The organism is Gemmobacter sp. 24YEA27 (assembly GCF_030052995.1).
Classification (GTDB): Bacteria; Pseudomonadota; Alphaproteobacteria; order Rhodobacterales; family Rhodobacteraceae; genus Pseudogemmobacter.
On the sequence record NZ_JASJPW010000004.1, the window covers coordinates 55,631 to 109,266 of the forward strand.

Annotated in this window: 65 protein-coding genes and 7 pseudogenes (1 of these 72 cut by a window edge); 38 read left to right on the plus strand and 34 right to left on the minus strand. The window is 62.5% G+C overall.

Going from position 1 to position 53,636, the window contains the following annotated elements; all coding sequences use genetic code 11:
- Positions 1-629 precede the first annotated feature (629 nt).
- The 3 genes from QNO18_RS21360 to QNO18_RS21370 form a co-directional block, all read right to left on the minus strand.
- The gene (locus tag QNO18_RS21360; protein ID WP_283179527.1) at positions 630-1,436 is read right to left on the minus strand and encodes a BtpA/SgcQ family protein; all 807 of its coding nucleotides are present in this window, start codon (positions 1,434-1,436) and stop codon (positions 630-632) included.
- 73 nt (positions 1,437-1,509) lie between these two features.
- Positions 1,510-2,385, minus strand: a complete 876-nt coding sequence (locus tag QNO18_RS21365) for a sugar ABC transporter permease (RefSeq protein ID WP_092904238.1) — start codon at positions 2,383-2,385, stop codon at positions 1,510-1,512.
- Positions 2,386-2,449: 64 nt separating this feature from the next.
- Positions 2,450-3,604 carry an extracellular solute-binding protein gene (locus QNO18_RS21370; RefSeq protein WP_349293932.1) on the minus strand — a complete coding sequence of 385 codons (1,155 nt, stop codon included), beginning with the start codon at positions 3,602-3,604 and terminating at the stop codon, positions 2,450-2,452.
- On the opposite strand from QNO18_RS21370, the gene QNO18_RS21375 reads away from it, so the two are divergent.
- Positions 3,521-3,748, plus strand: coding sequence for a hypothetical protein (locus QNO18_RS21375; RefSeq protein WP_283179528.1), 228 nt, complete (start codon positions 3,521-3,523; stop codon positions 3,746-3,748). The genes QNO18_RS21370 and QNO18_RS21375 overlap by 84 nt on opposite strands.
- Positions 3,749-3,763: 15 nt before the next feature.
- On the opposite strand, the gene QNO18_RS21380 is transcribed toward QNO18_RS21375, so the two are convergent.
- The 4 genes from QNO18_RS21380 to QNO18_RS21395 all read right to left on the minus strand — a co-directional run bounded on the left by QNO18_RS21380 (position 3,764) and on the right by QNO18_RS21395 (position 6,545).
- Positions 3,764-4,564, minus strand: coding sequence for a carbohydrate ABC transporter permease (locus tag QNO18_RS21380; RefSeq protein WP_283179529.1), 801 nt, complete (start codon positions 4,562-4,564; stop codon positions 3,764-3,766).
- Positions 4,561-5,526, minus strand: a complete 966-nt coding sequence (locus tag QNO18_RS21385) for an ATP-binding cassette domain-containing protein (RefSeq protein WP_283179530.1) — start codon at positions 5,524-5,526, stop codon at positions 4,561-4,563. Before QNO18_RS21385 ends, QNO18_RS21380 begins: the two co-directional genes overlap by 4 nt.
- Positions 5,523-5,669: a hypothetical protein gene (locus tag QNO18_RS21390; RefSeq protein ID WP_283179531.1), complete on the minus strand. Its 147-nt coding sequence runs from the start codon at positions 5,667-5,669 to the stop codon at positions 5,523-5,525. Before QNO18_RS21390 ends, QNO18_RS21385 begins: the two co-directional genes overlap by 4 nt.
- 75 nt (positions 5,670-5,744) lie before the next feature.
- Positions 5,745-6,545 (minus strand): SDR family NAD(P)-dependent oxidoreductase, encoded by an 801-nt coding sequence (locus QNO18_RS21395; protein ID WP_283179532.1) that lies wholly within the window; start codon positions 6,543-6,545, stop codon positions 5,745-5,747.
- A 349-nt stretch (positions 6,546-6,894) separates the two neighbouring features.
- Here QNO18_RS21395 and QNO18_RS21400 point away from each other — a divergent pair, with 349 nt between their 5' ends.
- The 5 genes and pseudogenes from QNO18_RS21400 to QNO18_RS21420 all read left to right on the plus strand — a co-directional run bounded on the left by QNO18_RS21400 (position 6,895) and on the right by QNO18_RS21420 (position 9,787).
- Positions 6,895-7,554: a DeoR/GlpR family DNA-binding transcription regulator gene (locus tag QNO18_RS21400; protein ID WP_283179533.1), complete on the plus strand. Its 660-nt coding sequence runs from the start codon at positions 6,895-6,897 to the stop codon at positions 7,552-7,554.
- A gap of 133 nt (positions 7,555-7,687) precedes the next feature.
- Positions 7,688-8,097: pseudogene (locus QNO18_RS21405) on the plus strand (FGGY family carbohydrate kinase); the annotation flags it as partial.
- A gap of 175 nt (positions 8,098-8,272) precedes the next feature.
- On the plus strand, positions 8,273-8,407 hold the full coding sequence (locus QNO18_RS21410; RefSeq protein ID WP_283179669.1) for a hypothetical protein: 135 nt from the start codon (positions 8,273-8,275) through the stop codon (positions 8,405-8,407).
- The gene (locus QNO18_RS21415; RefSeq protein WP_283179670.1) at positions 8,404-9,228 is read left to right on the plus strand and encodes an FGGY-family carbohydrate kinase; all 825 of its coding nucleotides are present in this window, start codon (positions 8,404-8,406) and stop codon (positions 9,226-9,228) included. The genes QNO18_RS21410 and QNO18_RS21415 overlap by 4 nt, the downstream gene beginning before the upstream one ends.
- Positions 9,167-9,787, plus strand: coding sequence for an HAD family phosphatase (locus QNO18_RS21420; protein ID WP_283179534.1), 621 nt, complete (start codon positions 9,167-9,169; stop codon positions 9,785-9,787). The genes QNO18_RS21415 and QNO18_RS21420 overlap by 62 nt, the downstream gene beginning before the upstream one ends.
- A 35-nt stretch (positions 9,788-9,822) precedes the next feature.
- Here QNO18_RS21420 and QNO18_RS21425 read toward each other — a convergent pair whose 3' ends face one another.
- Complete coding sequence (locus tag QNO18_RS21425; RefSeq protein WP_283179535.1) at positions 9,823-10,161, minus strand: hypothetical protein; 339 nt, start codon at positions 10,159-10,161, stop codon at positions 9,823-9,825.
- Positions 10,162-10,291: 130 nt separating this feature from the next.
- On the opposite strand from QNO18_RS21425, the gene QNO18_RS21430 reads away from it, so the two are divergent.
- The 20 genes and pseudogenes from QNO18_RS21430 (at position 10,292) to QNO18_RS21530 (ending at position 22,649) form a co-directional block, all read left to right on the plus strand.
- Complete coding sequence (locus QNO18_RS21430) at positions 10,292-10,861, plus strand: carbohydrate ABC transporter permease (protein ID WP_283179671.1); 570 nt, start codon at positions 10,292-10,294, stop codon at positions 10,859-10,861.
- Positions 10,862-11,435: 574 nt separating this feature from the next.
- The gene (locus tag QNO18_RS21435) at positions 11,436-12,071 is read left to right on the plus strand and encodes an extracellular solute-binding protein (protein ID WP_349293933.1); all 636 of its coding nucleotides are present in this window, start codon (positions 11,436-11,438) and stop codon (positions 12,069-12,071) included.
- A complete protein-coding gene (locus tag QNO18_RS21440) occupies positions 12,071-12,214 on the plus strand; it encodes a hypothetical protein (protein ID WP_283179536.1) in 144 nt (47 codons plus the stop codon). The genes QNO18_RS21435 and QNO18_RS21440 overlap by 1 nt, the downstream gene beginning before the upstream one ends.
- Before the next feature lie 75 nt (positions 12,215-12,289).
- Positions 12,290-12,922, plus strand: coding sequence for a sugar ABC transporter permease (locus tag QNO18_RS21445; protein WP_283179537.1), 633 nt, complete (start codon positions 12,290-12,292; stop codon positions 12,920-12,922).
- A gap of 30 nt (positions 12,923-12,952) precedes the next feature.
- Complete coding sequence (locus tag QNO18_RS21450; RefSeq protein ID WP_283179538.1) at positions 12,953-13,186, plus strand: hypothetical protein; 234 nt, start codon at positions 12,953-12,955, stop codon at positions 13,184-13,186.
- Positions 13,187-13,220: 34 nt separating this feature from the next.
- Positions 13,221-13,828 (plus strand): annotated as a pseudogene (locus QNO18_RS21455) (propanediol/glycerol family dehydratase large subunit).
- A pseudogene (locus tag QNO18_RS21460) lies at positions 13,800-14,512 on the plus strand (propanediol/glycerol family dehydratase large subunit). Before QNO18_RS21455 ends, QNO18_RS21460 begins: the two co-directional pseudogenes overlap by 29 nt.
- A gap of 285 nt (positions 14,513-14,797) precedes the next feature.
- On the plus strand, positions 14,798-14,956 hold the full coding sequence (locus tag QNO18_RS21465; RefSeq protein WP_283179539.1) for a hypothetical protein: 159 nt from the start codon (positions 14,798-14,800) through the stop codon (positions 14,954-14,956).
- On the plus strand, positions 14,953-15,288 hold the full coding sequence (locus QNO18_RS21470) for a glycerol dehydratase reactivase beta/small subunit family protein (protein WP_283179540.1): 336 nt from the start codon (positions 14,953-14,955) through the stop codon (positions 15,286-15,288). Before QNO18_RS21465 ends, QNO18_RS21470 begins: the two co-directional genes overlap by 4 nt.
- Positions 15,285-15,455, plus strand: coding sequence for a hypothetical protein (locus QNO18_RS21475; protein ID WP_283179541.1), 171 nt, complete (start codon positions 15,285-15,287; stop codon positions 15,453-15,455). The genes QNO18_RS21470 and QNO18_RS21475 overlap by 4 nt, the downstream gene beginning before the upstream one ends.
- Complete coding sequence (locus QNO18_RS21480; protein ID WP_283179542.1) at positions 15,452-15,874, plus strand: diol dehydratase small subunit; 423 nt, start codon at positions 15,452-15,454, stop codon at positions 15,872-15,874. The genes QNO18_RS21475 and QNO18_RS21480 overlap by 4 nt, the downstream gene beginning before the upstream one ends.
- Positions 15,875-15,887: 13 nt before the next feature.
- Positions 15,888-16,747: pseudogene (gene ugpC, locus QNO18_RS21485) on the plus strand (sn-glycerol-3-phosphate ABC transporter ATP-binding protein UgpC); the annotation flags it as partial.
- A gap of 244 nt (positions 16,748-16,991) precedes the next feature.
- Positions 16,992-17,786 (plus strand): SDR family oxidoreductase, encoded by a 795-nt coding sequence (locus QNO18_RS21490; protein ID WP_349293924.1) that lies wholly within the window; start codon positions 16,992-16,994, stop codon positions 17,784-17,786.
- A 46-nt stretch (positions 17,787-17,832) separates the two neighbouring features.
- The gene (locus tag QNO18_RS21495) at positions 17,833-18,753 is read left to right on the plus strand and encodes a phosphotransferase (RefSeq protein WP_283179544.1); all 921 of its coding nucleotides are present in this window, start codon (positions 17,833-17,835) and stop codon (positions 18,751-18,753) included.
- A complete protein-coding gene (locus tag QNO18_RS21500; protein WP_283179545.1) occupies positions 18,726-18,980 on the plus strand; it encodes a hypothetical protein in 255 nt (84 codons plus the stop codon). Before QNO18_RS21495 ends, QNO18_RS21500 begins: the two co-directional genes overlap by 28 nt.
- Before the next feature lie 6 nt (positions 18,981-18,986).
- Positions 18,987-20,313: pseudogene (locus QNO18_RS21510) on the plus strand (aspartate aminotransferase family protein).
- A gap of 172 nt (positions 20,314-20,485) precedes the next feature.
- Positions 20,486-21,076 (plus strand): GntR family transcriptional regulator, encoded by a 591-nt coding sequence (locus tag QNO18_RS21515; protein ID WP_283179547.1) that lies wholly within the window; start codon positions 20,486-20,488, stop codon positions 21,074-21,076.
- 501 nt (positions 21,077-21,577) lie between these two features.
- Positions 21,578-21,973 carry a hypothetical protein gene (locus tag QNO18_RS21520; RefSeq protein WP_283179548.1) on the plus strand — a complete coding sequence of 132 codons (396 nt, stop codon included), beginning with the start codon at positions 21,578-21,580 and terminating at the stop codon, positions 21,971-21,973.
- Complete coding sequence (locus QNO18_RS21525) at positions 21,970-22,281, plus strand: HWE histidine kinase domain-containing protein (protein ID WP_283179549.1); 312 nt, start codon at positions 21,970-21,972, stop codon at positions 22,279-22,281. Before QNO18_RS21520 ends, QNO18_RS21525 begins: the two co-directional genes overlap by 4 nt.
- The gene (locus tag QNO18_RS21530; protein WP_283179550.1) at positions 22,281-22,649 is read left to right on the plus strand and encodes a sensor histidine kinase; all 369 of its coding nucleotides are present in this window, start codon (positions 22,281-22,283) and stop codon (positions 22,647-22,649) included. The genes QNO18_RS21525 and QNO18_RS21530 overlap by 1 nt, the downstream gene beginning before the upstream one ends.
- Here QNO18_RS21530 and QNO18_RS21535 read toward each other — a convergent pair.
- Positions 22,598-23,390 (minus strand): annotated as a pseudogene (locus QNO18_RS21535) (glucose 1-dehydrogenase). The gene QNO18_RS21530 and the pseudogene QNO18_RS21535 sit on opposite strands and share 52 nt — an antisense overlap.
- Positions 23,391-23,682: 292 nt before the next feature.
- Between QNO18_RS21535 and QNO18_RS21540 the strand changes: the two are divergent.
- The 5 genes from QNO18_RS21540 to QNO18_RS21560 all read left to right on the plus strand — a co-directional run bounded on the left by QNO18_RS21540 (position 23,683) and on the right by QNO18_RS21560 (position 27,243).
- Complete coding sequence (locus QNO18_RS21540) at positions 23,683-24,036, plus strand: response regulator (RefSeq protein ID WP_283179551.1); 354 nt, start codon at positions 23,683-23,685, stop codon at positions 24,034-24,036.
- Positions 24,037-24,242: 206 nt separating this feature from the next.
- Complete coding sequence (locus QNO18_RS21545) at positions 24,243-24,806, plus strand: hypothetical protein (RefSeq protein ID WP_283179552.1); 564 nt, start codon at positions 24,243-24,245, stop codon at positions 24,804-24,806.
- Between the two features lie 84 nt (positions 24,807-24,890).
- Positions 24,891-25,475 (plus strand): hypothetical protein, encoded by a 585-nt coding sequence (locus QNO18_RS21550; RefSeq protein WP_283179553.1) that lies wholly within the window; start codon positions 24,891-24,893, stop codon positions 25,473-25,475.
- An 83-nt stretch (positions 25,476-25,558) separates the two neighbouring features.
- A complete protein-coding gene (locus tag QNO18_RS21555) occupies positions 25,559-26,866 on the plus strand; it encodes a PAS domain-containing protein (protein ID WP_283179554.1) in 1,308 nt (435 codons plus the stop codon).
- A 101-nt stretch (positions 26,867-26,967) separates the two neighbouring features.
- Positions 26,968-27,243 carry a hypothetical protein gene (locus QNO18_RS21560; protein ID WP_283179555.1) on the plus strand — a complete coding sequence of 92 codons (276 nt, stop codon included), beginning with the start codon at positions 26,968-26,970 and terminating at the stop codon, positions 27,241-27,243.
- A gap of 124 nt (positions 27,244-27,367) precedes the next feature.
- On the opposite strand, the gene QNO18_RS21565 is transcribed toward QNO18_RS21560, so the two are convergent.
- Both QNO18_RS21565 and QNO18_RS21570 read right to left on the minus strand, forming a co-directional pair.
- Positions 27,368-27,907: a sigma-70 family RNA polymerase sigma factor gene (locus QNO18_RS21565; RefSeq protein WP_283179556.1), complete on the minus strand. Its 540-nt coding sequence runs from the start codon at positions 27,905-27,907 to the stop codon at positions 27,368-27,370.
- A gap of 104 nt (positions 27,908-28,011) precedes the next feature.
- The gene (locus QNO18_RS21570) at positions 28,012-28,245 is read right to left on the minus strand and encodes a hypothetical protein (RefSeq protein ID WP_283179557.1); all 234 of its coding nucleotides are present in this window, start codon (positions 28,243-28,245) and stop codon (positions 28,012-28,014) included.
- Between the two features lie 554 nt (positions 28,246-28,799).
- On the opposite strand from QNO18_RS21570, the gene QNO18_RS21575 reads away from it, so the two are divergent.
- Together QNO18_RS21575 and QNO18_RS21580 are read left to right on the plus strand one after the other, a co-directional pair.
- A complete protein-coding gene (locus QNO18_RS21575) occupies positions 28,800-29,327 on the plus strand; it encodes a hypothetical protein (protein WP_283179558.1) in 528 nt (175 codons plus the stop codon).
- 29 nt (positions 29,328-29,356) lie between these two features.
- The gene (locus QNO18_RS21580) at positions 29,357-29,950 is read left to right on the plus strand and encodes a hypothetical protein (RefSeq protein WP_283179559.1); all 594 of its coding nucleotides are present in this window, start codon (positions 29,357-29,359) and stop codon (positions 29,948-29,950) included.
- 197 nt (positions 29,951-30,147) lie between these two features.
- Here the strand turns inward: QNO18_RS21580 and QNO18_RS21585 are convergent, their stop codons facing one another.
- The 5 genes from QNO18_RS21585 to QNO18_RS21605 form a co-directional block, all read right to left on the minus strand.
- A complete protein-coding gene (locus QNO18_RS21585) occupies positions 30,148-31,428 on the minus strand; it encodes an NAD(P)/FAD-dependent oxidoreductase (protein ID WP_283179560.1) in 1,281 nt (426 codons plus the stop codon).
- Between the two features lie 139 nt (positions 31,429-31,567).
- Complete coding sequence (locus QNO18_RS21590) at positions 31,568-31,795, minus strand: hypothetical protein (protein ID WP_283179561.1); 228 nt, start codon at positions 31,793-31,795, stop codon at positions 31,568-31,570.
- Positions 31,792-32,532, minus strand: a complete 741-nt coding sequence (locus QNO18_RS21595) for a hypothetical protein (RefSeq protein ID WP_283179562.1) — start codon at positions 32,530-32,532, stop codon at positions 31,792-31,794. Before QNO18_RS21595 ends, QNO18_RS21590 begins: the two co-directional genes overlap by 4 nt.
- On the minus strand, positions 32,499-34,268 hold the full coding sequence (gene ctaD, locus QNO18_RS21600; RefSeq protein ID WP_283179563.1) for a cytochrome c oxidase subunit I: 1,770 nt from the start codon (positions 34,266-34,268) through the stop codon (positions 32,499-32,501). The genes QNO18_RS21595 and ctaD overlap by 34 nt, the downstream gene beginning before the upstream one ends.
- Positions 34,265-34,963, minus strand: coding sequence for a cytochrome B (locus QNO18_RS21605; protein ID WP_283179564.1), 699 nt, complete (start codon positions 34,961-34,963; stop codon positions 34,265-34,267). Before QNO18_RS21605 ends, ctaD begins: the two co-directional genes overlap by 4 nt.
- A 48-nt stretch (positions 34,964-35,011) precedes the next feature.
- On the opposite strand from QNO18_RS21605, the gene QNO18_RS21610 reads away from it, so the two are divergent.
- Positions 35,012-35,554, plus strand: coding sequence for a DUF2231 domain-containing protein (locus tag QNO18_RS21610; RefSeq protein WP_283179565.1), 543 nt, complete (start codon positions 35,012-35,014; stop codon positions 35,552-35,554).
- Here the strand turns inward: QNO18_RS21610 and QNO18_RS21615 are convergent.
- The 3 genes from QNO18_RS21615 to QNO18_RS21625 form a co-directional block, all read right to left on the minus strand.
- Complete coding sequence (locus tag QNO18_RS21615) at positions 35,515-35,997, minus strand: CopD family protein (RefSeq protein ID WP_283179566.1); 483 nt, start codon at positions 35,995-35,997, stop codon at positions 35,515-35,517. The genes QNO18_RS21610 and QNO18_RS21615 overlap by 40 nt on opposite strands.
- Positions 35,994-36,728, minus strand: a complete 735-nt coding sequence (locus QNO18_RS21620) for a cytochrome c oxidase assembly protein (RefSeq protein ID WP_283179567.1) — start codon at positions 36,726-36,728, stop codon at positions 35,994-35,996. Before QNO18_RS21620 ends, QNO18_RS21615 begins: the two co-directional genes overlap by 4 nt.
- Before the next feature lie 87 nt (positions 36,729-36,815).
- On the minus strand, positions 36,816-37,373 hold the full coding sequence (locus QNO18_RS21625; protein ID WP_283179568.1) for a hypothetical protein: 558 nt from the start codon (positions 37,371-37,373) through the stop codon (positions 36,816-36,818).
- Between the two features lie 601 nt (positions 37,374-37,974).
- Here QNO18_RS21625 and QNO18_RS21630 point away from each other — a divergent pair.
- Both QNO18_RS21630 and QNO18_RS21635 read left to right on the plus strand, forming a co-directional pair.
- Complete coding sequence (locus QNO18_RS21630) at positions 37,975-38,754, plus strand: peptidoglycan-binding protein (RefSeq protein WP_283179569.1); 780 nt, start codon at positions 37,975-37,977, stop codon at positions 38,752-38,754.
- Positions 38,755-38,804: 50 nt separating this feature from the next.
- Positions 38,805-39,047, plus strand: a complete 243-nt coding sequence (locus QNO18_RS21635; RefSeq protein ID WP_283179570.1) for a hypothetical protein — start codon at positions 38,805-38,807, stop codon at positions 39,045-39,047.
- A gap of 54 nt (positions 39,048-39,101) precedes the next feature.
- Here QNO18_RS21635 and QNO18_RS21640 read toward each other — a convergent pair whose 3' ends face one another.
- The 4 genes from QNO18_RS21640 to otsB are packed head-to-tail and all read right to left on the minus strand — an operon-like array spanning position 39,102 to position 43,388.
- Positions 39,102-40,010: a trehalose-6-phosphate synthase gene (locus QNO18_RS21640; protein ID WP_283179571.1), complete on the minus strand. Its 909-nt coding sequence runs from the start codon at positions 40,008-40,010 to the stop codon at positions 39,102-39,104.
- A complete protein-coding gene (locus tag QNO18_RS21645; protein ID WP_283179572.1) occupies positions 40,007-40,537 on the minus strand; it encodes a trehalose-6-phosphate synthase in 531 nt (176 codons plus the stop codon). Before QNO18_RS21645 ends, QNO18_RS21640 begins: the two co-directional genes overlap by 4 nt.
- Positions 40,534-42,378: a glycoside hydrolase family 15 protein gene (locus tag QNO18_RS21650; RefSeq protein ID WP_283179573.1), complete on the minus strand. Its 1,845-nt coding sequence runs from the start codon at positions 42,376-42,378 to the stop codon at positions 40,534-40,536. The genes QNO18_RS21645 and QNO18_RS21650 overlap by 4 nt, the downstream gene beginning before the upstream one ends.
- Before the next feature lie 20 nt (positions 42,379-42,398).
- Positions 42,399-43,388: a trehalose-phosphatase gene (otsB, locus tag QNO18_RS21655; protein WP_283179574.1), complete on the minus strand. Its 990-nt coding sequence runs from the start codon at positions 43,386-43,388 to the stop codon at positions 42,399-42,401.
- Between the two features lie 169 nt (positions 43,389-43,557).
- On the opposite strand from otsB, the gene QNO18_RS21660 reads away from it, so the two are divergent.
- Positions 43,558-44,037, plus strand: coding sequence for a pyridoxamine 5'-phosphate oxidase family protein (locus QNO18_RS21660; RefSeq protein WP_283179575.1), 480 nt, complete (start codon positions 43,558-43,560; stop codon positions 44,035-44,037).
- Between the two features lie 806 nt (positions 44,038-44,843).
- On the opposite strand, the pseudogene QNO18_RS21665 reads toward QNO18_RS21660, so the two are convergent.
- Together QNO18_RS21665 and QNO18_RS21670 are read right to left on the minus strand one after the other, a co-directional pair.
- A pseudogene (locus QNO18_RS21665) lies at positions 44,844-45,401 on the minus strand (SDR family oxidoreductase); the annotation flags it as partial.
- Positions 45,389-45,580 (minus strand): SDR family NAD(P)-dependent oxidoreductase, encoded by a 192-nt coding sequence (locus QNO18_RS21670; RefSeq protein ID WP_283179576.1) that lies wholly within the window; start codon positions 45,578-45,580, stop codon positions 45,389-45,391. The pseudogene QNO18_RS21665 and the gene QNO18_RS21670, both read right to left, overlap by 13 nt.
- Positions 45,581-45,740: 160 nt before the next feature.
- Between QNO18_RS21670 and QNO18_RS21675 the strand changes: the two genes are divergently transcribed.
- Entirely contained in the window at positions 45,741-46,640 is a 900-nt protein-coding gene (locus QNO18_RS21675) for a LysR family transcriptional regulator (RefSeq protein WP_283179577.1), read from the plus strand.
- Positions 46,641-46,684: 44 nt separating this feature from the next.
- Here QNO18_RS21675 and QNO18_RS21680 read toward each other — a convergent pair whose 3' ends face one another.
- The 9 genes from QNO18_RS21680 to QNO18_RS21720 all read right to left on the minus strand — a co-directional run.
- Complete coding sequence (locus tag QNO18_RS21680) at positions 46,685-47,248, minus strand: NAD(P)H oxidoreductase (RefSeq protein ID WP_283179578.1); 564 nt, start codon at positions 47,246-47,248, stop codon at positions 46,685-46,687.
- Between the two features lie 66 nt (positions 47,249-47,314).
- Complete coding sequence (locus QNO18_RS21685) at positions 47,315-48,361, minus strand: ABC transporter ATP-binding protein (protein WP_283179579.1); 1,047 nt, start codon at positions 48,359-48,361, stop codon at positions 47,315-47,317.
- A complete protein-coding gene (locus QNO18_RS21690; protein ID WP_283179580.1) occupies positions 48,358-49,155 on the minus strand; it encodes an ABC transporter permease in 798 nt (265 codons plus the stop codon). The genes QNO18_RS21685 and QNO18_RS21690 overlap by 4 nt, the downstream gene beginning before the upstream one ends.
- Positions 49,155-50,066, minus strand: a complete 912-nt coding sequence (locus QNO18_RS21695; protein ID WP_283179581.1) for an ABC transporter permease — start codon at positions 50,064-50,066, stop codon at positions 49,155-49,157. Before QNO18_RS21695 ends, QNO18_RS21690 begins: the two co-directional genes overlap by 1 nt.
- Before the next feature lie 22 nt (positions 50,067-50,088).
- A complete protein-coding gene (locus QNO18_RS21700; RefSeq protein WP_283179582.1) occupies positions 50,089-50,898 on the minus strand; it encodes an ABC transporter substrate-binding protein in 810 nt (269 codons plus the stop codon).
- Positions 50,861-51,118, minus strand: coding sequence for a hypothetical protein (locus QNO18_RS21705; protein ID WP_283179583.1), 258 nt, complete (start codon positions 51,116-51,118; stop codon positions 50,861-50,863). Before QNO18_RS21705 ends, QNO18_RS21700 begins: the two co-directional genes overlap by 38 nt.
- Positions 51,119-51,151: 33 nt before the next feature.
- On the minus strand, positions 51,152-52,156 hold the full coding sequence (locus tag QNO18_RS21710; RefSeq protein ID WP_283179584.1) for a membrane dipeptidase: 1,005 nt from the start codon (positions 52,154-52,156) through the stop codon (positions 51,152-51,154).
- Positions 52,157-52,201: 45 nt separating this feature from the next.
- Positions 52,202-52,885 carry a glutathione S-transferase family protein gene (locus QNO18_RS21715; RefSeq protein ID WP_283179585.1) on the minus strand — a complete coding sequence of 228 codons (684 nt, stop codon included), beginning with the start codon at positions 52,883-52,885 and terminating at the stop codon, positions 52,202-52,204.
- Positions 52,846-53,636, minus strand: the 3' portion of a protein-coding gene (locus QNO18_RS21720; protein WP_283179586.1) for an amidohydrolase family protein. Its footprint extends 625 nt past the window's final position; only the last 791 of its 1,416 coding nucleotides appear in the window; its start codon lies beyond the right edge, outside the window; it ends in the stop codon at positions 52,846-52,848. The genes QNO18_RS21715 and QNO18_RS21720 overlap by 40 nt, the downstream gene beginning before the upstream one ends.

Consider the following 53,636-nt stretch of genomic DNA (forward strand, 5'->3'; position numbering starts at 1 on the left):
GCGCAGAGTGGCAGTTCTTTGCAATGATCCCCTTCGGCTGAGCCGCGGCAACCGCAACCTGGCGGAAAGCCCTGGGCGACACGGCAGTCGCGCCCTCCCTCTCAAGGCACCCGCGCTGCAGGAGGCTGGAAGCCAGTTGCGCCAGCTATGGGTGAGGCAACGCATGAGGCGTTTAACCATTCCGGTCAGAAACCCGACAGGCGGAAACGAAGGAAGCCCGGAGCCGGTGGAAAAGCTGCGGTCCGGGCTTTGCTATGCCGGTGTTTTTCAGGTTTTCATGGAAACCGTATAGAGGTCCGATAATGCAAGATTATTGATCGTATTGTGAAGCTGACGGGCGCGGCGGATAATGGCAAAAAAATGAAAATATACCGCCTCAAGGTGCTGGCGTAACCGGTTTCGCGACATCTCAGGGTGGCCTCTCGCACCGGTCTCAGTTCTCATGATTACTATGTTGACCTGGTGGCTGATGCGGCACCCTCCGCTCGAAGCTTGCCCACATTTCTGGTCCCGAGCAGCAGGAATGGAGGAGGAGAAGCGGAGGTGGCCGTTGCGGGCACCCTCTCGTGCCCCGCCCGCGCGCCGGGCCGATTGCCGGGGGCCGGATCTGCCGGCCCCCGCGGCGCGCTTCAGCGCCTCATCTTGCGAACAATATCCATGAACTCCTGCGCGCGTTTGGGATCGACCGCATTCCAGGTGTGACCGTCGAGCTTGAGCGACGAGCCCACAACACAGCCATCGGCGATCTTCAGCACATCCTCGACGGTGGCATGTTTCACGCCGGTATTGGCCAGAACCGGCGTATCAGGCAGGACCTTTTTGACCGATTCCAGATCGATCATCTTTGCGGATTCACCGGTTATCGCACCGGACACCAGCACAGCATCCGGGATCGATGAGAAGACCGCCGAACGCGCACGATCTGCAAGCGGCCGGCTGTCAAGCGAGGCCGCGAATTCTGCAGAGACATTGTTCAGGATCACCAGGTCCTTTCGGTCCAGCTGGCGTGCCCGGCGCATCGCCCGACCGGCGTTCGGGGTCCAGGGCCCCATATCCGAGGCATAGGTGCCGGTGAAAATCTCACGCACAAAGGAGGCGCCGGTCGCCGCCGCCAGGGCCACGGTGCTGTCGGGATCCCAGAGCACATTGACGCCAAAGGGTTTCTGGATCTTTTCACGCAGGCGACCGATCACGAAACCCATCGCCGAAGTCGTGGCGATATCGACCTTCAGCTCATAGGGGCGATCATTTTCATTGCCAAACATAACCGCATCGACACCGGCCGCCTGGAGCGCCTCCAGATCCTTCAATGCGCCCTGATAGATCCCCTCGATACCTGCATCGGCATCGTAAAGGGGGGTGCCGGGCATCGGGTTCAGGTGAACCATCGCAATGACTGGTCTGATCCCCGGGAAAAGCTGGGCGAATTTTGTCATATCAGTCTCCTTGCTCCGCCGGCCACAAGCGGCGATCTGGCGGAAATGGGTTAGAGGGTTGAAGAAAGGGCGCTCAGGTCTTCCGACGCTCAAGCAGCCAGAAGAAGAAAACGGTGATCACCAGGATGATCAGCAAAAGCAGGAAGGCGGCCGCGCTGCCCTCATTGACCTGAAGCCCCTGGAACGCGCGCTTATATGCAAAGAAGGACAGCAGTTCGGTCGAAACCCCAGGGCCGCCCTTGGTCAGCACATAGATCAGATCATAGGTGCGGAATTCATTGATCAGCTGGATCACGATGGCGATGGCCGAGACGGGGCGCAGAAGCGGCAGCGTGATATACCAGAACTGTTGGAACGGCCCGGCCCCATCAACTTCGGCGGCTTCATAAGGTTCGCGCGGCAGCGAGGCGAGGCCTGCGGAAAGCAGCAGCACGACGAAGGAGGTCTGCTGCCAGATATCGATTGAGATCAGCGTGGAAAGCGCGAGGGAGCTGTCGCCAAGCCAGTCGATCATCGGCAGGCCCATCGCCGCCAGGCTCTGGTTGATAATGCCGAGATTGGGCTGCAAAAGCATCCGCCAGATCAAAGCAACCGCCACCGGCGACATCGCCATAGGCAGAGTGAGAATTGCGAAGTAGAAGCCTCGCATCGCGAACACCTGGCGCAGCATCAATGCGAGTCCGAGGCCGATGATGAACTCGCCAATCACCGCTGCAACCGAATAGCGCAGCGTCAGCCATAGCGAGTGCCAGAACAGCGGTTCCGACATGATCTTCGCGAAATTCACAATCCCTGCGAAATGCAGATCAGGGCGGATCATTGTCATGGTGGAAAGCGAGATTGCCAGCGCATAAAACAGCGGAATCCCCATCACCAGCGCCAGCATGGCAAGGCCAGGCGCGGCAAAGCTCCAGCCGGCACGGATCCTGTTTCTTGCAATCACGCTCATGGAGCGCTCCTTCCAGGGGGTTATGGGGCCTCCGGACCCGGACGGGCCCGGAGGCAAACAGAGGTTACTTCGCGAGCAGTTCCTCAAGGCCTTTCGCCGAAGCCTCCAGCGCGGCCTCAGCCGTGGCATCGCCGCTTGCTGCCAGCGAGATCTGGGTGCCGATCACATCCTGATATTGCGGCGTGTAGGTAAAGATCGGGAAGCTTTTGCCGGATGCCACGATCTCCCCGGCCTGGGCATAGAAGGGGTATTTCGCCAGAACCGCAGCATCCTCGAAAGTGTCCGAGCGCACCGGCGCATGGCCTTCCAGTGCGCGCCTCGCCGAGATGTCTTTCGACTGCACCCAGGAGATAAAGGTCCAGGCCGCGTCTTTCTGCTCGTCGGGGATGTTCTTCGGGATGCCCCAGCCCCAGCCGCCGCTTTCGCCATGGCCGCCCGGCATCACCGAAATTGACAGCTTGCCCGCCGCATTCGGGCAGGTCTCTGCATTGTCGATCTGCGGCAACATCCACCAATAGGTGACCATCGAGAAGCTCTCGCCGGCGCACATCAGGCGCATCGTATCGTCAAGCGTGGCAGAAAGCGCGCCGGTCTGGGCCGCGTTTGCGATCATATCTGTGTAGAAGCCAAGCGCCTGCCGGCCTTTGTCAGAGTTCAGCACAACGCTGCCATCGGCGGCCAGATAGTCGCCCCCCGCCGCGAAGAGATAGTTGGAGAATTCCATCGAATTGGGGTCACCGCGCTGGCCCTGCATCGCGGCGCCGTTGACGCCGCCCTCGGCCTTCATAAATTTCGCGATGGCAACATAGTCTTCCAGCGTTGCGGGCGCCGCCAGCGCCTTGCCGGTTGCCGCCTGATATTTCGCGGCCAGATCCGCGATTTCAAGCAGATCGCTGCGATAGATCAGACCCATCGAGTAGTTGTACATCGGCAGGATCGGCATCGCCGCGTCAGTGCGGCCCAGCAGATCCAGCATGGCGGGAATAATGGGGGCCATGTCGAAGCCGGTCTTTGCGACATAGGGGTTCAGGTCTTCCAGCCAGCCGCCCGCCGGGAACTCCCCCGCCCAGAGAAAATCGACCGAAAGGAGGTTGTAGTAGCTTTCACCGCCGACAAGCTGTGCCACCAGCTTGTCATGCATATCGCCGTAACCAACCTTCTCGAACTCGACCCTGATGCCGGTTTCGGCCTCAAATTCGGGCAGCAGAGCCTCAATGATTTTTGTTTCGGGACGTCTTCCATCAGGGCGCGAAGCGTCACGCCATCGGCCAGTGCAGTGCTGGCCCAGAATGCGGCAGCAAGGCTGCCTGCGACAAGGAAAGCATTGGATTTCATCTTTTTTCCTCTCTGTTTTCGCAAATAGTCTTCTTGAGTGGACTTATTTAACCGAGCCGAATGACAGGCCCTGAACCAGGTATTTCTGGATGAATCTCACCGCGATCAGCAGCGGCAGAATGGCAAGCGAGACGCCGGCCGAAACCTGTGAGATCTGCACCCCGTTTGACGTTTGCAGCGCGGCAAGTGCCACCGGAACCGTGGCGGTTTTTGAGCCGCCGAGGATCAGCGCGAAAAGGAATTCATTCCAGGACAGGATGAACCCCAGCACAGCCGCCGCCATAATTCCTGGCGCGGCGACCGGTAGAACCACGCGCCAGAACGCGCCCCAGCGGGTGGCACCATCCGTCATGGCGGCACCCTCCAGATCCTCGGGGATCGACTCGAAAAACCCCATCAGGATCCAGGTCAGAAAAGGCAGGTTGATCGCGGAATAGACCAGCACGAGGCCGGTCAGCGAATTGGTGAGGCCGGCGACGCGGTACAGCATGAAAACCGGCAGCGCGAGCGCCACCGGCGGCAGCATCTGGCTTGCCAGCGTGGCGAAACGGGCAAAGCGCCCGCCGGTGCGGAACCGCGCAAAGGCATAGCCCGTCATGGCGGCCAGCGGCATCGTCAGCACCACCGAAAGCAGGGCGACAATCAGGGAATTCATGTAGTTGCGGCCGAAATTTTTCTCGGCAAACAGCGCCCGGTAATTGTCCAGCGTGACTGCGGGAAAAACCTCCCTCGAATAAGAGGCATGTTCCGGTACCAGCGAGGTACGAAACACCCAGAGGATCGGCAAAAGCACAATCAGGCAGGCAAGGATCAGCCCCAGATGCGACAACACCCGGCGCATCATGGCGTAGCCCGCCTGGGCCAGGCCTTGCCATCCGAACCACGGAAGAGATGCATCTGCGCCATATCGGCGTGCAGCGTGACCTGATCGCCGAATGCGGGCAGGAAATGGCGCCCGGTGCGCGCCGAAATCGCAACGCCTGCTTCCGTCTCGATGCCGATCAGATTTTCGGCGCCAAGCGCTTCGCGCACCACAACCTTGCCGGTGACCGGCAAGGTGCCGGCAGCGGGCTCAGACAGGATATCCTCGGCGCGCAGCCCCAGAATGGCCGGTTCCTGCGCGGCGCTTGCATAAAGCGTGGCCTGGGCCGGCGGCAGCGCGCCCTCAAGAGGCCCGGCTTTCAGCAAGACCTCTGTCCCATGTCCGGTCAGGCTGGCCGGGATGAGGTTCATCGCAGGTGAAGCAAGGAACTGCGCCACGAATGTATTGGCCGGGTTGGCGTAGACCTCAAGCGGTGGGCCGACCTGTTCGATATGGCCATCCCGCATGATACAGATGCGGTCACCCATCGTCATGGCTTCGACATGGTCATGGGTGACAAACACCATGGTCTTGCCAAGACGGCGATGCAGTTTCACCAGCTCCTGGCGCATCTCACCGCGCAGCTTGGCGTCGAGATTGGACAGTGGCTCATCCATCAGGAAGGCATCCGGCTCGCGCACCATGGCCCGTCCAAGCGCTACACGCTGGCGCTGGCCCCCTGAAAGCGCACCGGGCCGGCGGTCGAGGTAGGGTTCCAGCCCGAGGATTGCCGCGGCTTCGGCGATGCGTCTGTCCTGCTCTGCGACAGGTGTGCCGCGCATCTTCATGCCAAAGCGCATGTTTTCACGCACTGACATATGTGGGTAAAGGGCGTAGCTCTGGAACACCACGGCGACGTTGCGGTCCCGCGGCGCAAGCTCGGTCACGTCGCGCGTGCCAATCCGGATCCGTCCCGAGGTGATTTCCTCCAGCCCGGCGATCATTCTGAGCGTCGTGGATTTTCCGCAGCCCGAAGGCCCAGAAGCACCATAAACTCGCCTTCGCCGATGGTGAGGGAGACATCCCTGACCCCGAACACGCCACTGCCATAATCGCGGCTGATACTGTCGAGTGTGATCGCTGTCAAAAGAGCCTCATTCCCGGGCGTTTATGTGAAAGATGCGGGATCGGACATTACCGAACACGCGTGACGGAGGAGGGATCAGGTCGTGTAAACGCCGCCGGTCACGTTGATCGCCTGGCCGGTCATGAAGCGGGCCGCATCCGAGCAAAGGAAGACGACAACGCCTGCGACATCCTCTGGTGTCTCGATCCGGCCGAGCGGCGTCTGGCGGATGTAATCCTGCTCGACCTCATCGGGGGTCATGCCGCGCAGTTCGGCTTCCCAGAGGATCTCGCGCTCCTGCATAGAGGTACGCACAAAACCCGGGCAAACCGCATTCACCCGAATGCCCTTCGGCGCCAGTTCCCGGGCAAGGCCCTGGGTCCAGCCGACCACCGCGAATTTCGAGGCAGAGTAATGTGCCAGAAGAGGGGCGCCAATTTTGGCCGCCAGGGAGGCAGTGTTGACAATGACACCACGGCTTTGCCGCAGGAAATAGCGCGAAACGATCTGGTTTGTCAGAAAGACGCCGCGCGCATTCACATCCATATTGAAGTCCCAGTCATCGTCCGTCAGATCAACGGCCGCGCGCATGGTGGATACCCCGGCATTGGCGATGCAGATCTCGATTCCGCCAGCCAGTTCCAGCGCCTGGTCGAATGCAGCCTGAACCGAATCGCGTTCGCGCACATCTATTCTGACAGCATGATGACCAGCGCCGAGCGATGCCGCCGCAGCCTCTGCCGCCTCAAGGTTCAGGTCAGCAATCACCACCTGAATTCCCTGCGCTGCCAGCGCCTTCGCAATCGCAAACCCTATCCCGGTCGCAGCGCCGGTGACGAAGGCCCGCTTGCCGCCAAGGCCCGGGTGTTGCTGCTCGGCCAGCTGATCTGCACGCATTTGGAATCTCCCTTGATGGCAGAAATCAAACAAAACTTTCAGGCTGACGCAAGAATAATGTTTGAGTATGTTCGATTTTTGCGATTTATATGTTTTGATTTGATCGATCATGCGCCGCTCCGACCTTGTGGCGCAGCACTTGTGCAGGCAAAACATGGAAAGGCCGGGAGATTCCTGGCGCGATGTGATACGGGCCCGGGAATACGATACCCATACCCCGAAAAGGATCAGGCCAGGACATGATACGCCCGAACAGATGATTGCCACCGAACCCCCTGAGCCCGCACCCCACGGAGCATCAGCGCCACAGCCAGCGACCGGGATTGCCCGCGCCCCGGCTCAGGCCCGCATGGTCCGCATTCTTGAAAGGCTGAATGAAGGGGGCTCGGTTACGGTCACCGATCTGGCCCATGAATTCGGCGTCTCAGATATGACCGTGCGCCGCGACCTTGCGGAGCTTGAACGTGACGGCTTGCTGGAGCGCGTCCATGGTGGCGCCATCGGTCTGAGCCGCGGCCCGCTGACCGTGATCGATGATATAGAGCCCGCTTTCGAGGCCCGCGCCCGGCAGAATGCCGACCGTAAGGCCCGGATCGCTCTTGCCGCCGCGCGCCATGTGGCGGGTCGCAATGCGCTTGCCTTTGATCTGGGCACCACTGTTCTTGCCGCCGCGCGCGCGGTTGCTGCTGCGGGCCCGCAGCCACAGATGCGGGTGTTCACAAACAGCATGCGCGCCGGCCAGGCGATGGCCCGGGCCGGGCTTTCTGTCTATATGAGCGGCGGCGTGATCCGGGCCGAAGAAATGTCGCTGACCGGCACCGAGGCTGTTGACGGGTTTTCGCGCTATTATTTCGACGTCGCGCTGCTCGGTGCCTCCGGGATGACGGCCGAAGGTGTGTTTGACTACTCGCCCGAGGAAGCCGCCGTGAAGACGGTTTTCCTGCAGCGCTCGGCGAACGTGTGCTGCTGCTGGACAGCACAAAGTTCCGCCGGGTCTCCACGGTGCTGATCGCCTCCCTGGCGGAACTTTCCACCCTGATCACCGATGCGCCCCCACCCCCGGATCTGGCCTCTGTGCTGGAAGGGGCCGGGGTACGGGTGATCCTTGCCTGACCCGAAACCCTGCGCAGCGGATCTTCTGAATGACTGTCTTTCTCGGCCTTGATATCGGCACAACCTCGACCATCGGCATCCTCGCGGATACTGCGGGCAAAGTGCTGGCGCTCGCCTCGCGCCCTGTCACGCTTTATGCTGAAAAGCCGGGCTGGGCCGAGGAAGACCCCGCGCAATGGTGGGCGAATTGCTGCGATCTGATCCCGAGCTTCTGGAAACCGCAGGAATTTCCGGCGCTGATATTGCAGGCATCGGCGTGGCCGGAATGCTGCCTGCCACGGTTTTGCTGGATGAGACGGGTGCGGTGCTGCGCCGCTCGATCCAGCAAAGTGATGGGCGTGCCGGCGCAGAAGTCGAGGAGATGAAGCGCGAGATTGACGAGCCGGTTTTCCTGAAAGCCGCAGGCTGCGGCGTCAATCAGCAGCTTGTGGGGGCCAAGATCCGCTGGCTGGCCCGCCATGAACCCGAGATTCTGGCCCGGCAAAGGTGCTGCTTGGTTCATATGACTATATCAATTTCCGCCTTACCGGCGTCGCGGCGGTCGAACAGAACTGGCGCTGGAGGCGGGAATCGTCAATGTCGCTTCGGGCAGGGTCGATCTTGCCCAGGCGGCGATGACCGGGATTCCGCCGCATCTGCTTCCGCCGCTGATTGCCTCCTCGGCCGTGCTCGGAAGTGTCACCGCTGCCGCGGCGGCGGCGACTGGTCTGGCCGAGGGCACCCCGTCATCGGTGGCGCCGCGGATATGATCGCGTCATGTCTTGGGGCCGGTGTGGTTTCTGGCGGCGATGTATTGCTGAAATTCGGCGGCGCGGTGGATATCCTGACCGCAACCGATGTGCTGAGCCCGGACCCGCGCCTCTTTCTCGATTACCATCTGATTCCGGGCCTCTGGATGCCCAATGGCTGCATGTCGACCGGCGGTTCGGTGCTGAACTGGTCGTGGACACCTTTGCGTCCGGGATCGCTCCGCTCAATGGCTCGCGTCATGCAGCACTTGATGCGCTGGCGGCAGACACGCCGGCCCGCGGAGCGATGGGGCTTACCTTCCTGCCCTATCTGCTGGGCGGAGAAAACCCCGCTGCATGATCCGGCGGCACGTGGCGCGCTGAACGGGCTGACGCTGTCACATGATCTGGGCCATATCTGGCGGGCGATCCTTGAATCCTATGCCTATGCGATCCGCCACCATATCGAGATTTTCCGCGTCGGCATAAGAAGACGCGGCGCTTCATGGTCTCGGATGGCGGCGCAAAATCCTCGGTCTGGATGGGGATTGTCGCCGATGTGCTCGGGGAACGCTGCACCGGCCTGGCGGGCATCCGGGCTCCCTGCCGGGCGCGGCATGGACGCGGCGGTCGGGCTTGGTGCCGCAGAGTGGGGTGGGATCACCGCTTTTACCAGCCAGGACCGGCTTTTCACCCCCGACCCGCCGGCAATAGGAAAGTCTACGACGAGGGCTATGCCGCATTCCGTGATCTCTATCGCCGCCTGGACGGGTCGCAGTGGTGACGGGTTTTCCCTGGAAGGCGATTGCCTGGGATATCGACGGAACCCTGATCGACAGTGAGCCGCTGCATCACCGGGCGTTGCTGCGACGCGCGGCGCATGGCCTTGATCTGTCCGCTCTGCCGGAAAGCACATTTGTTGGCACTCATCTGCGCGATGTCTGGCAGGCCATTCGGGGCGATCTGGAAGAGGGGCTGACCGAGGCAGGGTTTTACCGGCAAATTAACCTCAATTATGCGGCGGGGGCGGGCAGCCTGACTGAGATTCCCGGTGCGGTGGCTGTGGTGCGGGCGCTGGATGCGCTCGGGGTGATCCAGGTCTGCGCCTCCAATTCTGATCGCGAGGTCGTGGATGCCAATCTGGCCGCCCTGCAAATCGACAAGATCATGCGCGGCACCATCTCACTTGACGATGTCCGCGAGGGCAAGCCGGCGCCCGAGCCCTATCTTCTCGCCGCAGAGCTGACCGGCGTTGAACCGGCGGAAATTCTTGCAGTTGAAGACAGCCTGACAGGAGTGAGGGCGGCGCAGAGTGCCGGGATGCGTGTTGCGCTGCTGTTGCCTCTGGGGCACCCGACCCTGCAGGAGAGCTGCGCCCTGACTACCGCATCACCGCATTGAACCACCAGATCCCCGGTTTGCACGCTGATCGCAGTTTACCCCTTGTTCTGATCCACGCCTATCGAGGCCCCCGCTGTTGGCGGGGGTATTCGCCGTTGGCAGAACTGCTTCGCGGTGACTTCGGGCATTTCCCTCATCATCACCGCAAGTCTTGCGAATTTCAGTGACAAGACCAGCGGACTCTTTGCAAGATCGTTATCTGTTATAAAATACAAATTACAGGCATCGCGGATGCAACCTCTCTCGTCCAGCGTCTTCTGACCCATGCAATCCTCGGTTTTTGCAGCTGGTGGTGCTTTTGCCGCTGCTTTGTGCTCAGGACCTCGTTTGGGGTGCTGGCTATCAGCTGCTGGCTTCTTCTTGTTACCGGACACTCTGTTCCGACCTCCGAATTTCTCTACAAGCTGCTCTCCGAGATGACTTCGGAAATCTTCTTCTTCCGATCGAGAACTAGTCTGGTGAACTCTTCGCTGGTGATCTCTGGCCTCGACCGTGCTGGCGGTGGTGATCGGGGCTTTGGCGGCCTACGCAATCGACCGCTATCAGGCTGGCGGCAAGGCAATGCCGGTGATCATCCTTGCGACCCAGATGATGCCGCCCATCGTGCTGGTGATCCCGTTCTTCCTGATCTTCAAAGATATCGGGCTGACCGATTCCCATCTTGGGCTGATCATCACCTATCTGGCCTTCAATCTGCCCTATGTGGTCTGGCTGCTGATGAGCTTTATGAAGCGCGTCCCGCGAGAGCTTGACGAGGCAGCGCTGATCGATGGTTGCACACCATTCACCGCTTTTGTCCGGATCATCGTGCCGGCCCTTCTGCCCGGTATCGGCGCCGCCACAATCCTCAGCTTCGTGCTCAGCTGGAATGAGTTTCTCTTCGCACTGATGCTTTCCGGCAATGAGTCGAAAACCCTGCCCGTCGCTATTTCGAGCCTCGTAACGCAGCAGGGCACAGCGATCGGTGCGGTCAGTGCCGCGACGATCCTCGCCATGCTGCCCATGGCTGTCCTCTATTTTGCCATGCGCCGTTTCCTCGTCTCGGGGCTGAACACGGGCGCGGTGAAGGGCTGAGCCCCAAAATAAAACAAGGGCAAAGCCCTGACACACACCAACAAGGAGATAGAAATGACCCGTTTGACGAAAACCGGGCTCGGTATAACTGCCGCGCTTCTGATGACCACCTCGGGGCGCTGGCTGATGCGGCCGCCGTCTGCCAGGGCAAGACGCTGAACCTGCTGCTGGAGACCGTGCCCGACAGCACCGCACTTCTGGAAGTCGCGCCTGAATTCGAAGCGCTCTCTCCGGTGCAAAGCTCAATCTGGAAGCGGTGAATTACTCGCTGATGCATGAAAAGCTGGTGCCAAGCCTTACGGCTTCGTCCGGCTCCTATGATGTGCTGGTGGTCGACAGCTACTGGCCGGAGAGTTTGTCACTGCAAACTGGATCCTGCCGCTCGATGACCGGATCGCAGCGGACGGTGTCGATACCTCGGCCTATTATCCGGCGCTGATGGAGGTGAATGGCCATGTCAAGGGCAGCACCTATATGTTGCCCTTCTGGCAATATGCGATGGGATGCTCTACCGCAAAGACATCACCGACAGCGCAGAGTTCCAGGCTGGCTATAAAGAGAAATTTGGCCGCGACTGGCGCCTGCCCGAAACCTGCAGGAATATGCCGAACTGGCGAAATGGGCGGGCGAGTTTACCGGCAAGGCCGGTGTCGCCATGTCCGGTCAGCGCGCCGATCCGGTGGTGATGGAGGCGACCAATTACCTCTTCTCGCTTGGCGGCGATTTCTACAACCGTGAGACCTGGGAGCCGGCACTGAGCTCTCCCGAGGCCATCGAGGCGGTGACGATCTATGCCGATCTGATGAAGAATGCCGCCCAGCCGGGCGCGCTCGGGGCCAATTTTGACGATGTGGCCAATGCGCTGAAACAGGATAAAGCCGTCATGGCAATCCAGTTTCTCTTCCTGATGCCGACGCTTCAGGATCCAAAGGAAAGCCAGGTTGTCGACAAGATGGCCTTTGCCCGGATGCCAGGCCAGGACAGCCTGCTTGGCGGCTGGGGCTGGGCAATTCCGTCCAACGCGACCAATCCCGACTGCTCGTGGGAATTCATCAAATGGGCGGAATCGAAAGATGTCGCGATGAAGCGCGCTATGGCGGCGGACAGCCGACCCAGGCCTGGATCTATGACGATGCGGCCTATCTGGAGCGCTGGCCGGCGATGGGCGCGGTCGGTGACGCCCTTGCCCATGCCAAGGGCCTGCCTGTGATGTCGCGCGCAACCCAGCTTGTCGAGGTCTTCGCCGAGGTGATGGGCGATGTTCTGGCAAATAACACTGATCCGGCGACCGCCATCGCCAATGCGGAAGACAAGCTCGCGCGTCTGACCCGCGGCGATCCCCTGCTGAAATAAGCGGAACCTGTAACATGTCGCGGCCCGCCTTTGCCGGGCCGTGACACCCGATCCCAGCGACGGATGCCCGAAGACATGACACGCGCCACCCCGAACAGTTCCCGCCGCGACGGCTTCTCTGTCGGCTTTTACAAACTGCTTTTCATGACGCCCACGATCCTCGTGCTGGCGCTGGTGGTGGCGGGGCCGCTGCTTTACTCGCTCTGGCTCAGCCTGCACGAATATATCATCACCTATGGCATGGGTGATCTGGTCTGGTTCGAGAACTACACCCTGATGATGAGCGAGGAATTCGCCGGCGTTTCATGGGTGACGATGAAGCTTACCGTGATCGTCGTCGTGCTGGAGTTTCTGATCGCCTTCGGGCTTGCGCTGCTGCTGAACCAGCCCTGGCTGAAGATGCGCAATTTCTATCTGGTCGTGCTGATGCTGCCGATCCTGATGACGCCCGTCGCGGTGGCGCTGATGTTCCGGCTGATGTTCAACCCCAATCTGGGCATCATCAACTGGGTACTGTCGCAAGTCGGCATTCCCGAACAGGGCTGGTTCGGAGATCCCGATCTTGCCCTTGCGACAGTGGTCTTCGTTGATATCTGGAACGAGACCTCGCTCATGCTGATCATGCTTTATGCCGGGCTTAAATCGCTGCCCCAGGACCCGGTCGAGGCGGCCCGGATCGATGGCGCCAGCTCGTGGCAGATCCTCTGATCCTTGGGTGACATTGCCCATGCTCAAGCCGTGATCCTTGTGACGGTGCTGATCCGCCTGATCACCGCGCTGAAGAGCTATGACCTGATTTATATGCTGACCCAGGGCGGTCCGGGCAAAGTCACGGAAACGATCAGCTTCTATGCCTACAGGCTGGGCTTTCGCTTTCTCGATATCGGCCAGGCGGCGGCTGTGTCCTTCATTCTGCTGGCTGCGGTCGTGGCCCTGACCGTGCTCCTCCTGCGCATCATGAAAGAGAAATGAAGATGGATGCCGGTCGGACCCACGCTGGAAGCGCATGCTGGAATGGGACCAGCGTCCTCTGCGGCTTGACAGCTTCTCAGAGGAAAACCCGGAACATGGCTTTTCCGTTTTCCATTCCCCCTGGGATCCTGTGCCGGGTCTCGTGCTGGGCGCGGCAGGTGAAATCCTAGAGATGGATGGCCGCAAGGCTGCGGATTTCGACATTCTCGACGCCTTCATCGCCGCGCATCACCTCGATGTTGCCGTTGCGCCCGAGGCGATGGCCCTCGACAGCACCCGATCGCCCGGATGCTGGTCGATGTGAACGTGCCGCGTGAAGAGCTGGAGCGGCTGGCGCGCGGCATGACGCCCGCGAAGCTGGCCGAGGTGGTCGGGCGGCTTTCGATGCTGGAGGCGACTTTCGCCTATTCCAAGATGCGCCAGCGCCACAGCCCCGGCAATCAGGCGCATGTGACCAATGCCAAGGATGACCCGCTGCAACTGGCGGCAGACAGCGCCATTGCCGTTGCGCTTGGCTTTGACGAGATCGAGACGACAATGCGGGTGGCGGGGCAACGCATGGGCCAATGCGCTGGCCTGCACCGTCGGCGCGGCCTCGGGGCGCGGTTCGACCCTGTTCCAATGTTCCATCGAAGAGGCTGAGGAACTGAAAATCGGTCTTGCGGGTCTTGCACCTACGCCGAGACGGTTTCGGTCTACGGTTCTGAGCGCAGCTTCGTCGACGGTGATGACACACCCTGGTCCAAGACTTTCCTGACCGCAGCCTATGCCTCGCGCGGCATCAAGGCGCGCTGCACGTCGGGCGCCGGGTCAGAGCTGCTGATGGGCTTTCACGAGAAATGCTCGGTCCTCTATCTTGAGGCGCGCTGCCTTTGTCTGCAACGCGCCATGGGTGTGCAGGGCACGCAGAATGGCGGCGTCGATGGGGCACCACTGACCGCCTCTATGCCCGGCGGCGTGCGCGAACTGATGGCGGAAAACCTGCTGGCGGTCTGGCTGGGCCTCGAATGCGCCTCCGGGAATGACACCAAAACCTCGGAATCCGAGGTCAGGATCGGCGCGAAGATCACGCCCTATCTGCTGGCAGGATCCGACCTGATCACCTCAGGGTTCGGCTCGATCCGCGCCTATGACAATTCGTTCAATCCCTCCTTGTTCAACGCCGAAGAGCTGGAGGATTATCTGACCCTGCAACGCGACTTCCAGGCCGATGGCGGGCTGGCTCCGGTTGCAGAGACAACGGCACTGGCCCTGCGCCGTCAGGCGGTCCTGGCTTTGGCCGATGTGCTGGACGAGCTGGGCCTTGCGGAGGCCGGGCGGAGATGATCGAAAGCGTGATCCATGCTCTGGCTCGAATGAAACCGAGACATTCTCGCCTTTGCGCACGCTCCAGATCAGCCAGGACATCGCAGCCCGCGGCCTTACCGCGCTTGATGTGGTGCGTGCTCTGGCACTGCGCGGGCATCGTGAGATGGCGGAAAACCTGATGTCCATGCTGCGCCAGCGCGTCAGCGGTGACTATCTGCAGACCTCGGCCATCGTGCGTGACGGACGCGTCGTATCGGCAGTCAACGACCCGAACGCTATTCCGGCCCGGGCACCGGCTACCACATGGACGAAGACCGGTGGAACCGCGTCAAAGCGGTGCGGGGAACAATCAACCGCAATCATATCCTTGCCGGCGAGGGCCGCCACCAGGCCCCCTCGGGCGCCGCGCAATTCTACCGATCGGCGAGGCCGCTCCGGGCCGTGATCCGCATGAGGTGGTGATCGGCATCTCTCCGGCCTTCGGCGAGAGGCTGCACCAGACCACCGCCGGCCACGCCGTGAGCGATGTGCTGGATGCCCTGACAAAGGGTATTCTCGAAGGCGGGGCCTTGCCGCGTGTCGTCCGCATTCGCCACACAGCGGATACCTCTTTCCTCGGGCTGACGGCGGCCCGGCTGGCGGGATCGGGGTTCGGCATCGGCATCCAGGCCAAGGGCACCGCGATCATTCACCAGAAAGACCGGCTGCCGCATATGAACCTGGAGCTTTTCTCCAATGCGCCTCTGGTCCGCCTTGATCAGTACGCGCAATGGGTCGCAACGCGGGCCGCATGACCTGGGGTGAGTTGCCTGAACCGATCATCGTGACCAATGACGGCCAGGCCCTTGGAGCGCGGTTCCATCCGCGTGTGGCCTTGCTTTACGCCATCGAGACCGAGATGACCGACCCCGCAGCCGCCCCCGAAGAGATGTTTTTCGCCAGCGCGGAGCGCAACGCATGAGCCAGTCTCCACTTGATCTCTATCCGCTTTCGGAACAGGCGCCGGAACTGGTGCGTACCCCAGGCGGCCTGGGGCTTGATGACTTCACCGTTGATGCGGCCGTGGCGGGGCGGATCGGGCCGCAGGATCTTGCGATCACGCCCGAGGTGCTGCGTCTTCAGGCAGATATCGCCCGTGCGGCAAGGCGCGATAAACTGGCCGAGAACTTTGAGCGCGCGGCCGAGCTGACCTCTGTGCCGCAGGAGATGCTGCTCGACACCTACGAGCTGCTGCGCCCTGGCCGGGCCGGCTCTGCAGCTGAGTTACGCGCCCGCGCGCAGCTGATGCGCGACAGTTTCAATGCGCCCCTGATTGCGGCGCTGATCGAAGAGGCCGCCGAAATCGGCGAGGAACGCGGCCTTTTCACCAAAAGATTCTAGGAAGGACAGGGCTATGGCAGAGGTAGAAGTCGTCCGACTCGCCAAAAGTTTCGGGACCCATGACATCATCCGCGATCTCGATCTGAAGATCGAAGACGGGGAATTCGTCGTATTGGTTGGCCCCTCGGGCTGCGGCAAGACCACGCTTTTGCGCATGATCGCAGGGCTGGAGCCGACAACGGCAGGGGAAATCCGCATTGGGGCGCGGGATGTGACGCATCTGTCACCGAAGAACCGCGACATCGCGATGGTTTTCCAGTCTTACGCGCTTTACCCGCATATGACGGCGGCCGAGAATATGGGCTTCAGCCTGAAGCTCGCGAAGGTTCCGGCGGCGAAGATCACCGATCAGGTGGCGCGTGCGGCAAAGCTTCTGCATATCGACCACCTTCTGAACCGCAAGCCGCGTGAACTTTCGGGCGGTCAGCGCCAGCGGGTCGCCATGGGCCGCGCTATGGTACGCGAACCGGCGGTCTATCTCTTCGACGAGCCGCTCTCCAATCTGGATGCGCAACTTCGCACCTCGATGCGTGCCGAGATCAAGCGGATGCATCTCGAAGAAAAGCAGACGGTGATCTATGTCACCCATGACCAGATCGAGGCCATGACACTTGCCGACCGCATTGTCGCGATGCGGGCCGGCAAGATCGAACAGATCGGCAGCCCAGATACGCTTTACAATCGCCCGGCCAGCACTTTCGTCGCGAAATTCATCGGCTCTCCGGCGATGAACCTGCTGCCCGCTGAGCTGGCCGGCGGTGAAATCCGCGTCGCGTCCGGCCCTTCTTTTGCCCTTCCCGCCGGTTTCGCCCATCTGCGCGGCGAGACGGGCCGCAAGGTTTTGCTTGGGATCCGTCCGAAGCCTTCCACCTTGCGCCGCTTCAGGCGGACTGGCCGGCTTTCCAGGTTCCGGCCTCGCTGATCGAACCCTGCGGCGCCGAGGTCTATGTGATCGGCGATCTCGCGGGCCAGGAGGTGACCCTGCGGCTGGCCCCGGCACCGCCCCCGCCCGTGGCGAGAGCCGCAGCTTCTTTGCCGATACCGGCGCAATCCATCTGTTTGATGCCGCAACCGAGCGCAGCCTGCGGGAGCCCGTTGAAGGCGAGGGGGACAAAGCATGACCATGCAAAGGCTTCTGGACGGCAAGACCGCCCTGGTGACTGCCGCCGGATCGGGGATTGGGGCGGCATCGGCAGAAATCCTGGCGGCAAATGGCGCCTTCGTCATGGTGACCGATCGCGACGCCTCGGCTGCGGCTGCGACCGCCGCACGGATCCGGGACGCCGGGGGCGAGGCAGGGTCTGCCGCGCTGGATGTGGCGGATGAAGCGTCAATCACCTCGGTTTTCGCAGCGCTGGTTGCTGACCGGGGCGCGTTGAACATCCTTCACAATCACGCCGGCATTCAGATCGCGGGCGCGATGGAGGATATCGGCGCGCAAGAGATGCGCAAAAGCTATGAGATCAATGTCGTTGCTCAGTTTGCGGCCTGCAAGGCGGCGCTGCCGCATATGCGCGCGCAGGGCGGCGGCGTGATCCTGAACACGGCCTCAAATGCGGGGGTGTTCCTCGACAAGGGCATGCTTGCCTATATCACCACCAAATCCGCCGTCATTACAATGACAAAGCAGATCGCGCTGGATTACGCCAAAGACGGTATCCGGGTGAATGCGCTTTGCCCGGGCTGGGTGGATACTCCCTTTAACGGCCCTTATGAGGCGCAGCTTGGCGGACGGGCTGCGCTGGAGAAGGTGGTTGGCACCCTGGTGCCGATGGGCCGGTTCGGACGGGTGGAAGAAATCGCCGAAGCGATCCTCTTCCTGTGCTCGGACCGCTCTTCTTTCATCACCGGCCATGCCCTTGTGGCGGATGGCGGCGAATGCCTCGCCGGTGGCAGCAATTCCTCTGTGTGAGCCGCCCCGAGGGGCCGCGACCGAAGACAGGAACAAGGATAAAGACGTGCAGATCCCGTCCGACCTCAGCGCCAGCCTGGCGCATGGCGGCTTGCCGCCCTTCAGGATGACCACCGATCCCGCTCTGGCACCGGATGCCCGCGCGGCAGATGCCAATTTGCTGCTTTCGCAGGATCCGCCCGGCATTTCCCTCTCCGAGGCCGAAGAGATCGCCCTGCGCACCTTCGGCATTGCCGGCCAGTTCCGCAGCCTGTCATCCGAGCGGGATTCCAATTTCCATATCCGTCTGGCCTGCGGCACCCAGGCGCTTTTGAAGATCACCAATGCCAGCGAGGACCGGAGCGTCACCGCGATGCAGACGGCGGCGCTGATGCATCTGGCAGTGATTGATCCCGATCTGCCAGTGCAACGGATCTGTCAGACGCTGAATGGTGAGGCCTGGGACATCATCACCGGCCCTTCGGGGCAGCAGCATATCGTGCGGCTGCTGACATGGCTTGACGGCACAATGCTGCATGCCGCAACGCCCGGCCCCGATCTGCATCACCGCATAGGCGCGCTGCTGGGGCGGTTGAGCAAAGGGATGCGCGGCTTCTTCCATCCGGCCGCAGGCCATGTTCTGCAATGGGACATTAAACAGGCGGCCAGCCTGCGCCCAATGCTGTCTGCGGTCAGCGATACCGGGTTGCGCGACCGGCTTTGTGCCCATCTGGACCGCTTTGAGGCCGGGATCGCCCCGCGCCTGCCGCATCTGCGTGCCTGGGTCGTGCATAATGATTTCAACCCGCACAATCTGGTGGTCGACGCAGTTGAGGCCAGCGCCCCGACAGGGATCATCGACTTCGGCGATATGGTTCATACGCCGCTGGCCTGTGATCTGGCGGTGGCCTGCTCATACAATATCACCGGGGTCCTGCGCCGCTTGCGCTGGTCGCGGATATGGTTGCGGGCTATGCCTCGGTTCTGATGCCAGAGGAGGAAGAGATCGCGCTGCTCCCCGATCTGATCCGGATGCGCCATGTCACCACGCTGGCGGTTACCTCCTGGCGCGCCGCCCGTTATCCCGAAAACGCGCCCTATATCCTGAGGAATGCCGCCGCCTCGCTGCGCGGCCTTGATGTGATCGACCATCTTGGCGCCGAAGAGACCACGCGGCTGCTGCGCGCCGCCCTGCCTGTAAAAACGACGGAGTAAACCGGCATGAAACCCGATACCACCATGGTAAATGCTTTTGATCCGACGCGGACCGCTGGTCTTGCCCCTGAGGATCTTGCGCTGATCGAACGGCGCGGCAAAGCGCTTGGGCCGGCTTACCGCCTGTTCTATGAAGAACCGCTCCATCTTGTGCGGGGCGAGGGGGTCTGGCTTTACGACGCCCAGGGCAATGCCTGGCTTGATGCCTATAACAATGTGGCCTCTGTTGGCCATTGCCATCCGAAAGTGGTAGAGGCGGTCAGCCGCCAGCTTGCCACGCTCAACACCCATACCCGCTATCTGCATGAGGGCGTGGTCAGCTATGCCGAGAGGCTGCTTGCCACCATGCCCCCGAGCTCGGGCATATGATGTTCACCTGCACCGGGTCAGAGGCCAATGACCTCGCACTGCGTATCGCGCGGTCTTACACCGGGCGCCAGGGGGTGATCGTGACCCGGCTGGCCTATCACGGGCTGACCGAGTCGGTATCGGAATTCTCTCCTTCGCTGGGTGGATTCGTACAGAGGGGCGCCAGGGTGCGCCTGATCGATGCGCCCAATGCTCTGTTTGTCCCGCCCGCCGAACAGGGCGCGAAACTGGCGGCGGATCTGGCAAAAGCCATCGCAGAGATGCGCGCGGAGGGGATCGAGCCCGCCGCTTTCATCGTCGACACCATTTTCTCAAGTGACGGGCTTTACCCTGATCCGGCGGGCTTTCTGAAACCGGCCGCCGACCTGATCCGCGCCGAAGGCGGTCTCTTCATCGCCGATGAGGTGCAGCCAGGCTTTGCCCGCACAGGGGATTGTTTCTGGGGCTTCCAGCGGCATGGCATCACGCCTGACATCGTCACGATGGGCAAACCAATGGGCAATGGTTTCCCCGTTGCAGGCGCGGCGATCCGCCCGGAAGTCGTCGCGGAATTCGGCGGGAAAGCCCGCTATTTCAACACATTCGGCGGCAATCCTGTGGCCAGTGCTGCCGGAATGGCGGTGCTTGATGTGATCGAAACCGAAGGGCTTCAGCAAAACGCGCGCGAGATCGGGGCCTTTCTGAAGCAGGGACTTTCAGAGATTGCACGCGGACGCGATGATATCGGTGACGTGCGGGGGCAGGGCTGTTTCTGGCGATGGAATGTGTCGAGAGCCAGAGCACGAACAAACCGAATGCCCGGCTTGCGGGCCATATCGTCAACCATCTGCGGCGCAATGGTGTGCTGATCAGCGCCACCGGACCTGGCGCGAACATTCTCAAGATCCGCCCGCCACTGGTGTTGCAAAAGCCCGAAGCCACACGGTTGCTTGAGGCAATCAATGCGGCGGTTGCCGCCGCCTGAGGCCTGGCTGGCAGCAGGCTCGCGCCTTGCGGGGAAACTGATAGTTTCGGTCAAAGTGCCTGAAAGACAGCATTATGGATTTTGCCCAACTGACCGCCGAACCCCTGCACGAGCAGGCCTATTCGGCCCTGCGCAATGCGCTTCTTATGGGCCGCTTCACCCCGGACAATCGGTGACCATCCGTGGTCTGGGGGCGAGCCTCGGCATTTCGGCCACTCCGGTCCGGGAGGCCCTGCAGCGCCTGATTGCCGAAGGGGCGCTGGAACTTGCTGCCAACCGTACGGTGCAGGTGCCGGTCATGACGCGTGCCCGGTTTGCCGAGATCACCGCGATCCGCCTGCGGCTGGAACCGCTGGCCGGTGAGGCCGCGCTGTCCCATGCCAATGCAGAGCTGTGTACAAAGCTGGAAGTGTTGAACGAACACATGTTCGCCTCAATCGCCGAGGGCCGTTTTTCTGATTATCTGGCGGATAACCAGAGCTTCCATTTCCTGATCTACGAGAGCGCGAAGCAGCCATTCCTTCAGCAGATGATCGGCCTGTGCTGGTTGCGGACCGGTCCCTGGCTGAACCGCCTCGCGGATGAAGGGCGCTTCCATGTCATTGCCAATGAGGAACATGGCCAGATGATCTCGGCACTGCGCAGACGGGACCCCGACGCGATCGCCGCAGCGCTGGTGAAGGATATTGGGGACGCCGCCGAAGTTCTGGCAACCCATCTGATCTATGCCGAGGATACCGGTGGCCCGAAATGCCGGCCCTGATCCGGTCTTCGCCTTAGCGGGTTGCCGGGTCGGGTGAGGCCGGAGATTTGGGCAGCTCGTTACAGTGGCGACAGCAGGGTCTGCCTTCGCAACAAAACTAGCCATGTTTCAATTAGGCGTCCCGTGGCAGACCCTGCCCGATAGGTGAACACAGTTGCTAGGAGCGCTGAGAAACCTGCCGGTCAGGAATGGCGAGATTCTGCGGGGAGAGGGGCTGTGCCCCGGCTTACCATTCCGGAAAACACCGAAGATCTCCGCGCCGGGACGGCCCCGCGTCAGCTGCGCGCAGGCGCTCCGGAACAACCGGGAATCCGATGCACTGCGCCGGCGGCGCGGAACGGAGGCAGAGGAAAGCCCGGCTCCGGCGCTTTCCGGACTGACCCTGCACCAGATTTGTCTTGATTCATTTGTGGAAGAGCACAACTATCCCGGCAGAAGATGCCTTAAGCATCTGAATTCACGCACGGGTTTCCTTCCATGGACAACAATACTGATCGGGCCATGAACGCCCAGGTTCGTGAATTTGACTGGAGCATAACGCCGCTGGGGTCGCGTGCTGGCTGGCCGGTCGCTCTGCGCATCACATCTGATCTGATCCTGCGATCCGACTTCCCCAAATGTCTGTGCTGGGGGCCTGAGATGATCACGATCTACAATGATGCATTTGTACCGATCCTCGGGCATAAGGCGCCCTGCCTTGGTCAGCCGTTCAGAAAGATCTGGGCCGAAGCCTGGCATGAGATCGGGCCAATTGCGGACCGGGCACTGCAGGGGCAATCGACCTTCATCCGCAATTATGAATTGCAGATCGAACGCGGAGACGGGCATGAAACCGGCTGGTTCACCTTTTGCTACAGCCCGGTCGCCGACGAAAACGGCGTGATTTCGGGTTTATGAACACCGTTATCGAGACGACTGGCGAGGTGATGACCGCCCGCCGCAGCAGCATCCTGAACGGGGAATTGCGCCACAGGATCAAGAATGCCTATGCGAAAGCCATTGCGATCGTGCGGCTGACCTTCCGTCAGGCCAGATCGGTCGAAGAAGCAAAGGAAGCCACTGTCAGACGTCTGTGTCAGCTCGACCAGGCGCAGCGGGCGCTGCTTGCGGATGTCTACGGCACGCTCGACATCCGCACGCTTATTGCCGATGCCCTTGCCGGCAGTCTGCCTGAAAACCGGCTGGTCATGCGTGGCCCCCTGTGATGATAGAGGCCGATCAGGTGTTCGCGCTGAGCCTTGCTTTGGGCGAACTGGCGACCAATGCTCAGAAATACGGGGTCTGGTCGGATGACAAGGGCCGCGTGCTGATCGAATGGACACAGCGGCGTGGCCAGTTCGAGCTGATCTGGCGCGAAGTCGGTGGCCCCCCCGTTATTGAGCCCGCAACCAGCGGCTTCGGGCGGGAGCTGATCGAAGCGGCGCTCAGTCACGAGTTCCGGGGCGAGGCGCTTTTGAAATTCGACCCCGCAGGCGTGGTTTTCACACTCCGGTCCTCGTCCATTGGGCAGGAGCCCGCAGATCAGATCAGCGGTCTGCCGCCGGTTACGGCCACGGTGGCGCCCGAGATATAGCTCGACATCGGTTCTGCCAGCATCACATAGGCCGAGGCCAGCTCCACCGGCTGCGCCGGACGCTTCATCGGGTAGTTTTCGCCGAATCCGGAGACTTTTTCGGCGGACATGCTCGCCGGTATCAGCGGGGTCCAGACCGGGCCGGGTGCGACGCAATTCACCCGGATCCCTTTTCCGCCAGCAATTGCGCCAGGCCGCCGGTGAAATTCTGAACAGCCCCCTTCGTGGTCGCATAGGCCAGCAAGGTCGGATTTGGCATATCGGCGTTGATCGAGGCCGTGTTGATGATGGAACTGCCGCGCCGCATATGCGGCACAGCCGCCCTGGTCAGCCATAACATGGCATGGAGATTGACCGCAAAGGTCCGCTCCCATTCTGCATCCGATATGTCTTCCAGCGCGTCGAATGTGTTCTGATGCGCCGCGTTGTTGACCAGAATGTCGATGCGCCCGAATTCCGCGACGGCCTTCCCGACAATCGCACGACAATGCGCGGCAGAGGCGATATCGCCTTCTATCGCCAGGCAGTGGCGCCCGCTGTCGCGGATCAGCTTTGCCGTGTCGGCGGCATCCGCGCTTTCATTGAGGTAAGCCAGCACGACATCTGCCCCTTCGCGCGCATAGGCAATGGCAACTGCCCGACCGATGCCGCTGTCGGCGCCAGTGATCACCGCAACCATGCCTTCAAGCCGTCTGGCGCCGATCCAGCTTTCTTCGCCATGATCCGGTGGGGCTGCATCATCCGGAAACTGCCGGGCAGGTCCTGGACCTGTTCCGGGAAGGGTGGCCCTGGGTAATCGAAGTATTTCGGCAGCTTGCCATTGTCCGTCTCGTCGCCGGTTTTGTCATGTCCCGGCGCGTTGGCGATAATGGTGGGCGGTTTCGTCTGGTCAGAAGAATTGCGCATGTCATGTCCTCCGCTTTACAGATTGCTGCGTGAACATTCAGAACGGCGGTTTGTTCCCGCAAGCGAGCGACCTGGAATGGGGCTTCACGCGACTACTGTCTGACGCAAAGGGAAGGAGTATGTTCCCATGAGGAACGCAGATCTGAGCTCACTTCTGCCTGCATTGAGTGGAATATCTGTCCTTGTCGTCGAGGATGAGTATCTTCTGGCCACCGATCTTGCACAGTTCCTGGAGCGGGGCGGGGCCAGCGTGATCGGCCCCTTTCCCACCCTGACCGAAGCACTGAGCAGTGTCTGCGCTGGTGCAAAACCCGATTTTGCCATGCTCGACGTCAACCTGAGGGGCGAGATGGTGTTTCCCCTGGCCGATCACCTCATTGCCGCGGGGATCCCATTCATTTTCATGACCGGATACGACACAGCCTCTTTGCCGGCGGCATATGCTGAAATTCCCCGTCTTAGAAAACCGGTGGATCTCTGACCCGCCTTGAAGGAAAGGAAAATCTTTGCCAGGCGGATATCCGCAGATTCGGCGATCATGATCCATAACATATTGATAAATATAATATGTTATGAATCACGAGAAGGTTGCGACAATTTCATCTTGCTTCATACTGTAGCCATAGTCCGATCCGTGCCGGGCCCGCTGCATCGGAACAGCCGAACCAGCCGCGAGACCGATAAGACATGCAAAACCTTTCTGGCCGCACAATCATGATCGTCGAGGATGACTACTATGTCGCCTGCGAACTCGCTGATCATTTCCGTGCGGCAAAGGCCAGGGTGCTCGGGCCGTTTCCATCCATCACCGAGGCCACGGATTATGTCGGTGATACCGATCTTGCGGTGCTGGATGTCAATCTTCGGGGACAGAAGGTCTATCCGCTGGCCGATCTTTTGATGGGAGCGGCCATTCCCTTCGTGTTTTACTCGGCGCATGAGATTGCCAGAATCCCGCGACGGTTCGCCCATATCGCGCGCCTGCCCAAACCACATGAAGCGAGCAAGGCTGTGGCGCTTTTGCAAAGCCAGATCCATACGCAGACGCTGATCGCCCTCCTGCCGAGGCTCAGGCTCTCGGCGCGGCTGATGCTCTCCGACGCGATGGCCGCAGACCGGCTGGTCGAGGCGACTTTGAGGCTCGCATTGCAGGAACATTACAGCCTGCCAACGCTGCCGCCTCTGGGAAAATGGCTGCAACGGCTGATGGAACGCGTTCTGGCAGAGCGAGGCCGCGATTTCCTGCAATGACGGGAGTTTTGCAGGAACCGGGATCAGTTGCCGCTGCCCCGGAGCGTTACAGCAGCCCTCTGCGCGAGACGACCGGGATATCCAATGAACGATGCTTCCCCTCCTGATCCGAAGAAGGATCCTGCAGATCTTCCCCCTGAGGTTGCGGCGATACGGGAGGGTGCGGCCGTTCCACCCTCGCGGCATCCGCAAACCGGTACAGCCGCCGCCTTTGCTGCGACGGATGACCTGCCGGTGACATCGCCCCGGCTCCCGGACAGCATCGTCCGTCAGGCCGATGCCATCGCCGCATATTTCGCCCCTGCTTATGTCGTGATCGACACGCAGTTCGAAGTGCTGCAGTTTTCAGGGCCGATCGCACAGTTTCTGGAGCCACCCGCCGGCGCTGCGCCCCTGAGCCTGATCCGTCTCGTACACCCGGATCTGCGTGGCGCGCTGGAAGCCGCGCTTTATCGGGCCACATCCCAGACGAAGCGGGTGGCGCTGTCGCGCCAGCTGATCCGGCCTGACGAGCAGGCCTCTTATGTGAATATTGTCATCGAGCCGCTCAGCCTGGACCATGTTACCACACTGGTGGTTATCTTCCGCAATGTCGGACCGGTGGGGATGAGAGCGGACACGCCGTACCCTATGACGATGTTTTGCGGCAGGAAAATGAGGCGCCGCTGAGCGCTGACCAACTTCAGACGGTCAATCAGGAGCTAGGACATCAGATCCGCGATCTGGCGCGCAGAAATTCAGACATCGGGAACTTGCAGGAAGCCAGCCAAATCGCCACGATCTTCTTCGACAAAGAATTCAGGCTGCGCAGTTTCACCGCATCTGCGTCAGACCTGTTCCCTCAACTGGAAACCGGTGTCGGCCACCCGCTGGATCATTTGGCGGCGCGGCTCAGCTATCCAGAGATCCATGAGGATGTGAAGCAGGTTCTGCAAAGCCAGATCCCGGTTGAACGTAAGGTGAGTGACACTGCCGGGACGCGCGATTACGCCGTGAAGGTTCTGCCCTGTCGCAGCATTGACGATTACATTGGCGGTACGGTCCTGACCTTCACCGATATCACCGCTACCCGTCATGCCGAAAGCGCGCTGCAAGACAGCGCGGCGCGGCTGCACAGCCTGATGGAAGGGCTGCCACAGCTGTTCTGGCGTGCCGATGCGCGCGGCTCGTGGACCTGGGTCAGCCCGCAATGGACCACCTGTACCGGTCAGCCTCTGGAAAGCGCTATGGGCGAGGGCTGGCAGGAACAGGCGCATCCCGATGATCTGGATGCCCTGCGGAAAGCCTGGGCCGCTGCCGCAGGCGCGGCGGAAACGCAGGGCTTTGCGGCTGATTTCCGGCTGATGGATGCCACGGAGGGGGGATGGCGCTGGTTTCGGACACGCGCCACCGCTGTTCGCGACCGCGACGGGAAGATCATTGAATGGCTGGGGATCTCGACAGATGTGAACGAATTGCTCGGCCTGCAGGAACAGCAGCGGGCGCTGGTAGGGGAACTTCAGCACAGGACACGCAACCTGCTTTCCGTGGTGCGCCAGGTTTCACAGCGCACCCTGAAATCGGCGCGCGATCTTGGGGATTTCGGACAGCGGTTCCGTGACCGGCTCGAGATGCTGGCGCGGGTGCAGGGCCTTCTCTCGGATCTCGACGGGAATTCAGGCCTCGGCTTTGACGCGCTGGTGCAGGCGGCGCTTTCGGCTGTCGGCGCGGATTCTGGCGAAGGCGTGAGCCTTGAAGGCCCAGCAAATGTGTCACTGAGGCCTTCCGCAGTGCAGTTGCTCTCCATGGCCCTGCATGAACTTGCCACCAATGCGGTGCAGCACGGTGCTTTGGGATCTGCGGCGGGACATCTGCATATTGGCTGGCAGATCGAGGGAAAAGAGCCATCACGGTTGCACATCCTGTGGCGTGAAACCGGTGTCGCTATGCCCGGGGCCGAACCGGCCTGGGGGCAGGGGCGCGAGCTGATAGAGCGCGCATTGCCCTATCAGCTTGATGCTGTCACCACCTTGCGGACCGGTCCGGACGGGATCCTCTGCACGATCTCATTGCCAATCTGATCTGTAGACAGCTCCAGGCGGTCTGCCCGCGAAAAACTCCCGGGGAACATTCCGCCGTCCTGGCCGGTTGTGGTCACAGAGCCAGCCAAATGGAGGTGAAGATGCAAAGGGATCGCAAGGACCAGCCAGAGGCCTCGCCCGCCGACGATGCGCGGCCCGTCTTTGACCGGGGCGAAGAGGATTTGCCCTGGCCGCCGGATGCGGCTTTGCCCGCGGATGACGAGGGCAATATCCTGCCTGGAAATGACCCGCAGGACGAAGACCCGAATGACAACGGCGCCGAGGAGCAGTTCGATCCGGAAGATCGCCGTCGCAAGTCGCTTCCTGATCCGACCGCCCCCGATGTGGCAGGATCCGTGACAGAGCAGGATCCTTGACTGACCGTGCGGCAACAGGCCGGGCGGTATTTACAAATGCACCAGACCGGCGGCCGCAGCTCATCAGGCGGGCAGCGTTTCTCAGAGCACTGGCCCGCCACGGAGAGGTTTGTTAATTAAAGGTTTAGTAGTTGACAGCGATCAGGTCGCGCAACTCAGTCATCTGCAGATCATCCATCAGCATTTGCCGGCCGCGGCTGATCCGGCTCTTCACGGTGCCGATGGCGCAATCGCAGATCCGCGCCACATCCTGATAGCTCTCGCCCACCAGAAAAACGAGTACCAGTGCTTCGCGGTACTGCGACGGCAGCCGCCGGATCGCCTGCATCACCCGGTTGCAGGCAATATTTGCGTCATGCACGGGAAAAGATATCACCTGGCCTGAGACGCAGTCCTGGCCGCCAACCGGCTCGCGGTTTCTTTTCATGATGCCGGTCAGAAAGCTGTTGCGCATGATCGTAAAAAGCCAGGCCCGCAGATTGGTGCCTGGCTGGAAGCGGTCAATATTTGCAAGCGCCTTCACAAGCGTTTCCTGGACGAGGTCGTCGGCCTCTGGTCCGCCGCGTGTCAGGTTTCGCGCATAGATGCGGAGAAACGGGATCATTTCGACCACATTCTCCGAAGCTGCTCCGTCCTGCGGTCGTGTCTGCTTCGAGATGGTCATGATCGTCTCCCTTTTCTTCTGCATGAAAGGAAAACGGGACCTGGGGAGTTCAGTTCCTCGGAACCTCAGAGAGCGGCGACAATCCGCCGTTTTGCTCAGGCGGTTCAGGCGGTATCGTCTGTTGCAGCGCCCTGTACGGAAGAGAAGTCAGCTGCACGCTGGTCAAGCGCCCTGCCGACTTCGGCAGCAAGCGCATGCAGCCGATCCGGAACCGGCTGCGCCATAACCGCTGACAGCAGTTCCTGGCTTGCGGCCCGTATTGCGGCCCGGATCGGGTCTTCCTCTTCGGAAACCCGCTCAGGATCGGAACCAGGGAACGGAATTACAGAGTTACTCATCGGCACAATCCAGCATGCAAGCCTCGACAGTCAGTTTACCCGGTTCCACCATTTATAACAGCCTGAATAATGCATCTGCTTAACCTGTGTGGGACCACTGCGACACAACAGAGAGCTCCCTGGGGCGGCAAAGCTACCAGATACCGCGTCGGCGGCCGTGGAATTGCCGTTACAGTGTTGTCTGACGCCGCCCGCCCCAACCCGAATTTTGAGGACAGTGGTAGCGATGTTGTCGGACTCCGCCAGCCTGTCGCATCGGCCCTCAAAGATCCCGAGCTCTCGCCGGGCATGTTCATCAACCCCGTTTTCACCGCCATTTCCCATGTCATGTGCTCCTGGCAATGCGGATGCGCCTCTCGCCCCGCGATCAAAGCCAGGCTGATCAAACCGGGAACGTCGCCGGATTGTTCCACAGAAATGGCGGAGCATAGAATGAGCGCGGGATGCCGTCCGCGGGAACATTCTTTGCGGTGGTGGGTTCATGCAGCCACCTGGTCGCTGCGGCTCCGCCAGATCCGGACCCCGCAAAGTGGCCGCTCATCGAGGAGGACGAAATGAAACGTCAAGGTTATGCAGTCCTGATCATCGTCGCGCTGGCGGCACCATCCGCCATGATGGCGCAGGAAGAAATTCCCGGAATGCCGGATATCTCTCCGGATCAGCAGGAACAGACCACGCAGGGCCTCGCGACTGCTGACTGCGAAGAGCAGCACCGCCTGTTTGATATCAATGGGGACGGCTTTATCAGCCAGTCGGAATCCGAACGTGACTTCGCCCGCGCCGGCATTGACGGCGTGACAATCGGCCCCGATGGGCTGACCCGCGACCAGTTTCTCGCCATCTGCGCAGCAGACAGCTGGTCACAACATACGCCCGAAGCCGGCGCTCCGCTGGAAGGCGCGAACAGCTTCACTGAAGAACAGGCCCGGCAACGCGCGATCGCCTGGAATGTCACCGATGTCTCGGCGCTCGCCCTTGACGAGCAGGGCGTCTGGCGCGGCACCGGCAAGGTCGGCACTGACGCGGTGGCCGTGGCCATCGATTACAAGGGCAATGTCGTGACCACGCCTGCCGCCCAGTAACCCCGTAACCCGACACAAGGAGCTATGAAATGGCTGTTCTCACCAGAATTTATGACGACGTTGCAACCGCAGAGCGTGCCCGGGCGAGCCTTGACTCACTTGGATGGAGCGATGTCGAGGTCTCGGTCCTGGGCAATGATCGGGTGCGTGAGCACTACGGGTCGGTCGACGCTGCCCCCAGGGATTTGTCGGGGACCGCAACCGGCGCGGGGATTGGTGCCGTCGCGGGTGGTGGAGCTGGATTGCTGGCCGGCCTCGGGATGCTCGCCATCCCAGGGATCGGCCCGCTGGTCGCCGCAGGCTGGCTTGCGGCGACGGCCGTCGGCGCGGCTGGTGGCGCGGCCGTCGGGGGCACCATTGGCGCCCTGGCCGATATCGGTATCAGTGAGGCCGATGCCCCGGTCTTTCACGAGGCGATGCAGCGCGGCAATGTCGCACTGACGGTCCGCTTCCCCGAAGAGCGCCGTGCAGAAGTGACCGCAGCGCTTGCCAAAGTCCCCGAGGTCGGCATTGGCGATCTGCGCTCGCGTTTCGAGGGCGGCGGCTGGCGCTATGATGAGGCCGAGGCCGAGCGCCAGGCGCGTCTGCGCGATCATGACCCGTCGCGCCTTCCGCCGCTGTAACCGATCCCGGCGTTTTCCCGCATCCTTGTGACGAGGGTGCGGGTCTTTTTGCCACTGCGGTTTATGCCGGGTGTCCAGGTATAACTAATCCGATTTTGCCCTGCGGCGGCGGTTCTGGCGGGGCCTGACCGGCCTATATGCCGTCTGCTTATCAGCCGCGCTCTCTTTCAGGAATGCCGCCACCAGATGCGAAACTTTCAGTCGATGGCAGGCTCATCGCCGGGTTTCGGATGGGCGATCAGGCGGCCGCTGTTCTGGCCGCGCAGATAGGTCCAGAGCCAGTTCCAGGCCACAGACGCCCGGCTGCGGGTGCCGATCAGAAAGAAGATATGGGCGATCCCCCAGATCCACCACGCCACGGCGCCCCTGAGGCTCAGCCGCCCGATCTTCACGACTGCGGCGCGTTTCCCGATGGTCGCGAGGTCTCCCTGGTGGCGATAGTGGAATGGCGCGGGATTTCCCTGGCCCTTCAGCCGTGCCCGGATGGTGCCGGCGACATGGCTGCCCTGCTGCTTTGCTGCGGGCGCGATGCCCGGCACCGGATCGCCATTCTGCTGCACCACCGCTGCCGTGTCACCGATCACAAAGATCTCTGGGTGGCCCGCGACTGTCAGATCTGACTGCACCTTCACGCGCCCCGCCTTATCCCCTTCCACCCCAAGCCAGTCTGCCGCAGGCGATGCTGCAACACCCGCCGCCCAGATCAGGGTCCGGCAGGGCAGAAATTCGTCCCCGATCCGGACGCCTTCTTCGGTGCAGTCCGTGACCGGAGTGCCAAGTCGAAGCTCTACCCCCCGCCGCTCCAGCGCCCGGGCGGCATAGGCAGAGAGATCCTCGGGAAAGGAGGGGAGAATGCGCTTGCCCGCCTCGATCAGCAGGACGCGCGTCTGCCTGGTGTCGATATTGCGAAACTCACCCCGGATCATGTTGCGGGCGAGGTCGGCCAGCATTCCCGCCAGTTCGACTCCGGTCGGGCCACCGCCGATGACGCCGAAGGTCAGCAGCGCCTCGCGCTGCGCGGGATCGGGTTCGGTCTCGGCCCGTTCAAAGGCCAGAAGGATGCGGTTGCGGATCCGGGTCGCATCTTCGATCGTCTTCAGCCCGGGCGCGTTCGGCTCCCATTCGGGATGGCCGAAATAGGCATGGGTGGCCCCGGTGGCGATGACCAGCATGTCATAGCTGATCTGCGCCCCGTCATCGGTGATCACCTGGCGCCGGTCGGGATCGATGCCGCGCACCCGTGCCATCAGGGTTGTCACATCCGGCCGGTGCTCCATCAGGCTTCGGATCGGCCAGGCGATCTCGGATGGGGCAAGGATGGTGGTCGCCACCTGATAGAGCAGCGGCTGGAACAGGTGGTGATTGCGCTGGTCGATCAGCGTGATGCGCAGGCCGGCGCCTTTCAGGGCCTGCACGGTTTGCAGCCCGGCGAAACCGGCGCCGATGACAACGAGGTGAGGCGATTGCTGGCTTGTCATGAGCCGGGGGATCTCCTTTTGAGTGCAGATGCCGGTGGGGCCTGACCGCGCTATGGCCCGGCGCCGCAGGTCGTCAGTCCGAGGACCGGGAAGAGCGTGAGTAATGTTGCCAACAGACCGATCCAGCCACCGGCGCGGATCAGGCGGTCGGGAATGTCGCTGCCGCGCGGGGAACACCAGAGGATCGCGCCCGCCCCGCGACGCATATCAGCCAAAGCGATATCAGCGTGAAATGATGCAGATCGCCGACCGGGGCAGGGCGCCCGGCCCAGCCCCAGGCGCAGCCGAGCCCATGCGCTGCGTAGATTGCGCAAAAGCTTATGGCCCAGAGGGTCGGGCCAGACAGGGCGCGCAGGGGCCAGCTCATGCGACGATCTCCTGCCCGGTGATCAGGAGCGCGAGGATCAGCGCAGTCGCAAGCGTGAAATCCTGCCATGCGCGCCAGATCGGCCAGGCCGAAAGCCGGTACGGCGCGATCCTGCCATCGCGGCGTTGCACCAGGCACAACCCGGCCAAAAGCGCGGAAACCGTGCAATGCAGGGCGATATAGCCAAGCCCGGCGGCGCGCAGCGCGTCGCGGGCGTGGCGGGTCGGATCATCAAGCTGCATGGCCAGACCGCCAGTGACCCCAAGCCCCAGCAGCAATAACGGTAAGGCGACACTTGCGCCAGCGGCAAGGCGGAAACGCGCCAGCCCGGAGGCTGCAATCAGGATCAGGATCAGCATAGCGGTCAGAGCAGCTGCGGGAGCAGTCGCGATGCCGGAGGGCGGCGCGGGCCAGCCAGGGGCGATAACCGACAGAAACCCGATTGCGAAGAGAAAGCAGGCAAAGAAAGTGCCATTCGAGATCAGGAGGCAGGTGAGCCCGGTCCGCGCCAGCCCGTCCGGGACCATGGCGTTTGCGGGGAGGCTCAGCCCCGGCGCGAGACTGATCAGCGCCTCATCCCGGGGGCTGCCCATGAAACGGTGCCACTGCCAGACGGTGGCCGCGATGGCCACAAGGCCAACAGGTGCCACAGCATAAAGCCCGAACAGCATCATCAGGACAAAGCAGCCGATCACCGCCGCGGTTACAATCGGCAGCGCAGAATTCCCCGGCAGCACAGCGATATGACGGGGCGCGCCGCTGATCGCATCGACGACCAGGGTCTCACGCCGGGCGCGGGTGCCCCGGGCAACATACCTTCGCCGCGCGCCAGCTGCAAAGCGCTCTGGCCGGGCAGCGGCAGCGAGGCGATATTGTAGCTGGGGGCGGGCATCGGCATCGCCCATTCCAGCGTGTCAGCACCCCAGGGGTTGCGCCGTGCCTTCGCACCGAACAGCGCCTGCAACACCAGATCCAGCGCGAAAAGCGCAAACCCCGCCGCCATCACAAAGCCAAAAAACGAGCTGACGAGATTGGGCCAGATCCACTCCGGATTGTCGGGATAGACATCGATCCGGCGCGGCATGCCCAAAAGGCCGGTCAGATGCATGATGAAGAATGTGCCGTGAAAGCCGATCAGGATCAGCCAGAAGGCCGCAGGCCCCAGACCACGCACCGCCGCGCGCCCGGTAAAAAGCGGCATCCAGTAGACCGCTGCCGCCATCATCGGGAAGACGAACCCTCCGATCAGCACATAATGCAGATGGGCGGTGACGAAAGCCGTGTCATGCGCCTGCCAGTTGAAGGGCACGATCGCCAGCATCACGCCGGTCAGCCCGCCCATCACAAAGGTCGAGAAGAACCCCATAAGATGCAGCATGGGCAGGCGCATCTGCGGTCTTCCCTGCCACATGGTGCCGATCCAGGCGAAAATCTGCACCGCGGTCGGAACCGCCACCAGCGCCGAGGCCGCCGAGAAGAACGCCAGCGCCATATGCGGGATGCCCACGGTGAACATGTGATGCACCCAGAGGCCGAAGGACAGGAATACGAGGCCGAGCACAGCGGCAACGATGGCGCCGTAACCCATGATCCGCGTACGGCACATTACCGGCAGGATGGTCGAGATCGCGCCGGCGGCGGGGAGGAAGATGATATAGACCTCCGGATGCCCGAAAAGCCAGAAGAGGTGCTGCCAGAGCAAAGGGTCACCGCCCCGCGTCACGTCGAAAAACGGCCAGTCAAACGCGCGCTCGATCTCGAGCAGCACCGAGCCGAGGATCAGCGGCGGAAAGCCCACCAGCATCATCGCGCTGGTCCCGAGCATATACCAGGCGAAGAGCGGCATTTCCGTCAGCTTCATCCCCGGCGCACGCATCCTCAGGATCGTCACCGTGATCTCGACCGCCGCTGCCAGCGCCGAGATCTCGACAAAGGTCACCCCCAGCAGCCAGACATCGGCATTGATCCCCGGGCTGTAGGTCTTTGACGACAAAGGCGTATACATGAACCAGCCGCCATCCGGCGCGACGCCCGCGACCAGCGCGGAAAGAATGATCAGCCCGCCGAAGAGATAGCACCACCAGCCAAGCGCCGAGAGGCGCGGGAAAGCGAGATCGCGCGACCCGAGCATCTTTGGAAGCAGATACATCCCCAGTCCTTCCAGCATCGGAATGGCAAAGAGGAACATCATCAGACTGCCATGCATCGTGAAGAACTGGTTATAAAGTGCTGTGTCGAGAAACGCGCCGCCGGGCGTTGCCAGCTGCGCCCGGATCAGCATGGCGAGACAGCCCGCAATGGCAAAAAACACGAAAGAGGCCAGCATGAACCGCAGCCCCAGCTCGCTGTGGTTGACCGAAGTCAGGACGCCGCGCAGACCCGCCGGGCGGCCCCAGATCTGGTCAAGCTGGCGGTGCAGGTGCAAGGCGCGCTGCGGCGGGCTGGCGGCAAGGCCCGGGGGGAGTTCGGTCATGGGGTGCCCTCCTGGTAGGCGGCAGGCTCTGCCTGATCCGCCGGGCCGGCGGTGCCTGAAAGATCGCTGAAATCGGGCGGGCTGGCCGGATCATAGGCCAGCACTTCAAACCGCATCCCGGCATAGCCGATGCCCGAGAATTCGGCAGAGGTGCCGTGGTAGAGGCCGGGCGCTGAAGCCTCGATCCGCAGGAGGTTGTCGCGGCCGGGCAGGGCGTCCATCTTGCCCGCCAGTTGCGGCACCCAGAAGGCGTGGATCACGTCTTCCGAGCGGATCACGACATCAATCGGCGTTCCGGCGGGGATGTAAAGACGACCCTCGGTCCCGATCATCGCCCCGTCCGGGCCGGGCTGGTTAAAGCGCCAGTTCCATTGGCGCGCGATGGCTTCGACACGGACAACATCCGCGACTGGGCGGGCCTGGATCCGCTCGCCCACCCAGATGCCTGCACCGACCACCGCGATCAGAACGGCAAAGCTGAAGCCAAGACCCATCCCCCTGATCCAGAAGCTTTCCGCGGGCGGGCGGACGCCCTGCCGCGCAAAGCCGCGCCAGACCAGTACCAGCACCAGAAGGGTGATCAGTGTGGCGCCTGTCAGCATCGCCCACCAGAGGGTCGCGATGTCAGCGGCCGCAGGCCCCTGAGGCGAAAGCGTCGAAAGCGGCCCGCCACATCCGGCCAGCGCCGGAACCATCAGCGCCGCCGCTGGTTTTCCAAAGGGTACAGAGGAGGAAATTCGCAGATGACACAGGCCAGACGACCCCGCCGCGGGCTGCGTGACCCGATCCATGAACATCGCAGCTTTCACCGGACGGAATCGAAGATCGCGGTGGCGGGCCACCCGATCCATGCCATGCTGGTGGCCTTCCCCATCGCGCTTTGCGTCAGCACGCTGGGCGCAGATGCGCTTTACTGGTGGACCGGGGATCTCTTCTGGCCGCGCGCGGCGCTCTGGGCGGCAGGGGTTGGTTTCGGGATGGGTATCCTTGCCGGTGTGGCGGGCACCGCCGAATTGTTGCTGGTGCCGGGTATCCGTATCCGCGCCGCCAGCTGGACGCATTTCATCCTCGCGGTGATGCTGCTGTCGGTGCTCGGTGCGAATTGGGGAATGCGGCTCGCAGATCCCGTCGGCGCGGTACTGCCCTGGGGCTTTCTTGTATCGCTGCTCGCGACCGGGATGACTGCGATGACCGGCTGGCATGGCGGCAAGCTGGTTTTCGACTACGGGCTGGGAACGCAGAACGATCATGATGCGCCTCCTCCTCCGCGTGGCGCGAGGAACTGATCCGGGATCAACCCGCGCAGTGGCGTGAGGTCGGGCTTGCCGAGAACCAGCGCCAGCACAACTGCGATCAGCGGCAGCACCAGAAGCAGTCCTGTAAGCGGCGCGGCCTGCCAGTGGCTGCGTTTCTCTTCGCCCGAGCGCTGGATCAGGTGGCCGAACCAGACATGCACCAGCACCATGGCCGCGACGAAAGCCAGTTTCACCAGCAGCCATGGCGCGAAAACCTGTGCCGCGAAGATCAGCGCAGTGCCGGCAATGATTGTCACCAGCGCGGCGGGCGTCGCAAAGGCAATATAGCCGATATGGGTCACAAGCCGGAAATGCGCATATTGACGCTGGTTCTGTGCGCGGCCATGGGCTTTCATCAGAAGCGGCAGCGCGATCAGGCTTGCGCACCAGCAGGCGAGCGCTGCGACATGCAGGAATTTCAGCGCGGCAATCATGCGACCTGCCCCACGCGCCAGGCGCGCCTCAGCATGATCGCGGCGACCATTGCCAGCGGCAGCAGCCCGGGCACCCACATGATCAGCCCGGCGGTTTGCTGATCCGTAAGCGGCTCGATCCCCCAGGCCAGCGGTGCTGCCATATGTTCAGTATAAAGGAGCCGGTTCGAGAAGGTCAGCACCGCCCCGATCAGCCCCATTACCCCCGCAAGCGCGCCGGTCAGCGCCGCATTGACCAGAACCGCGCCCGCGTCGCGATCCGCCGGAAAAAAGGCAGAGGACCAGAAGGCCCAGGCCGGCAGCAACAGGGCGAATTGAAGCAGCCAGTATATCCCGGCGCTGTCCCATGCCGCGCTGTAGACTGCGGGAATATGCCAGAGAACCAGGGCGACTGCGGTCAGGAAAAACGCGACCGGCGCGCCGAACCAGCGCAGGGGCAGGCAGAGCGCGAGCAGCGGCGCGGCGAGACTGACGAGCAGCAGGTGATGGAGGGATCTGGCGCTGAAAAGGGCGGTGGTCATGGCGCAAAGCGGCGAGACGAACGCAATGACAAGCGCGCCCCAGGCCATCAGGAAAATACCCCGGCCCTCAGCGCGCAGAAGACCGAAGATCAGTGCCGCCAGCATAGCCGTCAGGAGACCCGGATGAAAATTCCAGCTGCTCAGCAGCGCGGCCGGGTCTGGCGCAGGGCCGCACCAGGGAACCGGGTCCGGCAGTCCTGTTCTGTCCATGAAAGCGTTCTCCTGAAATATTTCCGTGGCCGCCCGGTAATGTAACGCGCAATTGCGCAGCAGGTTTCCCACTCGCGCCCGGAGCGATCAGCGCCGCCAGGCCCCGGTCTGATGCGCGCGGCGTAAATCGGGCAGCGAACTGGCATCGGTCTGCGCCAGGGCCGCTTCCACCATGCCTCGGTAAGCCTCCGGGAAACGCACGGCGACAGCAACGCCGCCGCGCCGGAACGTCTCAGTGTAGAGATCCGCATCCTCTTCCTGGATGCCAAGATCGACCAGCGCCCCGAAAGAAGCCCCGGCCAGCGCGCCGCCCGCCGCGCCGGTCAGCGCCGTCACCAGCCACCCGCCGGCGGCGACCGGGCCAAGGCCGGGAATGGCGATAAACCCAAGCCCTGCGAGAAGGCCCGCACTGCCACCCACCGCCGCGCCGAGCGCCCCACCCGCCGCTGTCGCAGGGGCGGGTTCAGGGATCTGGGTCTTTTCGCCCGTGACCGGATCACGTTCGATCCGCATATCGCGGTAGTCCCTGAGGGCATCCCCGCCAAGAATCGACGGCTCGACCGAGGGCAAGGCAAGCGCCTCGATATGCTCAACGGCACGCATTGCGGCGGCGTGATCTTGGTACAGCCGGGTCATTACGGGCATGTCATTCTCCCCCCTTCCGGACAAAGTGGTCTCCTGGCGGCCCACCCTCAGCTGTCCAGACGTCAAAGGCGGCGCATCAGGGGGAGAAACCCATTGGCCCGCGATTTGTTCCAAAGTGATCCCGCCCTGCGCGGTATTGACCCGCTTTTGTTCCGCTCCACCGCAGCCGGGAGGCGAAAAAGCGCTCTATGCCCGGTCGTGACGGGAACAGAGCCTGCCGCAGCGGGTTTGCTTCCTGTGCCGGACACCATTCCGGCCTCACATCAGACGGAGGATTTACAATGCCACATGGGGGCGAAGATCCCGATCTGCCGGTCACACCGGTTCCACCCGCAGGCCCGGATGTACCGCAGGATCCGCCCGATACTCCGGTACAGGACCCAAGTCCGGGCCGCCGCGGCCCCGATATCCCGCAACTCCCCGATGTCGGAGACCCTATACCGGCGCCAGATCGGCCCGAGGGCCCGGTCGCCTCTTCCCGGCACGGCGGGGCAGGAGCCTTGCAAGCCCGGTCCGCCACCGCCGCGTCAGGGCAGTGCGCGTGCTGAGGCGGTCTTGTGCCATGACAGGGCGCACGGCGCCTGACCAAAGGAGGAACACTATGAGGAAGTCAGTCTCTGTACTTGCGATTTTCGTCTGTCTCGGGGGGCAGTCTCCGGCACAGGCCCAGGGTGACCTGGAAGGTATCATCTCGGGCGTTGCACAGGGCCTGCTGGTGCAGGAGCTTGACCGCCAGGCCGGCGCCGAGGCGCGGCAGGCGGGAACGCTGAATGGCTGGCGTGCCTATCTGCAACGCTTCCCAAATGGTCTTTCCCGTGCCGAGGCGGAGCGCGAAATCGCGCGGCTTGGCGGTGTGGTCCGACCTGCCGACCCGACGCCCCTGCCCGCACCTGCGCCTTCCGACAGTGCCAGCAGTGCAGAAGCGGCACTGGCACTGAGCCGCGACCAGCGGCGCCAGATCCAGAGCCAGCTGACCTCGCTCGGCTATGACGCCGGGGTGGCGGATGGGCTCTGGGGGCGCAAGACCCGCGACGCCATACGGCGCTGGCAGACGGCAAACGGGGTGGCCGCCAGCGGTTATGTGACCGACCGCCAGGTCCGCCAGCTTCGTGAACAGGCCGGAACGGTATTGCCGCCCGAGGATCCTGTCGCCATGGACGACCGGGCAGAGGAACGCCTCCTCGGGCTGACGGTCTCTGAACGCCGCGACCTTCAGCGCCGCCTGACGGTGCTCGGCTACAACACGCGGGGCGCCGATGGTGTTCTGGGTCAGAACAGCCGCAATGCCATCGCGGCCTGGCAGCGGGACGAAGGGCTGCGGGCCAGCGGCTATATCACCGCCGACCAGCTGCGCGAACTGCGCCGGCAGAGCGGCGGGTGAAAACCGGCACCCGGGGGGATGCCCTGAACCTGATATGAAAGGAGAAGAGGATGTTTCCCTGGCTTCGCCTGCTGCTCGTGCATCTCTGGGCGGCCTGCATCGCCGGAACGGTGGTGATCGCGGGTCTCGCGCTTGGCTATTATAATGCGGGAACCTTTGTCATCGCGGCCCTGACCGGGCTGCTGCCTGGCGTTCCGGCAGGCCTTCTGAACTGGATCTGGCTGCGCCCGAACCGGTCACGCGAGATCGGCTGGACCTGGCCCATCGCACGTTTTATCCGCCGCGCGACGTAAGGGTCTCTTGCCGTTATGTGACAGTGGCGGGCCTTTCGGTATTTGGCACCCGGGTCAGACAACAGTCTGACCCGGCGCGCGGCGGTCAACCTCGGCCTGAGAGGCGAAAGCGGGGCGATCCTCCCCAAGCTGCGCCATAAAGCTCCGGCACCAGGCAAATACATCATGTTCCGCCAACACCGCTGACATAGCGGCATGGCGCGCCTTACGCTCTTCGCGGGGCATTGCAACCGCCTGCGCAATGGCACGCGTGATGGTTTCGTCATCATAAGGGTTGACCAGCAGCGCGCCGTCCCGCAGCTCGGCTGCGGCCCCGGCGAAGCGCGACAGGATCAGAGTGCCGGGATCCTCGGGATCCTGGGCCGCGACATATTCCTTTGCCACCAGATTCATGCCGTCGCGCAGGGGCGTGACCAGCCCGATCCGGGCAATGCGGTACAGCCCCGCCAGCGTCTGCTGGCCAAAGGCGCGGTTCACATAGCGCACCGGCATCCAGTCAAGCCGGCTGTGCATGCCATTGATCTGTCCGGCCAGACCGGCCACTTCCTGGCGCAATGTGTCATATTGCGCGACGCCTTCGCGCGTCTGCGGTGTAACCTGCAAATATGTCACCCGGCCCAGCCATTCCGGACTGGATTCAAGAAAACGGCCAAAGGCATGCATGCGCTGCGGCAGGCCCTTGGTATAATCAAGCCGGTCGACACCCATGATCAGCATCCGCCCCTCGAGCGAGCTGCGGAACTTGCGCATCGCGACATTGCGCACGGCATTCGCGGCGGTACGGCCAAAGGCTGCCGCATCGATGCTGATCGGGAAGGCACCGACCTGGAACCGCCGGCCATTGGCGAGATGGGTACCATCCTCGCCCGAAACCGGCTTTGCGATCCCGCTGCGGCTGAGGCAGAGGCTGAAATTCCCGGCATCCGGCGCGGTCTGAAAGCCCAGGAGATCATAGCTGGTCATCGCACGCAGCAATGTCTCGCCCACCGGAGGGTAAGAAAAACATCCGGCGCGGGCCAGGGTATATGCATGAAAAACCCGATCCTGTTCGTGATCCCCAGTTTTCGCAGTTCGGCCGCCAGCGGGATCAGGTGGTAATCATGGATCCAGATCAGATCGCCTTCGCGGATCAGAGGCGCAAGACGCCCGGCAAAAAGTCGGTTGACGCGGAAATATCCCTCGGCATCGCGGCGGCTGTAATCTGTGAGGTCGATCCGGTAATGGCACAAAGGCCAGAGCACGCTGTTTGCAAGGCCATTGTAATATTCCGACAGATCGCGCTCCGACAAATCGCTCAGCGCATAGGTGATCTGGCCTTCCTCAAAAAGCTTCAGCGGTCCGGGATCGGCCTCGCCAGAGGATTGCCCGGACCAGCCCATCCAGACCCCGCCGCGTTCCTGCAGCGCGGCCCGGACGGCCACCGCAAGCCCGCCCTGTGGCGGGCGGTCCGGCGCAGGCACACGGTTCGAGACGACGATAAGACGGCTCACAGCACATCCTCCCAGGGGCGCGACAGCGCCATCGCGGCATTGATCAGCCCGACCATCGAATAGGTCTGCGGGAAATTGCCCCAGAGCTCGCCGCTTTCGACATGGACGCCCTCCGAGAGAAGGCCCAGATGGTTCCGCCGCGCCAGCACATCGGCGAAGATCCCGCGCGCCTCTTCTTTGCGGCCGGTGCGCACCAGCGCATCGATCAACCAGAAGGTGCAGGCGGTAAAGGCGGTCTCGGGCGCGCCGAAATCATCGGGGCGGCGGTAGCGGTAGAGGTGGTTTCCGAACCGCAGATCTGCCTCGCAGGCCGCAACCGTAGCCAGAAAGCGCGGATCATCGGCGGCAATGAACCCGGTCTGCGCCATCAGGAGCAGGCTCGCATCCACCTCATCGCCGCCAAACGCTGCCACGAAGCAGCCGCGCTCAGCGTTCCAGCCCAGGCGGAAGATTGCCTCGCGGATCTTCGACGCGCTGGCGGACCAGCGCGCGGCCTCGGGCGCGAGGTCCAGCTTGCGCGCGATCCGCGCCAGCCGGTCGCAGGCGGCCCAGCACATCAGCGCGGAATGGGTATGGACCTCTTCGCGGGTGCGAAACTCCCAAAGCCCCGCATCGGGCTGGTCCCAGCAGGCTTCGGCCTCGGCCCCCAGCTTTTCCAGCCGGCGGAACAAAGTCTCATCCCCCATATCGGGCAGACGTTCGTCAAAGAAACACTGGATTGCCGCCAGGATGACAGAGCCGTAGCCGTCATTCTGCACCTGGGCGAAGGCCGCATTGCCACGCCGGACCGGTCCAAACCCGCGATAGCCCGGCAGGGCGGCGACGATATGCTCGTCCAGCACCCGCTCCAGCCCGAGGCCGAACAGCGGCTGCATATAGCCGCTGTCAGACCCTGCCGCGAGGTTCGACACATAGCTGAGGTAGTTTTCCATTGTCCTGGTGGCGTTGAGACTGTTCAGCGCCTGGACGGTGAAATAGCTGTCGCGGAGCCAGCAGAAGCGGTAATCCCAGGTCCGTCCGCTGGCGCCATATTCCGGGATCGAGGTGGTGAGGGCCGCGACAATCGCCCCGGTTTCCTCGTTCGAGCAGAGCTTCAGCGTGATTGCCGCGCGGATGACCACATCCTGGAAATCGGCGGGCAGCGCCAGGCTGCGGACCCAGTTCCGCCAGTAATCAGTGGTCTCTTGCAGGAAATGGCGGGCAAGGACCATCGGATGATGCGTCAGGCTCTCATCCGGCCCGAGGATAAAAGCCTGCGGATGCTCCAGCAGGAAAGGGGTCTCTGAGAGGATGTAATCGACCGGCGCATCGGTGGTCAGGCGCAGCACCTCCGGCCCGAGGATATAGCGGATATGGCTGGTGCCGCGCGTCATTCCGGGCGTATTGGTACCATAATCGGATCTTGGCCGCAGAGAAACCGTCAGCCGTGGTGTGCCGCGCAGCGGCTCGACGATGCGCAGGACGGAATAGCCGCGGAATATGCGGCCATTGCGCAAAAAGCGCGGCGCGAAATCGAGTATCCGCGCCTCATTGCCGTGTTCATCAGTCAGGATCGTTTCCAGGATGGCGGTATTGCGCAGATAGCGCTGGCGGGCTTCCGTCTGGCGGTCCAGCCGGATGCGCCAGGCGCCGTCGCGGGCATCGGTTCCCCCGCCCGAGCCGCCGACCAGCAACCCGCAAAAGACCGGATCGCCATCCATGCGCGGCACGCACATCCAGTCCAGTCCGCCGTCGCAGTCGATCAGCGCCGCAAGGCTGGCATTGCCAATGACGGCGCGATCGAGGCCCGGATCAGTTCTTTGATCAGCACGGGCGCCGTCAGCGAGTGTTTCTTCTGTCATAAACCTCAGTCTCCTGCGCTTTACGCTGCGGCGAGGTGGGTCAACCAGGCCCGGAAGGTGGCCGGGCTGGCAATTCGTGCAGTGGCAGCGCTCGGGCTGTCCTGCGCTCCGATGCGGATCGAGAGCCCCCCCAGGGCATTGGCCGCCTTAAACATGGCCTCATCGGTGAGGTCATCGCCGGCAGCCAGGGGATGTCGGCTGTTAAACGGCGGCGATGCCATAAGGTTCCGGAGCGCGGCCCCTTTGTCCGCACCGGCGGGGCAAAGTTCGATGACGCATTTCCCCTCCCGCAGCCGGTAGCCGGGCCCTGCAATACGCGCGGCCTCAGCCATGATCCGCTCCGCCTCTCCGCGCAGTTCGGGCGCCTGTCGATAATGCAGGGCGAAGGCGGCTCCCTTATCCTCGGTCAGAAGGCCGAGGCCTCGGGCCGCTGTGTTCATACGGGAAAAGGCTGCCTGAAACGATTGGGTTTCTCTTGTCGGTGCAGCAATCGCGGCAATCCCGACCCCGGCTGCTGTGCCAGGGCGCAGTTCGGCCCCGTGCAGCCCGGCCACAGTGAAATGATGACCGGGGAAATGATGGCCTGGGAACAGGGCGTCGACAAAAGCCACCTGGCGCCCGGTCACCAAAGCCAATGCGCCAGCTGTCCTTCTTTCCAGCTGCAGCAGCAAAGCACGCAGCCCCGGTTCCGCCACCACCTGATCCGGCGTTGCTGCCAGATCGAGCAAAGTTCCATCCAGATCCAGGAAGAGCGCAACATTGCCGGGGTCTGGCAGATTTGGCCCGTCCTCGGTGACCAGGACAGATGTCCGGGACGATAAGTCCGGCGGTTCTGAAAAGCCCTTACCTTCCGGCGGGACTTCCGGTGACGCTTCCTGTCGATTTTTAGCAACCATATCCGGAATAGTGGGCATATCCCACCCGGGTTGCAAACAGGGGCGCGGATCTTCGCCTGGCGATGCACCTGACGACGCAGCCGGGAACGCGTTCAACAGGCGATGCAGGGCCACCCGACGACGGTTTCGCGCCTTGTGTGTTCTTCCTGGGCAGGCTGCGCCACACCGCGCCTCTGACGGGCATAAACCTGCTGATCGCGCAAATCTTGCGCATCCGGGCCGGAGCGACGGGAACAGATCGGTCCTTCGCCAGTTCAGAACCCGACAGCAACAGGAGGACGTTATGTCGACAGCCGCTGAACTGGAGACCAGACTCTGGAACGCCTTGCGCTCGGACCGTGTGCTCATGTTGGGCCTTGCGGGCAAGGATGACGGCCATACCCGGCCGATGACCGCAATCCTCGAGGACGAGGATCGAAGCCCGATCTGGTTCTTCACCAGCATCGACAACGAGATCGTGACTGCAGGTGGCGGGCGCGCAGTGGCGGCCTTTGTTTCAAAAGGCCATGATCTCTTTGCGACGATTCATGGCAAAGTGACCGTCGACACTGATCCGCTGGTGGTTGATCGCCTCTGGAACAGCATGATTGCAGCGTGGTTCGAGGGCAAGGGTGACCCGAAACTGCGCCTTCTGCGCCTGGATCCGGAAGGTGCGCAGATCTGGGAGAACGCCTCCTCGATCCTCGCGGGTTTCAAAGCGCTGTTCGGCGCAGACCCGAAGGAAGATTACAAGAGCAAGGTCGCCTCCGTCCCGTTGCGCTGATGTGGTGCGCTGATGTGGTGCAATGCAAGCGGGGCCGGAACCCGGAAGGCCGCTGAAGATGTGAATGCCCGGCCAAATCAGGCCGGGCGCGCCTTTTGCACGCCGCTGTCAAGGTAAGGCGTACTGAAAGGGCTGGGAGATCACGGGATGTGTGATGGGCTGGCAGGACAGCCATCATAGCCCCGTATCTTCAAAACGCTGATCGGCCGGTTGCCGGGTGGGATCGATCTGTCGGACAGCGTCGAGAACGAATTCTATAGCCTGACGCCTGCGAGATTTTTCGGCCGGCGGTCCGTCAGGCCGGAATGGAAGCTTTCGGTGAGACCAGGGCATGGGTTCTCGTGCGTTTCGACCGGACCCGGACCCGTGACGGTCGCCTTTTGCACCTGCCGCAGGAAGACTGCTGCCAGGCATTGTGCATCCCGCCGACGCTGAAATACCAGAGCGACGGCGGCCCGGGATGGTGGCCACTACCGGATGACGCCACTTTACACATCGTGACTGCACAGCCGGCACCCGCTGCCGGCAGATCGAACAGAAGCAGATGAAGCTGGCGATGTCTGCCGGTGACAGCCGCCACTATCGCCCCGACAAGATCCAGGGGCGGGGTGTCCCGTGCAAGGGCAGTCACCATCCTCGAGGAAGTCCGCAGCCGCTTTCCCCCAGCCCTGGACGAGGCGGCGAGCCAACTGCCCCAGGGGTTTTCCCGCCGCCGTCGTCAAGAGCGTTTCCGCCTGCGCAATATGGCGCAGCCGCAGCCTTCTGGCGCTCGGGGCGCAAATGGCCGGCCGCGCGGCGGGGCCCGGTCAGATCATGCCGCCATTGGCGCGCAGCACCTGGCCGTTGATCCAGCCGCCATCCGGGCCGACCAGGAAGGCGACCACGGCTGCGATGTCTTCGGGGCTGCCGAGCCGTTCGAGCGGGTTCATCTTCGCCAGATGCCCGACAAGCTCGGGCGTTTTGCCATCAAGAAACAGCGCGGTCGCGGTCGGCCCGGGCGCGACGGCATTGACGGTGATCGAGCGGCCCCGCAATTCCTTGGCCAGAATGCCGGTCAGCGTCTCAACTGCGGCTTTGGTGGCAGCGTAAATGCCGTAGGTTTCAAGTTTAAGCCCCACCACGCTGGTTGAAAAATTGACGATGCGCCCGCCGTCGCGCAGGCGTCTTGCCGCCTCGCGCAGGGTGTGGATCGTGCCTCTCAGGTTGATGTCGATCTGGCTGTCGATCAGCGCGTCTTCGCTCTGGCCGATCGGGGCCAGCTTCATGATTCCGGCATTGTTGACGAGAACATCAATACCTCCGAAAGCGGTCTCGACAGTGTCGAACATACGGGTGACAGCGCGGGCATCACTTACATCGGCCTGGACGGTGAGGGCCCTGCCGCCCGCTTTTTCGACAGCGGCCGCAAGCTCTTCAGCAGGCCGACCGAGCCTGCGTAATTGATGACGACGGTGTAGCCGTCGGCGGCAAGGTGACGGGCGATGGCCGCGCCGATGCCGCGAGACGCGCCGGTGACAAGGGCGACCTTATTGGTATCAGTCATTTCATTTCTCCTGTGTTCAGCGTCCATGCGCCGGATTGCAGGAAATATGCGCCTTTCTTTGAATTGAATAATCACCTATGTTTTGGCATCACTATTCCACTGTAGCGAACAAAAGCGGGACGGCATTCGCAGCACCCGCGCGGGAAACAGAGCAGAGACGATGGACCGACTGGACGCGATGCGGCTCTTCACGCGGGTCGTCGAAAGACGGAGCTTCACCCAGGCGGCTTTTGATCTCGACATTCCGCGCTCAACCGCGACCCAGGTGATCCGGCAGATGGAGGACCGCCTCGGAGCGCGGCTGCTTCAGCGCACGACGCGCAGCGTGCGGCCGACCCTCGACGGCGAGGCATATTACCGGTGCTGCATCACAATTCTTGCCGATGTCGAGAATGCCGAAGGGGCTTTTGCCGGTGCAACGCCAGAAGGACCGCTGCGCGTAGATGTACATGGCACATTGGCGCGCCACTTCATTCTGCCAGCCCTGCCGCAGTTTCTGGAGCGCTATCCCGGGATCGCACTTTACTTGAGCGAGGGCGACCGGCTGGCAGATCTTGTGCGCGAGGGGATCGATTGCGTGCTGCGTGTCGGCCAGCCGCAGGACAGCGAGATGATCCTGCGCCGTCTCGCCAGCCTGGCAGAGGTCACCCTTGCCTCACCGGATTATCTGGCCCGGTTCGGCAATCCCGCTGATGTTGACGCCCTTGCCGGCGGCCATCGCATGATCGGATTTCACTCGACTGCCACCGGGCGGCTGATGCCGCTGGAGTTTTCGGTTGGCGGCAAGGTGCGCGAGGTGGTCCTGCCGACAACGCTTACCGTCAATGCCGCCGAAAGCTATGTGGCGGCCGCCAGGCTGGGCCTCGGAGTGATCCAGGTGCCGCATTACCATGCCGAAGCCGCGATTGCTGCCGGCGATTTGGTCGAGGTACTGCCGGCCAGCCTGCCGCCACCCCTACCTGTTTCGCTTCTCTATCCCACCAACCGGCAGCTGTCGCCCCGGGTGCGATTGTTCATCGACTGGGCGGCGCAGCAGTTTGCCAGCGGGCAGCGGGCCTGACACTCGCGCCTGATGCACGGGCCGGGCCCTTGCCGGTATGGGGTTCAGAACGTCCGGCCAAGCATCGTGGCCCGTTCCAGCAGGCCGGAGCGACTGCTTTCTGACCCTGTACTGCCATGCAGAAGCTCCAGAGACGCGTCCGCTATACCGCAATAATTGAGGACGCCCTGCACCAGCTGTGTCTGCATGGCGCTGTCATAGCTGCGCTTCGCATATTGCCCGGCATCGGCTGAGGCGAGGCCGATCATCAGGGCCTTGTTATGTGTCAGTTTGCGCGCGCCATAGGCCCAGTCACGGTTCCAGACCCGGTCGATCCAGCCCTTGCTCGTGGCTGGCAGCGACCACCACCAGACCGGAAACACAAAGGCGAGCGCGTCGTTTCTCGTGACGCGCGCCTGTTCGGCCAGAACGGCGGGGCTGTAGATTTTACCGGGCGCATCACGATCAGGCTCGTCTTCTACGCCCAGGCGCGGATCAAAGCCTTCCGCACGCAGATCGGCGATTTCGGCCTGATGCCCAGCCTCTTGCAGTCCGGCGACAAAACGGTCGAGAACCGCGCCGCAGAACGAATTCCGGCGCGGATGATCAAAAACGACCAGGACGTTCAAATCGGGCCTCCATACTTTTGTGATGCGTCATCTGGCACAGCCGGTTCCGGCAGCGCCCGTGACCGCTCAGGGCAGAATCCAGGGCTGCCGCAGGATGCGGAGAGAGACCTGGTCTCCCGGACGCAGATCCGCGGTCAGGTCGGGGGCCTGCCGCACCAGAATTCGGGCACCGGATGCGAGGCAGACCAGGATTTCGACGACTGGTCCCAGGAACACGATGTCGGTAATGGTGCCGGTCAGGGCGGCGGTTCCGGGGTCGCTGCGCAGAACGGTGAAATCTTCGGGCCGGAACAGGGCCGCGCCCTTGCCAGGCTGAAAGCCTGGCGTTCCGGTGGAATCCTCACCCGCCAGGGCGACAGCAGGGTGCGCCTCGCCAAACATCTCTGCCGGCAAGAGGTTCGAATGGCCGACAAAGCCCGCGACAAACGCGCTGCCTGGCTTCTGGTAGATCTCTCCTGGCGTCGCGAACTGTTCGACCGTGCCATTGTGAAAGACCGCGATGCGATCAGAAAGCCGCATCGCCTCTTCCTGATCATGGGTGACGTAAAGGATCGTGGCGCCGGTGCTGTCATGGATCCGTCTGATCTCGCGCTGCAGATCCAGTTTCAGGCTCTGATCCAGCGCGGCCAGCGGTTCATCCATCAGCAGCATCTCCGGCTCGTAGGCCAGGGCGCGCGCCAGGGCGACCCTTTGCTGCTGCCCGCCCGAAAGAGCAGTCGGCCGGCGATCCGCGAATTCCTCAAGCCGCACAAGCGCCAGCATCTCCTCGAGCCGCCGCTTTTGCCGCTGCCGGTCCCATTTGCGCATCTTCATCGGAAAGGCGATGTTTTCTGCGACAGTCAGATGCGGGATCAGCGTGTATCTCTGGAAGACCATGCCGATATTGCGCAGGTTCGGCGCCACTGGCAGCAGCGAGTCACCCGCAAGCCGGATATCCCCGGTGCTGGGTGTTTCAAGCCCTGCGATCATATAGAGCAGCGTCGATTTGCCCGAGCCGGACGGGCCCAGAAAGGTGACGAATTCGCCGCGTCCGATCTCCAGGCTGACATCGCGCACGGCAATGCTTTGGCCAAAAGATTTGCTGAGCGCGTCAATTGAAAGCCAGGCTGTCATCTGCCCCTCCGGGTCAGGATTGCCGCGATCAGCAGCAGGATCAGGGAAAAGGCCAGCACCATCGTCGAGGCCACCGCAATCACCGGCGTCAGGTCCTGGCGCAGCGTGGTCCAGAGCTTGACCGGCAGGGTTTGCAGGTTCGGGCCCGCCATGAAGATCGAGATGACGATCTCGTCCCAGGAAATCAGGAAGGCGAAGATCACCGCTGTGATGATGCTGAGACGAATGGACGGAAAGGTCACATGCAGCCGCGCCCGCCAGCGGCTGGCGCCGCAAAGGACGGCTGCGTCCTCAAGCGAGGGATCAAAGCTGTTCAGCCCGTTCACAAGGATGATCACGGTGAAGGGCAGGGCCACGATGGCATGGGACAGCACGAAGCCAATGAATGTGTCATTCAGCCCGGCCCGCAGCGCGAGAGAATAGATCCCCACGGCCAGAACGACCACCGGCAGCACCATCGGCATCAAAAGCAACATATGCAGCCACCAGGCCCCGCGCAGCCTGCCGCGGCTCATCGCAAGGGCTGCACCCAGACCGAAGACCACCGCGATCACCGCCGCAGCAAGCCCGACCCGCAGGCTGGCACCGAGGGCCGCAAACCAGCCGGGATCGGCGAAAAACGCCTCATACCATTTCAGCGTCCATCCCGGCGGCGGGAAGATCAGCCAGCGGGACGATCCGAAGGACAAAAGCACGATGAAAACGACCGGCAGCAGCAGGAAGGCGGCCACCAGAAGCCCGATCGCAACCAGGACCCAGCGGAGGGCGCCGAGATGGCGGAAATCCAATAACATCAGCGGCCTCCCTTTGCGGAGCGCAGCGGGTCGAACAGGCGCAGTTGCAGGGCATAGGCCGCAAGCGTGATGGCAAAGAGGATAAAGGCTGCCGCCGCGCCGAGGCCCCAGCGAAGCAGGGATTGCACCAGATGCACGATCAGCTCGGCCAGCATCATGGTTGAACTGCCGCCCAGCATCACGGGCGTGATGAAATAGCCCAGCGACATGACAAAGACCATCAGGGCGCCCGCCGCGATCCCCGGCGCGCAGGCCGGCAGGAAGACATGCAAGAAGCACTGCCATCGGTTTGCGCCGCAAAGCGCGGCGGCCCGCAACAGGCCCGGCTCGATCGCGCGCATCGTGCTGAGCAGGGGAAAGATCACGAAAGGCAGCAGGATATAGGTCATGCCGATCACGACCCCGGTCATATTGTTGACAAGGCTCAGCGGCTCCGAGATGAGGCCAAGCCCTTTCAGCATCCGGTTGATCACGCCATTGGACTGCAACAGGATCAGCCAGGCAAAGCTGCGCGTCAGCAGGCTGGTCCACATCGAGATGAAGATCAGCCCCAGAAGCGCCATGCCCCAGAACCGGTTTGAAACCGCAATCAGCCAGGCGACGGGAAAGCCTATCAGCACCGTCACCACGGTCACCACCGATGCGATGGTGAATGTGTTGAGCAAAACCGTGCGATAGGCCCCCGATTGCAGCAATTCGGCATAATTCCCGAGCCCGGCTTCGGGCTCGAGAATGCTTCTGGCCAGCAGCAGCGCGACCGGCAGGATGAAGAAAAACAGAACCAGAAGCAGCGCCGGAACCGCAAGGGTCGCGGTCGCTCCCCCAAGCCTTGCGCGCAGCCCCGCGCCCCGGCCCCGGGAGGCAGGGCCGGACAGTGGCACGGAGCGGGTCTCGTCAGGGCCTGTCTGCATCTGTTTTTCCCCTCATGACGGATCAGCCTGCCTGCCACTCATACCAGCGCGCGCTGATTGCGTCGCGATTTGCGGCCCACCAGGCGATGTCCAGCGGCACATTCTGCGCTGCATGTTCACTGGGCTGATAGGGCAGGATCTCTGCCGCCAGCTCAGGGATCGCGCCGGGATTGGTCGGCCCATAGGCCGAGAGATTGGCCATGCGGGCCTGGCCTTCTGCGCTGCCCGCATAGGCAAGAAAGCGCATCGCCGCCTCTTTGTTCGGCGTGCCTTTGGGCACGACCAGCACATCGGCCGCGACCAGGTTCTGATCCCAGGAGATGCCGATATCCAGCCCATCCTGGATCAACGACCAGAGACGCCCGCTCCAGAGCATCCCGATCTTGGTCTCGCCCGAAGCGACCAGCTGCTGCGATTCCGCGCCGCTGCTGTACCAGACGATCTGGGATTTGATCTCGTCGAGTTTCCTGAACGCGCGGTCCAGATCGAGGGGATAGAGATCCTCGGGCTTTACGCCATCTGCCAGCAGTGGCACCTCCAAGAGGCCCGGCCCGACCCATTTGTAATAGGCGCGTTTGCCCGGGAATTTTTCGAGATCGAAAAGATCCGCCCAGCCTGCGGGCTCGGTATCGAAGCTGTCTTTGACAAAGCCGAGCACATGGGTCGAGACATAGCTGCCGATGGTGTAATCGGTCACAAAGCGCGGGTCATGCGAGTCGCGGTCGATGATCGAGAAATCCAGTTTCTCCAGCAGCCCCGCATTGCCGGCAAAGACGCCGAAGTCATGTTCGACATCAACCACGTCCCAGGTGACATTGCCGGCCTCGACCATCGCCTGCAGCTTGCCGTAATCCGAGGGCCGCCGGGGCCACTTTGATCCCGGTCGCCTCGGTGAAGGGGCCGATCCATGCCTCTTCCTGCGCGGCCTGGGTGGTGCCGCCCCAGCTGATGAAATTGACCACTTTACCATCGGCCAGGGCGCTGCGCGCGCCGATCAGGGCCAGTGCGGTGCCCGAGCCGAGAGCGGCAAGGAGAGAACGTCGGTTTATCATGGGTTTCTGTCCTGTTTTCGGTATGAGGGGAAATCAGCCGAGGATCCGGCGATAGTAATCCAGCCAGTTCTGGCCGAGGAAATCGTCGATCTGCTCCTCGGTCCATTTGCGGCGCGCAAGCTCATCGGCAAGGCGCGGCAGGTCTGCGGGCGTGCGCATCCATTCCGGCCAGACCGGCGGCACCACCGGCGCCCAGTCATAGGTCGACCGCCCGGTCCGGACCTGACGGATATAGGACAGCGGGCGCCGCCAGACGAAATCGGTGCCAAGCCCCAGCGATTTATGGCCAACCACCGAAGCCGCATGTTCGACCATATCGACAAAGGTCTCCAGCTTGCAGTCAATCCCGCCGGGAAGCATCGCGGGAAACAGCACCATCCCGAACATGCCGCCGGTTTCGGCCACCTTCTTCAGCACATCATCGGATTTCAGCCGATGGGTCAGCTCGAATTTATGGCCGTATTTCGTGCCGAAACTTGACGGGTTGGAATGGGTGACGGCGATCGGCTGGCTCGAATGCTCGATACTGTCCAGCGTGGTGCGCAACCCGCAATGCGACACATCGACGATCATCCCGAGGCGGTTCATCTCGGAAATTATCTTCTTGCCGTAAAGCGACAGCCCGCTGTCATTCGGCTCCAGACAGCCCGAACCCGCCAGGCCCTGGTGATTATAGCTCATCTGCAGGCAGCGAATGCCCAGGTCATAGAAGATCTCGACCAGCGCCAGGTCATCTTCCAGCGGCAGGGTGTTCTGGAAACCGAGGATGACGGCGGTGCGGCCGCTTTCGGCGATCCGGGTGATGTCATCGGCGGTCCGGGCCTGCTCGATCAGATCGGGATGGTGCCGGAAGGCACGCCGCCAGCGCGACAGGGCGGACAGCGCGTCACGTGTGTTGTCGAAGGTATAGTTCATGCAGGTGGTATGAACACAGGACAATCCGCCGCGGTTCCATTCCTGAAAAACCTCGACATCGCATTCATCGGCCTGCAATCCGTCAATCAGGATGCGGCGCTTTTGGGGGGTGAGTTCGGACATGGTTGCCTCGTCGGGTCAGGATTTGCGGGTCAGGATTTGAAGGTGTCAGAAGAAAGGGGCGGTGATGGATTCCGCCGCAAAACTGCGCTGGATCGCGGGGCGCTCGACCAGAGTGTCGAGATGGCGGGCCAGGTCTGGGAAGCTGCGGGTGGGTGTTGAGAGCAGGCGGCACCAGCGCCCGAGGAGCAGCAGGTAAAGATCGGCAATCGAAACCCGCTCGCCCGCGAGCGCGCTCCGCCCCTGCAAGGCCGCATCCAGCACGGTCAGATGGCGCAGAAGATGCTCCTCCATCCGCTCCCGATAGGCGGGCTCGTCTTGGGGCGGCACATAGAATTCGGGGCGGTAATACTGCCAGAAATCCACCTGGACCGTATTCGTAAGAAAGGTCAGCCATTGATAGGTCAGGGCCCGCTCGCGGCTGCCAGGCGCGGCGATCAGACCCGCCTCGGGATGACGGTCTGCCAGATGCAGGCAGATCGCCGCCGCCTCGAACAGCGTCAGATCGCCATCGACGAGCGTCGGAATTCTTCCATTCGGGTTCAGCGCCAGATAGTCCGCACTTTGATGCTCGCCCTTTTTGCGGTCGACGAGGATCAGCTCATAGGGCGCCCGATTTCGTTCAGCACAAAATGGGGCGCGAGACTCGCAAGTCCCGGCGCGTAATAGAGTTTGTACATTCTGGGGTGTCCTCAGCTCAGGCCGGTATTTTGCGGCGGATCGGCCTGCCATCGCGGTTTCATATCGAGGCGCTCCAGCATCCGCAGATGCGAATGCCGCGCCTCGTCATAGGCTTTCGCGGCATCAACGAGCTGCGGGTGACCGTCCGCCCAGACGAGGACGCCGTTGACGATCACCCTGTCGACCGATTTTGACCCGCAATTATAGACCAGCGACTGCACCGGATCAGACCATGGATGCGCCTCGGGCAGATCGGTGCTGCGGATGACGATATCGGCGTATTTCCCCGGTTCCAGCGAGCCAAGATCGGCTGCCATTCCCACCGCTTTCGCACCGCCGATGGTGGCCAGTTCCAGCACATCCATCGCGGTCATCTGCTGGCCGTCGCCCTTGGCGCGGGTGCCCAGAAGCGCGACAAGCCCCTGAAACCCCACATCATAGCGACAGCCGGAGGCAACACCGTCGCTGGCGAGCGAGACATTGGCGCCGTGGCGGCGCATCTCGAGATGCCTTGCATGTTTTGCCGCCTGCGCGCCCAGATTCATCGAGGTCACCGGGCACCAGACCGCCGTCACCCCGGCTTCTGCCGCCAGCTTCGCCTCATCGGGATCGAGATCATTCATATGGCTGAACGTCATATTCTCGCCCAGCAAACCGTGATCGGCATAATGGCAGATCGCCCGTTTCCCCAGGCGCGCGGCATCGGCCCCGGCATCATGGTGGTCAAAGGACTGATGCATGGTCAGGATCACGCCATTTGCATCCGCGACCGACTTTGCCGCCTGAAGCAGTTCGTCCGAGG

Bases quoted from the DNA above. Each gene is read 5' to 3' on its own strand.
- QNO18_RS21590 (WP_283179561.1), bottom strand. From the start codon at position 31,795: ATGAGCTGGCCCCTGCGCGCCCTGTCTGGCCCGACCCTCTGGGCCATA.
- QNO18_RS21635 (WP_283179570.1), top strand. From the start codon at position 38,805: ATGTTTCCCTGGCTTCGCCTGCTGCTCGTGCATCTCTGGGCGGCCTGC.
- QNO18_RS21490 (WP_349293924.1), top strand. From the start codon at position 16,992: ATGACCATGCAAAGGCTTCTGGACGGCAAGACCGCCCTGGTGACTGCC.
- QNO18_RS21365 (WP_092904238.1), bottom strand. From the start codon at position 2,385: ATGAGCGTGATTGCAAGAAACAGGATCCGTGCCGGCTGGAGCTTTGCC.
- QNO18_RS21715 (WP_283179585.1), bottom strand. From the start codon at position 52,885: ATGGCAGGCCGATCCGCCGCAAAATACCGGCCTGAGCTGAGGACACCC.
- QNO18_RS21520 (WP_283179548.1), top strand. From the start codon at position 21,578: ATGAACGCCCAGGTTCGTGAATTTGACTGGAGCATAACGCCGCTGGGG.
- QNO18_RS21440 (WP_283179536.1), top strand. From the start codon at position 12,071: ATGTCGCGCGCAACCCAGCTTGTCGAGGTCTTCGCCGAGGTGATGGGC.
- QNO18_RS21585 (WP_283179560.1), bottom strand. From the start codon at position 31,428: ATGACAAGCCAGCAATCGCCTCACCTCGTTGTCATCGGCGCCGGTTTC.
- QNO18_RS21375 (WP_283179528.1), top strand. From the start codon at position 3,521: ATGCATATCGCCGTAACCAACCTTCTCGAACTCGACCCTGATGCCGGT.
- QNO18_RS21710 (WP_283179584.1), bottom strand. From the start codon at position 52,156: ATGTCCGAACTCACCCCCCAAAAGCGCCGCATCCTGATTGACGGATTG.
- QNO18_RS21380 (WP_283179529.1), bottom strand. From the start codon at position 4,564: ATGATGCGCCGGGTGTTGTCGCATCTGGGGCTGATCCTTGCCTGCCTG.
- QNO18_RS21630 (WP_283179569.1), top strand. From the start codon at position 37,975: ATGAGGAAGTCAGTCTCTGTACTTGCGATTTTCGTCTGTCTCGGGGGG.
- QNO18_RS21660 (WP_283179575.1), top strand. From the start codon at position 43,558: ATGTCGACAGCCGCTGAACTGGAGACCAGACTCTGGAACGCCTTGCGC.
- QNO18_RS21580 (WP_283179559.1), top strand. From the start codon at position 29,357: ATGGCTGTTCTCACCAGAATTTATGACGACGTTGCAACCGCAGAGCGT.
- QNO18_RS21575 (WP_283179558.1), top strand. From the start codon at position 28,800: ATGAAACGTCAAGGTTATGCAGTCCTGATCATCGTCGCGCTGGCGGCA.
- QNO18_RS21650 (WP_283179573.1), bottom strand. From the start codon at position 42,378: ATGACAGAAGAAACACTCGCTGACGGCGCCCGTGCTGATCAAAGAACT.
- QNO18_RS21480 (WP_283179542.1), top strand. From the start codon at position 15,452: ATGAGCCAGTCTCCACTTGATCTCTATCCGCTTTCGGAACAGGCGCCG.
- QNO18_RS21640 (WP_283179571.1), bottom strand. From the start codon at position 40,010: ATGACCAGCTATGATCTCCTGGGCTTTCAGACCGCGCCGGATGCCGGG.
- QNO18_RS21570 (WP_283179557.1), bottom strand. From the start codon at position 28,245: ATGAGTAACTCTGTAATTCCGTTCCCTGGTTCCGATCCTGAGCGGGTT.
- QNO18_RS21690 (WP_283179580.1), bottom strand. From the start codon at position 49,155: ATGTTATTGGATTTCCGCCATCTCGGCGCCCTCCGCTGGGTCCTGGTT.
- QNO18_RS21445 (WP_283179537.1), top strand. From the start codon at position 12,290: ATGACACGCGCCACCCCGAACAGTTCCCGCCGCGACGGCTTCTCTGTC.
- QNO18_RS21400 (WP_283179533.1), top strand. From the start codon at position 6,895: ATGGTCCGCATTCTTGAAAGGCTGAATGAAGGGGGCTCGGTTACGGTC.
- QNO18_RS21545 (WP_283179552.1), top strand. From the start codon at position 24,243: ATGCAAAACCTTTCTGGCCGCACAATCATGATCGTCGAGGATGACTAC.
- QNO18_RS21525 (WP_283179549.1), top strand. From the start codon at position 21,970: ATGAACACCGTTATCGAGACGACTGGCGAGGTGATGACCGCCCGCCGC.
- QNO18_RS21685 (WP_283179579.1), bottom strand. From the start codon at position 48,361: ATGACAGCCTGGCTTTCAATTGACGCGCTCAGCAAATCTTTTGGCCAA.
- QNO18_RS21700 (WP_283179582.1), bottom strand. From the start codon at position 50,898: ATGGTCGAGGCCGGCAATGTCACCTGGGACGTGGTTGATGTCGAACAT.
- QNO18_RS21605 (WP_283179564.1), bottom strand. From the start codon at position 34,963: ATGGTTCCGGCGCTGGCCGGATGTGGCGGGCCGCTTTCGACGCTTTCG.
- QNO18_RS21620 (WP_283179567.1), bottom strand. From the start codon at position 36,728: ATGGACAGAACAGGACTGCCGGACCCGGTTCCCTGGTGCGGCCCTGCG.
- QNO18_RS21360 (WP_283179527.1), bottom strand. From the start codon at position 1,436: ATGACAAAATTCGCCCAGCTTTTCCCGGGGATCAGACCAGTCATTGCG.
- QNO18_RS21625 (WP_283179568.1), bottom strand. From the start codon at position 37,373: ATGCCCGTAATGACCCGGCTGTACCAAGATCACGCCGCCGCAATGCGT.
- QNO18_RS21385 (WP_283179530.1), bottom strand. From the start codon at position 5,526: ATGATCGCCGGGCTGGAGGAAATCACCTCGGGACGGATCCGGATTGGC.
- QNO18_RS21565 (WP_283179556.1), bottom strand. From the start codon at position 27,907: ATGACCATCTCGAAGCAGACACGACCGCAGGACGGAGCAGCTTCGGAG.
- QNO18_RS21465 (WP_283179539.1), top strand. From the start codon at position 14,798: ATGGACGAAGACCGGTGGAACCGCGTCAAAGCGGTGCGGGGAACAATC.
- QNO18_RS21395 (WP_283179532.1), bottom strand. From the start codon at position 6,545: ATGCGTGCAGATCAGCTGGCCGAGCAGCAACACCCGGGCCTTGGCGGC.
- QNO18_RS21610 (WP_283179565.1), top strand. From the start codon at position 35,012: ATGACACAGGCCAGACGACCCCGCCGCGGGCTGCGTGACCCGATCCAT.
- QNO18_RS21675 (WP_283179577.1), top strand. From the start codon at position 45,741: ATGGACCGACTGGACGCGATGCGGCTCTTCACGCGGGTCGTCGAAAGA.
- QNO18_RS21615 (WP_283179566.1), bottom strand. From the start codon at position 35,997: ATGATTGCCGCGCTGAAATTCCTGCATGTCGCAGCGCTCGCCTGCTGG.
- QNO18_RS21475 (WP_283179541.1), top strand. From the start codon at position 15,285: ATGACCTGGGGTGAGTTGCCTGAACCGATCATCGTGACCAATGACGGC.
- QNO18_RS21500 (WP_283179545.1), top strand. From the start codon at position 18,726: ATGGTTGCGGGCTATGCCTCGGTTCTGATGCCAGAGGAGGAAGAGATC.
- QNO18_RS21705 (WP_283179583.1), bottom strand. From the start codon at position 51,118: ATGATAAACCGACGTTCTCTCCTTGCCGCTCTCGGCTCGGGCACCGCA.
- ctaD (WP_283179563.1), bottom strand. From the start codon at position 34,268: ATGACCGAACTCCCCCCGGGCCTTGCCGCCAGCCCGCCGCAGCGCGCC.
- QNO18_RS21550 (WP_283179553.1), top strand. From the start codon at position 24,891: ATGAACGATGCTTCCCCTCCTGATCCGAAGAAGGATCCTGCAGATCTT.
- QNO18_RS21560 (WP_283179555.1), top strand. From the start codon at position 26,968: ATGCAAAGGGATCGCAAGGACCAGCCAGAGGCCTCGCCCGCCGACGAT.
- QNO18_RS21415 (WP_283179670.1), top strand. From the start codon at position 8,404: ATGATCGCGTCATGTCTTGGGGCCGGTGTGGTTTCTGGCGGCGATGTA.
- QNO18_RS21540 (WP_283179551.1), top strand. From the start codon at position 23,683: ATGAGGAACGCAGATCTGAGCTCACTTCTGCCTGCATTGAGTGGAATA.
- QNO18_RS21530 (WP_283179550.1), top strand. From the start codon at position 22,281: ATGATAGAGGCCGATCAGGTGTTCGCGCTGAGCCTTGCTTTGGGCGAA.
- QNO18_RS21695 (WP_283179581.1), bottom strand. From the start codon at position 50,066: ATGCAGACAGGCCCTGACGAGACCCGCTCCGTGCCACTGTCCGGCCCT.
- QNO18_RS21670 (WP_283179576.1), bottom strand. From the start codon at position 45,580: ATGACTGATACCAATAAGGTCGCCCTTGTCACCGGCGCGTCTCGCGGC.
- QNO18_RS21410 (WP_283179669.1), top strand. From the start codon at position 8,273: ATGACCGGGATTCCGCCGCATCTGCTTCCGCCGCTGATTGCCTCCTCG.